This is a genomic window from Salipiger aestuarii (assembly GCF_003259905.1).
Lineage (GTDB): Bacteria > Pseudomonadota > Alphaproteobacteria > Rhodobacterales > Rhodobacteraceae > Salipiger > Salipiger aestuarii.
This window is the reverse complement of record NZ_QLMG01000028.1, coordinates 1-56201: the sequence shown is the minus strand read 5'-3', so window position 1 is coordinate 56201 and position 56201 is coordinate 1. Positions and strand designations below refer to the sequence as shown.

Below are 56201 nucleotides of genomic sequence, written 5' to 3'. Positions count from 1 at the left end.
ACCCGGTCAGCCCCGCCTCTTGCGGCAGCCGGTCGATCCGGACGATCTGCACCGTCAGGTTGTCGGTGCTGCCCCGCCCCAGCGCGATATCGACAAGGCTGCGGCAGGCGTCATTCAGCGACGGGCGCACAAGCGCTGCGGCGACATCTTCGCCCGTGACATGATCGTGCAGCCCGTCGGTGCTCAGCACGAACACATCGCCCGTGGTCAGCGGCACGCGCCGGTAATCCAGATCGACTGTGTCGGACAGCCCCAGCGCGCGGGCCAGCATCGGCGCCCCGTCGTCCGCGGTGGCATGATGATCGCGGGTCAGCGGCGTCAGCGCGCCACCGGTGTAGCGCGCGACACGCGCGTCGCCCGCATGCAGCACATGCCCCGAGCGCCCCTTGAGGATCAGCGTCGCAAAGGTGCAGACCATCCCCGCATCCAGGTCGGCCAGCGTCCGGTTCTGTCCGTAAAGCCAGGCATTGGCGGATTGGATCACGCGGCCGGCGGCGGTGCGTGCCGTCCAGGTGTCGGGGGTGTCGAAATAGTCCGACAGCACCATCCTGACCGCCGCTTCGGCAGCCGCCCCGCTGGTATCGCTGCTGGAAATCCCGTCCGCGACGGCAAGCACCACCCCCTTGAGCGTCAGCGCCGCGCCCGAGGGGACATGCGCCCCGTGGAAATCCTGATTGTGCGGCTTGCGGCCGGCCGAAGAATGCTGGCCGATGGCCACCTGCATCGGCCCCGCCCCGGTCTGAGCTGTCATCACGTCCCTTGGCATCACGAACTCCGAACGCACAGAAAACGGGGACCCCGAAAGGCCCCCGGTCGGGCGATGGGATTATTCCGCCGGAACGCTGACAACGTCATCGTTGCGGGCGGCGTTGCGCTTGGGGCTTTCGCGGAAATGGGTGGCGTAGATCATCCCGCCCACAAAGGTCAGCCCGCCCACGAGGTTGCCCAGCACCACGGGGATCTCGTTGTAGATGAAATAATCCGTCCAGGTGAACTCACCGCCCAGCATGATGCCGCTCGGAAACAGGAACATGTTGACGATGGAATGTTCGAAACCAAGGTAAAAGAACACGATGATCGGCATCCACATGGCCATGATCTTGCCGCTGGTCGAGGTCGACATCATCGCCGCGACCACGCCCGTGGACACCATCCAGTTGCACAGAACCGCACGGACGAAAACGGTCAGCAGACCTGCGCCCCCGGCGGCGGCATAGCCCAGCGTCCGCGCTTCGCCGATGCTGCCGATCTTCTGTCCCACTGCGTTGGGTTCGGCCGAAAAGCCGGTGGTGAACACCACCGCCATCAGCACGGCGGTGGTCATGGCGCCGGCGAAGTTGCCGCAGAACACCAGCCCCCAGTTGCGCAACACGCCCTTCCAGGTGCAGCCCGGACGCTTGGCGATGACCGCCAGCGGCGCCAGGGTGAACACCCCGGTCAGCAGGTCGAACCCCATGAGGTACAACAGGCAGAACCCCACCGGAAACAGTAGCGAGGCGACAAGGAAATCGCCCGTTTGAACCGCGATGGTGACGGCAAAGGCCGCCGCCAGCGCAAGGATCGCGCCGGCCATGTAGGAACGGATCAGCGTGTCCTTGGTGGCCATGAAGATTTTCGATTCGCCGGCGTCGACCATCTTGGAGGCGAATTCCTTGGGCATGACATATGACATGTCGGTCGGTCCTTTCGGGATTGGGTCTGGGCCTGAGGGGTCAGGCGTCGGTGGTGGGTGTCAATTTTGGCGCGATCCGGTCAGCCGGGAACTGCGCCGCAGCCGCACCGCCCGTCGCGGAAAGTGGCCATCGCGGGCGGCGTTGCGGGCCGGAGGAGCGACGACCGGGTCACGGGGGTTGGGCATTGTCTGGTTCTCCGGGTCGTGGCGAAACCGGAGATATCCGGGCCGCGGCGGTTTCGGTCAGGGGGGTGCGGATGCGGCAACGCGCCTGTGGCCTGGGCGTGCCAGAACGCAAAGCAGCATCGTTGCCGCAGACCCGCAGAGGGTATTTGACGGAAATCGCCGCGCCGTTGCGGCCAGTCGGAAAGGCGGCTGCGCCTTTCGTTACGCATTCAGTACAAAGGAACGCTTTCGCCGCGCAACTAGGAATGCGCGCGTCGCGCGTTTCCGGCGCCGTGCGCGCGGCCCCATTGCGGCGACGCTCAATCCCAAGGCGGAAATTCGGCGGAATCGCTGCTTTTCGGGCGGTTTGCGCAGCCGATGCGCGATCCACGGCGCACGAATCGCGATTCGAACCGGCTACCGGAAGCTGTGGCCCCGGCCTGCCCTGCAAGGGTCGGATTTGCGCCCGGTGCGGCGCGGGTCAGCCAGCCTCGGGCGGGGGGCGCAACTCGTACCGCAGCAACAGCCCGTAGCCCGCGACCACGACCAGCGCCAGCGCGAACCAAGTCAGCGCATAGCCAAGATGCGCGTTGCGAAACCGCACCACGGTCATGCCGCCACGGGGCCAGGCGCCGGGCAGCGTCAGCTCCTGGTCGATGAAATAGGGCGCGGCGACGTCGAACCCCATCGCGCGCGTGATGGACCCGATGTCGCGGCGATACCAAAGCCGCTCTTGGGGGTTGTTGTCGCGCGAAAACAACCAGCCCTCGTCTTCCGACATGCGCAACAGGCCGGTCACGGTGGTTTCGCCGTCGATGCGGACGAACCCGGAGGCCTCGCCGTCCTGTTGCGGGACGACGCCGCGATTTATCATCACGACGCTGCCGTCATCGCGTTGCAGCGGCGTCAGCACCCAATAGGCCGGGCCGAAATCCGAAGGCGTGTAGATCAGCACCTCGTCATCGTTCAGATAGGTGCCGGTCAGGGTGACGCGGGTGTATTCATCGCCCTCGCGGCTGACTTCGGCGTCTGCCGCCGGGGCGGGCACCGGGCTTGCATGGATGCGCGCATCGACGCGCTCGATCAGGTCCAGCTTCCAGTGCAGCCGCTGCACCTGCCAGACACCAAGGCGCAGAAATCCCGTCAACAGCACGGCGGCAAACAGCGAAACAAGGATCAGGCGCGGCCAGCGCAGGCGACGTGTCATGGAAACGGTCCCGAATGAAAACCGGCGCCGCGAACGGCCCCGGCATGTGGTTTTGCCAGCCTGGGTTAGCCCTGCTGGGACCGAAGGCTTTTCATCTGTTCGATGTGGCGGTCCATTTCGTGCATCGGCATCATGTTCTCGTTCATGTTGTGCATGACCCAGAGCGAGCCTGCGAGAACGATCCCAAGAATGATGACCGAAAAGACCGAGGCCGACAGGGTCCAGCCTTCTTCGGCGCCGCGATTGACGTGCAGGAAGAACACCAGATGCACGATGATCTGCACCGCGCCCAGCCCCATGATGATGCCGATCAGCGTGGTCCGGCCCATGTCGACCTCGGCCATCACCAGATAGAACGGGATGATGGTCAGGATCGCGGCCAGGCCAAAGCCGATCATCAGCTGCCCCATGGTGCCGTGCGAATGCCCCCCGACGGGGGAATGATCAGCCGCCGGGGCCTGCGCTGTTCGAGAGGTATGTTCGGACATCAGACGAGCCTCACGAGATAGACAAAGGAAAACACCCCGATCCATACCAGATCCAGGAAGTGCCAGAACATCGACAACGTGCCGAGGCGCTGCATGTTGGCCGGAATCAGCCCGTGCATCCCGATCTGCACCATCAGCGTGATCAGCCAGATCAAGCCGCCGGTGACGTGCAGCCCGTGGGTGCCAACCAGCGCAAAGAACGCCGACAGGAAGGCCGAGCGGTCCGGCCCCGCCCCGATGTGGATCAGGTGGTTGAATTCGTACAGCTCCATCCCGATGAAGCCCGCGCCAAAGACCGCGGTGACGGCCAGCCAGACCAGCGCGCCGCAGGTATCGCGCTTGTCGGCGCGCAGCATGGCCAGCCCGAAGGTGATGGACGAGAACAGCAGCAACGCCGTTTCGACCGCCACGAACCCCGGTTCGAACAGGTCCGCCGGGGCCGGCCCGCCAGCATAGCCGTAGCCCAGCACCGCGTAGGTGGCAAAGAGCGATCCGAAGATGATGCAGTCGCTCATCAGGTAGATCCAGAACCCGATGGCGGTCGGGCTGCGGTGCTGATGGTCGGTCTCGTGAGGCGTGGCCTCGCGAATGTGGTGCATCGGGGCGTCGGCCATCGGCTCGACGATCCGCTTGTCCGCGGATGCGGTGACCGTGCTCATGCCAGGGCTCCTTTCGCCTCGGTCCGGCGCACTTCATCCACGGGGATGTCGTAGTCGCGGTTATAGTTGAAGGTGTGCCCGATCCCGATCGCGATCATGGCGACAAAGGTCAGCGCCGCGAGCCACCAGACGTACCACACCATCGCGAAACCGAACACAAAGGCCACGGCGGACAGGATCACGCCCGTCGCGGTGCCCTTGGGCATGTGGATCGGCGCATAGTCGGTGGACCAGGCGAACCCGTGCCTTTTCATGCGCCAGAACGCTTCGCGGCCGACAACCTCGATGTCGTGCGGAAAGTTGTAGGGCGCAGGCGGCGATTGCGTGGCCCATTCCAGCGTGCGCGCATCCCACGGGTCATTGCCCACCGCCAGCGCCTTGCGGTCGCGGATCGAGACGTAAAAGCACACGAAGGTCGACAGGATGCCAAGCAGGATGATGACCGCGCCAATGGCGGCGACGATGAAATAGGGCTGCCAGCCCGCATCCGGGTAGCTGTTCATCCGCCGGGTGACGCCCATCAGGCCCAGCGCATAAAGCGGCATGAAGGCGACGTAAAAGCCGATGAACCAGCCCCAGAAGGCACGCCGCCCCCAGGTTTCGTTCAGCTTGAACCCGAACGCCTTGGGCCACCAGTAGACCACGCCCGCATAGATCGCGAAGACCACGCCGCCGATGATGACGTTATGGAAGTGCGCGATCAGGAACAGCGTGTTGTGCAACTGGAAATCCACCGGCGGGATCGCCAGCATCACGCCCGTCATGCCGCCAATGGTAAAGGTCACAAGGAACCCGACCGCCCAGAGCATCGGCAGTTCGAACCGCACGCGGCCCTTGTACATGGTGAACAGCCAGTTGAATATCTTGACCCCCGTGGGCACCGCGATGATCATCGTGGTGATCCCGAAGAACGTGTTGACGCTGGCCCCCGATCCCATGGTGAAGAAATGGTGCAGCCACACGACAAAGGACAGCACCATGATGCACGCCGTTGCCCAGACCATCGTGCGATAGCCAAAGATCGGCTTGCCCGAGAACGTCGACACGATTTCGGAAATGATACCGAAACACGGGATGATCAGGATATAGACCTCGGGGTGGCCCCAGATCCAGATGAGGTTGATGTACATCATGGCGTTGCCACCGAAGTCATTGGTAAAAAAGTGAAATCCAAGATATCGGTCCAGCGTCAGCAGCGCCAGCGTGGCCGTCAGAACCGGAAAGGCCGCGACGATCAGCACGTTGGTGACAAGCGCCGTCCAGGTAAAGATCGGCATGTCGAACAGCTTCATCCCCGGCGCGCGCATCTTGAGAATCGTGGCGATCAGGTTGATGCCCGACAGCGTGGTGCCCACCCCGGCGATCTGTAGCGCCCACAGGTAGTAATCCATGCCCGGCCCCGTGCTGTAGCTGGCGCCCGACAGCGGCGGAAACGCCAGCCAGCCCACGCGCGCGAATTCGCCCACGAACAGCGACACGTTCACCAGCAGCGCGCCGGCGACCGTCATCCAGAACGAAAAGTTGTTCAGGAACGGGAACGCCACGTCGCGCGCGCCGATCTGCAGCGGCATGACATAGTTCATCACCCCGGTGACGAACGGCATCGCCACGAAGAAGATCATGATGACCCCGTGCGCGGTGAACACCTGGTCGTAATGGTGCGGCGGCAGGTAGCCTTCGGCACCGCCCGCGGCCATCGCCTGTTGGGCGCGCATCATCAGCGCATCGGCAAATCCGCGCACCATCATCACAAACCCCAGCACCATGTACATGATGCCGATCTTCTTGTGATCGACCGACGTGACCCAATTCGACCACAACGGCCCCCAGAGCCGGAAATAGGTCATCAGCGTCATCAGGATCAGCCCGCCAAGCGCGATGCCCGCGAAGGTGCCGATCAGGATCGGTTCGTGATAGGGGATCCAGTCAAGCGTCAGACGTCCGAAGATCGGCGAGAAAGTCTCGGCAGGGGAGTTGGCTTCAGATGCCATTGGTCTGTGCCTCCGTCTTGGCCCCGGCGGGGCTGCAAAGTGCGTCGGGATCAAGGCCCAGCAGGTTTGTCAGCTGGGTGGCGCCCGCGGATGTGGTGTCGGTCGCTTCGTGGTCGGCGCCATGCGCGTCGGTGCCGTGGCCGTCCACGGGCGGCAGGTCGATCAGATTGCCGAAACCGTCGATGGCGCGGTCGCGGTCATAGCTGTAGGCACCGGCATCGCCGATGCCGTCCAGCCCGCCACCCCCCATGCGGTCCTGCATCATCATGTGGCCCATGCAGACCTTGCCGTCTTCGACGCACATCTCGACGATGCGGTCGAACAGGTCGTCCTCGACCGTGGCGTAATACTGCACCGGGGCGTTCATCGACGGCTTTTCCAGATCCAGATAGCTGGCGCGGGTCAGCGCCTCGCCCTCCTCGCGGCGCGCGGCCACCCAGGCATCGAATTCGGCGTTGCCCATGGCCAGCGTGTCAAAGGTCATGCCGGCAAAGCCCGGCCCGCTGTAATGCGCCGAGCGGCCCGGATAGGTGCCCTGCCGATCGGCGATCAGGTGCAGCCTGGTTTCCATGCCGGCCATGGAATAGACCATGCCGCCCAGTTTCGGAATCGACAGCGTATTCATCACCGTCGACGAGGTCAGGCTGAATTCGACCGGACGGCCCACCGGGATCGCCAGTTCGTTGACCGCGGCAACGCCGTAATCGGGGTAGATGAACAGCCATTTCCAATCCAGCGACACGGCTTCGATGCGCAGCGGCTGTTCGGTCGATACCCCGGCGGGCAGCGCGGCATATGGGTCCAGCCGGTGGGTATAGACCCATGTGTACCCGCCCAGCGCGATGACGATCAGGATCGGAACGCCCCAGACCGCCGCTTCCAGCTTGTTGGAATGTTCGAAGTCGGGATCGTAATCCGTCATGTCGTCGCGGTTGGCGCTGTATTTCAACGGAAACCAGACCGCCATCACAAGCACGGGCAGGATGACGATCAGCATCAGAAGGACAGAGATGACAAGCAGGTCGCGCTGCTGCGCGCCCACCCATCCGTGCGGAAAGAGCACGTCGTACTGGCATCCGGACAGGGCAAAGGCACCCAATGCCGCCAGGAGCGGTTTTTTGATAGCAAGCAAAATTTCGGCCTCTTGTTCGTCCGACAGGCTGCCAGCCATAGGGAGGAGGCGCTGGCAGTCCGGATCAAGGGTTGCGGGCATCGACGTAGTCCCGTCGCGCGGCGTGATCGCTGTGACGCATCGCCACATCGAGGGGCGCAGGGGGCAAACCTCACGGTTCTATGAGAAATGATGCCCCAAAAGTGTATCTTCTGCGACAATTTGGAACATTTCCCCGCCGTTCAGGCGGGATACCGGGTCGCGGCGCGGCGGCGCGTTGTGCTACGTTGGCGTTGTGGGACGGGCCGCCGGGCGACTCGGCCAAGCGGCGGATCGGCGCGACGGACGCGGCGCTTGATCGCGATCAACGACGAAATCCGCCACAACTGTCTGCGCCGGAGCGCATGGTCGTCATCGGGCACTTGATTTGTGCGCCCGTCGCGCGCAGCTTCTGGGGATGAACAGCCTGACCCCCTTTCCGGGCCGCGGGCCGGCCTCGCCCGAGGTCGTCGCCTTCCAGCGGCCCGAACTGAACATCATCCTGTCGCTGTACGGTCGCATGGTCGCCGCCGGAGAATGGCGCGACTACGGCATATCCTCGCTGAAGGATCGCGCGGTGTTTTCGGTGTTTCGCCGCACCGCCGAGAACCCGTTGTACCGCATCGAAAAGACCCCGAAGCTGCGGGGCAGACAGGGCATGTATGCGGTGTTTGGCCCCGAAGGGCAGGTTCTCAAGCGCGGGCAGGATCTGAAAACCGTTCTGCGCGTGCTGGAACGCAAGCTGATCCGGGCGGTCGATACCGACTGACCGCCCGCGCCGACGTTACGGCTGGCCGATCATCGCGCACAACAGTTCGAACATGATGGTCACGCCCAGAAACGCGGTGCCGCCGGTCTGATCGAACGGCGGCGACACCTCGACCAGATCGGCACCGACGATGTCGACGCCCTGAAGCGCGCGCACCACCTGCAAGGCCTGATAGCTGTTCGGGCCGCCTGCCTCGGGCGTGCCGGTACCGGGGGCAAAGGTCGGGTCGACGAAGTCGATGTCGTAGCTGACATAGGTCGGCGCCGTGCCGACGATCTCGCGCGCCTCAACCATGACGTCTTCGACACCGCGGGCGTGCAGTTCTTCGACCGGGATGATGCGGATGCCGTTGGCGGCGGCGAAATCGCGATCCTCGGTGTCATACATGCTGCCGCGAATGCCGATCTGCACCACGCGCTTGGGATCCAGAAGGCCTTCTTCGACGGCGCGGCGGAACGGGGTGCCATGGGTGTAGAGCTGGCCACCGAAATAGCTGTCCCACAGATCGGTGTGGCTGTCGAAATGCACCATGCCCAGCGCCTCGTCACGCGCGACCGACCGCAGCACCGGCAGCGATGTCAGGTGATCGCCCCCCGCTGTCAGCGGTCGAATGCCGTTGAGCCTGAGCTTGTTATAAAAGGCGGTGATGCGTTCCATGCTGTCCAGAATATCGACCGGGTTCGGCCCGACATCGCCCATATCGGCGCAGGCCAGCGTTTCGAACGGGCGCAGCCCGGTCACCCCGTGCTGGGCGCGGATCATCGTCGAGGCATCGCGCAGCTGGCGCGGCCCGTGGCGCGGGCCGGGGCGGTTGGTGGTGCCGCTGTCCCAGGGCACGCCGATGATGCCGATATCGACCTCGGAAAAACGGTCGTGGTCGGGCTGCACCAGCGGCAGGCGCATGAATGTGGGAATGCCGGCAAAGCGCGGCAGGTCCATGCCCGAAACGGGGTGAAAGAAAGGGTCGGTGGTCATGTGATCCTCATGTGTGATGGCGACGAGGCAAACGTCTGGCGGCGGGATTTGCAAGCGGTTCGGGCAGGGTCAGGCGGACGGTTCGTCCTGCATCAGGATCTCGCGCGATTGCGACGCGAACTCACGCCGCAGGATGACCACAAGGGTAATCGCGGTTGCCCCCACCAGCGCCTCGCCCCCCAACAGCCAGGCGGCAGAGGCAATGCCGAAATAGACCGACCGAAGCCCCCGGTTGTAGCTGCGCGCGGCAAAGATGTTGATCTCGGCCGCCTTGGCTGCCCGATGATAGGCCAGTTGAGATTCGTCGTTGGGCACCGATCCCATCATCACCGAACAATAGCCGAACAGCCGGTTCGACCAGACGAATTTCAGGAATGCGTTGGCCGCGAACAGCAGGATCAGCAACAGCTTGACCTCCCACACGATCACCGGGGCATCGGCATCGGCGAATTCGCCCGCCACGCCGCGCAGCCGGTCGGCATCACCCAGCAGCGCAAAGATGCCGGATATGGCGATCATCGAGGCCGAGGCGAAAAACGCGGTGCTTTGGCGCAGCGATCCGACGATATGCCCGTCAAAGATGCGCGGTTGGCGGGTGACGAAATGTTCCATCCAGACGCGGCGGTACTGGGCCATCAGCTTGGTGACCGACAGGCGGAATTTCGGCGGATGCTCGATCGCCCAGGACGACGCCAGCCATGCCAGCGTCAGCAACGCCACCGCCACCCCGTCCATCACCGAGAAATAGCCAAGGCGGACGGCCCAGTCCATGGTCAGAACGGCTTGGTCACGACGACCCACAGGATCGCGATGACGCCGATGACGCTGACCTCGTTGAAGATGCGCAGGAACATGTCGGATTCGGTGAAAATGCCTTTGCGCGCGCGCATCACCAACCGCCCGGTCCAGCCGTAATGCAGCGCCAGCAGCGCCACCAGGCCGATTTTCAGATGCACCCAGGGCACGAAATCCCACTGCCAGCCCAGCCACAGCCCGGTGCCAGCCGCGATCACCGCCAACCCCGCCGAAAAGCGGTATAGCCGCACGGTCAGATCGCCCAATGGGCCAAATGCCCCCAGCCGGCTCCATTCGCGTTTCCAGTAGATCATCGCGCGCGGCACGGCGAAGATCGACGTCATCCAGCCCATCACGCACAGCAGATGTATGATCTTGACCCAGTCCATGCGCCCTTGATGTCTGCCTTGCGCCCCCTGCGCAAGGGCACTTGCGCGCCACGCGGCGGAAAGACCCTTTCCGCGGACGGCTAAATTGGTTATATGTCCTTACCAATCCACGCGCAGGAGAGCCGATCATGCAGATGCCCGAGCCAAACCTTGGGGTGATTTCACGCAAGGCGGACATCGTCGCGGCGCTGCGTCGCGTCCTGCCCGATGGGGCGGTGATCGACGATGTGGCCGAAACCCGCGCCTATGAATGCGACGCGCTGGTGGCCTATCGCTGCCCGCCGCTGTGCGCGGTGTTGCCCACATCCACACAAGATGTCGCGGCGGTGCTGACGATCTGCCACAAGATGGGCGTGCCGGTGGTGCCGCGCGGGTCCGGAACCTCGCTTGCGGGGGGCGCGCTGCCCACGGCGGATTGCGTGATCCTTGGGGTGGCGCGGATGAACGCGGTGCTGGAAACCGACTACGACAACCGCTTTATCCGGGTGCAGACCGGGCGCACCAACCTGTCGGTGACGGGCGCCGTGCAAGAGCATGATTTCTTTTACGCGCCGGATCCGTCGTCGCAGCTGGCCTGCGCCATCGCCGGCAATATCGCGATGAATTCGGGCGGGGCGCATTGCCTGAAATACGGCGTAACGACGAACAACCTGCTGGGCGTCACCATGGTGCTGATGGACGGCACGGTGGTGGAACTGGGCGGCGCGCATCTGGATGCGGGCGGGCTCGACCTGCTGGGCGTGGTCTGCGGGTCCGAAGGACAGCTTGGCGTGGTGACCGAGGCGACACTGCGCATTCTGCGCAAGCCCGAAGGCGCGCGCCCCGTGCTGATGGCGTTCGAGTCCAATGAGATCGCCGGGGAATGCGTGTCCGACATCATCAAGGCCGGCGTGCTGCCCGTCGCGATCGAATTCATGGACCGCCCCTGCATCGTCGCCTGCGAGGCTTTCGCCAAGGCGGGCTATCCCGATTGCGAGGCGCTGCTGATCGTCGAGGTCGAAGGCTCGGACGCGGAAATCGACGAGCAGCTGGCCCTGATCCTGGACATCGCGCGCCGCCACAACCCGGTCGAGCTGCGCGAGGCCAAGGACGCCGACGAAGCGGGCCGCATCTGGCTGGGTCGCAAATCCGCCTTTGGCGCGATGGGCCAGATCAACGACTACATGTGTCTGGACGGGACGATCCCGGTGTCCGAACTGCCCCGCGTGCTGCGCCGCATCGGTGAGCTTTCCAGGGAATTCGGACTGGACGTGGCAAATGTGTTTCACGCCGGGGACGGCAACATGCACCCGCTGATCCTGTTCAACGCCAATCAGGAAGGCCAGCTGGAACTGTGCGAACGGCTGGGCGCCGAGATCCTCAAGCTGTGCGTCGAAGTCGGCGGCTGCCTGACGGGCGAACATGGCGTGGGCATCGAAAAGCGCGACCTGATGTCGGTGCAATACCGCCCCGAGGATCTAGAGAGTCAGATGGCGGTCAAGGATGTGTTCGACCCCGAATGGCTGCTGAACCCGGCCAAGGTGTTCCCGCTGGATGCCTCGCAAGCGCGCAGGATCGCGGCGGAATAGGGAACGGCGGGACAAGGGGCGGCGCCTCGCCCCACGCCCCCTTCGCGATATTTGGAGCCAGAACAAACCATGAGACCGCAGACCGAAGACGAACTCGCCGGGATGATTGCACAGGCCCGCGCGCCCCTGCGGGTGCAGGGCGGGGGCACACGCTCGCCCGCATTGGCTGGCGAACCGCTGGAAACCAGCGGCCTGACGGGGATCGTGCTGTACGAACCGGGCGCGCTGACGCTGGTGGCCAAGGCCGGTACGCCGCTGCACGAGGTCGAGGCGGCACTGGAAACCGGCGGCCAGCGATTGCCGTTCGAACCGATGGACGCGCGCGGCCTGCTTGGCACGCAAGGTACGCCCACGGTGGGGGGCATGGCGGCGGCGAACGTGTCGGGGCCCCGGCGCATTCAGGCGGGCGCATGCCGGGATTACATGCTGGGCGTGCGGTTCGTCGATGGCGCCGGGCGCGTGATCCGCAATGGCGGGCGGGTGATGAAGAACGTCACCGGCTATGATCTGGTCAAGCTGATGGCGGGCAGTTTCGGCACCCTCGGCGTGCTGACCGAGATCGCCTTCAAGGTGCTGCCAAAGCCGGCGGCGCAGATGACGGTCGTGATCGAAGGGCTGGACGTCGCGGCCGCGGTGGCAGCCATGTCGCAGGCATTGGGATCGCCTTTTGACGTGAGCGGTGCCGCGCATCTGCCCGCCGTCGGGCAGACGCTGGTGCGGGTCGAAGGATTCGCGGATTCCGTTGCCTATCGCGCGCACCAACTTCGCGCGATGTTTGCCGCCCACGCGCCGCACATCGAAGACGATGATCTCGCGGTAGAGACGATGTGGCGGGGCATCCGCGACGTGGCGCCCTTTCACGGACGCGATGGCGATGTGTGGCGGATTTCGTGCAAACCATCGGATGCGCCCGACGTCGCGGCGCGGCTGGACGGCGCGCTGATGTTCGACTGGGGCGGCGGCTTGGTGTGGGCCTGCCTGCCGACGGGCTTTGATGCCCGCGCGGCGCTGTCGGGCATCGGCGGCCACGCGACACTGGTACGCGGCACCGCGCGCCCGGTGTTTCACCCCCAACCGGCCCCTGTTGCGGCGCTAAGCGCCGGGCTGCGCGCGCGGTTCGACCCCAAGGGCATCCTGAACCCCGGTCTGATGTCATGACCGCGCCGACGCTTGCAGTCTTCATCACCTGTTTCGTTGCGGCGCCGCTGCTGTTTGCGCTGCTGTTGCAGTTCGGTCAGTCGCTGCGGGTGCTGCTGTCGCTGGCCCTGTCCGTCGTGGTCTGTGTCGTCGCTGCCCTGCTGATGCAGGCGCAGGACCGGATGCTGAGCGCGCTGGCGCTGCTGGGGCTGTCCTGGGTGCTTGCCATCGCGATGGTGGCCGTGACCCTGCTGCGGCGCCTTTCCGGCGCGCGGCCCCGACGCTGGATCGTTCTGATCGGCATCCTTGCGACCACCCTTCCATGGTTCGGGCTGGCCACCGCCCGCAGCCTCATTCCCTGATCCGGAAAGCTCGCCCCATGCAGACCAATTTCACCGACCAGCAACTGGCAGATCCCGGCACCGCGCGCGCCAACGACATTCTGCGGGCCTGCGTGCATTGCGGGTTTTGCACCGCCACCTGCCCCACCTATCAGGTCCTTGGGGACGAGCTGGATTCTCCGCGCGGGCGGATCTACCTTATCAAGGACATGCTTGAGAACGAGCGCGAGCCGGACGCGCGCACGGTAACGCATATCGATCGCTGCCTCAGTTGCCTGGCCTGCATGACCACCTGCCCGTCCGGGGTGCATTACATGCATCTTGTCGACCACGCCCGCGCCTATATCGAAAAACGCTACAAGCGTCCGCTGTCCGACCGCGCGCTGCGCTGGCTTCTGGCGCGGATCATTCCGTATCCGGGGCGGTTTCGTCTGGCGCTGCTCGGCGCCAGGATCGGGCGCCCGTTCGCGCGATTCCTTCCCGATCCGCGCCTGCGCGCGATGCTGGAAATGGCGCCGCGCCAGATCCCCCCGGTCAGCCGCAACGACGACCCGCAAAGCTTTGCCCCGACCGGCGCGCCGAAGCTGCGTGTGGCGCTGATGACCGGCTGCGCGCAAAAGGCGCTGAACACCGACATCAACGACGCCACCATCCGCCTGCTGCGCCGGCTGGGCTGCGAGGTGGTGGTGGCCAGGGGCGCGGGCTGCTGCGGCGCGCTGACCCATCACATGGGGCGCGAGGATGACAGCCATGCCTCTGCCGCCGCCAACATCGGCGCCTGGATGACGGAAAAGCGCGACACGGGCCTGGACGCCATCGTCATCAACACCTCGGGCTGCGGCACCACCATCAAGGATTACGGCCACATGTTCCGCAACGATCCGCTGGCGCAGGACGCGGCGGAGGTGTCGGGCCTTGCCTGCGACATTTCGGAACTGCTCGCCCGGCTGATGCCCGAGGCCCCGGTTCAGGCGCGCAACCTTGCCCGCGCCGAAATCGCCGGGACCGATATGGCCCCCGCGCGCGACCCCGCCACAGGCGCCATCCGTGTCGCCTATCACGCGGCCTGCTCGCTTCAGCACGGGCAAAAGATCAAGGACCACCCCAAGGCGCTGCTGCGCGCCGCCGGGTTCGAGGTGGTCGAACCCGCCGACAGCCATCTGTGCTGCGGCAGCGCGGGCACCTACAACCTGCTGCAACCCGAGATTTCCGGCCAACTGAAGGACCGCAAGATCCGCACGCTGGAAGCCGGATCGCCCGACATCATCGCCGCCGGCAACATCGGCTGCATGATGCAGATCGGGTCGGGCACCGGGGTTCCCGTGGTCCACACCGTCGAACTTCTGGATTGGGCGACCGGCGGGCCAAAGCCGCCCGCGCTGCGGAAAACGTGACCCGGCCCTGAGCGCCCCATTTTTGACACATGCCGCCGCTACCTGCTGACGCAAGTAAAGGAAAGACATGCGGCGCCTGTGGATATCTTTGATGGCGATGTGGCTGCCGATGGCCGCCCTTGCCGATGGCGGCCTGTTCTCGATGAGCAGCCGCGAGTACGGACGTGCCTGGGAGGCGGTCGGGCGGCTTGAATTGGCCGGAAAGGCGTTCTGCACCGGCGCGCTGATCGCCCCCGATCTGGTGCTGACCGCCGCGCATTGCCTCTATGACACGACGACCGGAGCGCAGGTTCCGGTGGACCAGATCCAGTTTCTGGCGGGCTGGCGCAGCGGGCGGGCCGCCGCCTATCGGCGCGTGCGCCGCGCTGTCGCGCATCCCGACTACGTCTTTGATGCCAGTGAAAAAACCGAACGGGTGCGTCGGGATATTGCCCTGATCGAGCTTCAGCTGCCGATCCGAAACACCACGATTCAGCCGTTCCGGCTTGCGCCCGCGCCGACCAAGGGGGCCGAGCTTAGCGTCGTGTCCTACGCGCATGACCGCTCCGAAGCACCGTCGCTTCAGGGGCTGTGTGAGGTGCTGGCCAGGGAATCGCGGATGCTCGTGTTGTCCTGCCGTGTGGATTTCGGCAGCTCGGGATCGCCGGTATTCAACTTTGTCGATGGCGAACCGCGCATCGTTTCGGTGATCTCGGCCAAGGCGCAGGCGATGGGGCGCGAGGTGTCGCTGGGCACCGAACTGGACGATTCGCTCGACATTCTGCGTCAGGAGCTCGCGCAGGATTCGGTGCGCCTGTCGCTGGATGCCGGCGCGCGCCGGGAAACGGGGGCAAAATTCATCAGGCCCTGACATATCTGGCCCGCATCGGCGTTGCCTGTGCCGTGCTTGCGGCCCCCCCGGACCCTGTCCGCGCCCAACAGCGGGACACGGTGTTCGACGTGCTTGACAGCCGCGGCGCGCTTTTGGGCTGGGAAGGTGTCGGGCGGCTGGATTTTGACGACAGCTATTGCAGCGGCGCGCTGATCAGACGCGACGTCGTGCTGACCGCGGCGCATTGCCTCTATGATCGCGCCAGCGGGGCGCCGAAAGACACGGCCCGGATGACCTTTCGCGCAGGCTATCACCGAGGCGGCGCGATTGCCGTGCGCAAGGTTGTCGCCTGGGTGGTGCCCGACAGCTACGCCGCGCTGAAGGCGGCGGGCCAGTCAGCCATCAGCACCGAAGGGGTGGCTGGCGATGTCGCACTGCTGAAACTCGACCGGCCCCTGTCAAGCGCCGAGGCCGACCCCTTCCGCGTGCACACCGCCGCAGGCGCGGGCACGCGGCTATCGGTGGCCTCCTACGGTCGCGGACGTGACGAGGTGCTGTCGCGCGAACGCGACTGCTCGCTGACGCAGGTTTACCGGGGCGATATTCTGGGGTTCGACTGCGACGTGACCTTCGGGTCGTCGGGCGCGCCTGTCTTCGTGCGTGAAAACGGGCGGTTGCGCATCCTGTCGGTGGTGTCGTCGATCAACGGCAAGGGCGAAGCCTACGGCCCGACCTTGCCCGCCCAGGTCACGGCCCTGTCCGCACGGCTGAACCGCGCGGATGCGCGCCCCAAGGTCACCGCCGGGGCGCGCCGCATCACCGTCGGCGGCGGTGATCGGTCGGGGCTGACGGCGCGCTTCGTCAGGCCGTGATCCGGCGGCATGCGCGGGGTCTTGAAACCCGCCCCGGACACTCCCACATTCCGTTCACCTAGGGTGCCGAAAGGTCGGGCCCGCGGGTGTTTCAGCCGCCTGTCCCGTGCTGGGAAGGCGCATCACACATGGTATCGCTCAACGGAGGATTCCCCCCATGCGTCACTTTGATCTTGCCCCGCTTTACCGCGCCACCGTCGGTTTCGACCAGATCGCCGACCTGATGGACCGCGCCCTTGCCAGCGACGTGTCGCAGGCAACCTATCCGCCCTACAACATCGAAAAGACCGCCGATGATGCCTATCGAATTTCCATCGCGGTCGCCGGTTTTGCGGATGCGGACCTGTCGGTTGAACTGCGAGACCACCAGCTGGTGGTGTCTGCCCGCAAATCCGACGAGGACGACGGCAAGACGTTTCTGCATCGCGGCATCGCGACGCGCGCGTTCGAACGCCGCTTCACCCTTGCCGATCATGTCCGGGTCACCGGCGCCGTACACGAACACGGCATGCTGCACATCGACCTTCAGCGCGAGATCCCCGAGGCGCTGAAACCGCGCCGGATCGAAATCGCCCGGTCTTCGGATCGCCCGGCGATCGAAAAGGATGTGGTGGACGCGCAATCGGTCAACTGATCGGTCCCGAACGCCCCCACGAAAGCCCCGGCGGTTCGTCGGGGCTTTTGCGTGCCGCCGGAACGCGGGGGCGCCGCGCTTGTCGGCGCCCCGTTGCGCTGGTCACCCGGTATAGTCGGCCCAGGCCATATCGGTGCCGCCAAGCCCGCCCTTGAGCACGCGGGTCGGCAGGCCGATCCGGTCGAGCAGGGCAAGGAACGGTTTGGGGTCCAGCTCTTCGACGTTCTTCATGGACTTCGAATCCCATTCGCCCGTCGCGACCAGCATCGCGGCAGCAACCGGAGGCACGCCGGCGGTATAGGAAATCCCCTGGCTGCCGACCTCTTCGTAGGCATCCTTGTGGTCGGCGACGTTATAGACGAACAGCGCGATGTCCTCGCCGTTCTTCGTGCCTTTGACCAGATCCCCGATGCAGGTCTTGCCGGTGTAATCGGGCGCAAGGCTGGCCGGATCGGGCAGGCAGGCCTTGACCAGCTTGAGCGGGACCACCTGTTGGCCTTCGGCCAGCGTCACGGGCTGTTCCGACAGCAGGCCGATGTTTTTCAGCACCGTGAAGACGTTGATGTAGTGATCGCCAAAGCCCATCCAAAACCGCACATCGGCCTGCGGATAGTTGATGGCAAGGCTGTGCACCTCGTCATGGCCCGACTGGTAGGCCTGGCTGGGACCGACAACGGGCAGATCCCAGTTGTGGCCGCTGGCGAACATCTCGGTTTCCTTCCACTGCTGGTCCTCCCAGTAGTAGACGGTGCCGGTGAACTCGCGAAAGTTGATCTCGGGGTCGAAATTGGTGGCGAAATATTTGCCGTGGCTGCCGGCGTTGATATCGACGATGTCGATGGATTTCACCTCGTCCATCTGGTCGATGGCATAGCGCGCATAGGCATTCACTACGCCCGGATCGAAACCCGCCCCAAGGATCGCGGTCACACCCTTTTTCGCGCAGGTGTCGCGGCGTTTCCATTCGTAATTGGCGTACCAGGGCGGGGTTTCGCAGATCTTGTCGGGCTCTTCGTGGATCGCGGTGTCAATATAGGCGGTGCCGGTTTCGATGCAGGCATCCAGAACGTGCATGTTCACAAAGGCGGTGCCGACGTTGATGACGATCTCGACCCCCGTCTCGCGGATCAGGTCGGCCACCTGTGCGGATTGCATGGCATCGACGGCGTGGGCGGAAAAGGCGCAATCATGGCCCTTGGCCCGCACGCTGGCGATGATCGCGTCGCATTTCGCCACCGTGCGGCTGGCGATGTGCAGATCGCCCAGCACGTCCGCGTGCTGCGCGCATTTATGCGCGACAACCTGTGCGACGCCGCCGGCGCCGATGATGAGAACGTTCTTTTTCAACACAGAACTCCCTTTGATGATGAGGCGCCCGTGTCGGGGCGCAGGCGGATCACGACAGGGCCGCCGCGAAATCGTCGTAGGTGAAGGATTTCACCAGCCGTTCCGAGCCATCAAGCTCGCGGATGGCGATGGATGGCATCTGCACCCCGTTGAACCAGTTCTTCTTGACCATGGTGTAGCCGGCCGCATCCTGAATGCTGAGCCGGTCGCCCGGTTTCAGCGCCTTGGGAAAACGGAATTCGCCGAAGATGTCGCCCGCAAGGCAGGATTTGCCGCAGATCATCCACGCCTGATCACCCGCTTCCTGCATTTTTGCGCTCTCGCGATAGATCAGCAGATCCAGCATATGCGCCTCGATCGAACTGTCGACGATGGCAAGGTTCTTACCGTTGTAAAGCGTGTCGAGAACGCTGACCTCAAGCGTGGTGGACTTGGTGATCGCAGCCTCGCCGGGTTCAAGATAAACCTGCACTTCGTTCTCGCCCGCAAAGCGTTTCAGCCGCTCGGCAAGCCGGTCCAACGGGTAATCTTCGCCGGTGAAATGAATGCCCCCGCCAAGGCTGATCCAGTCCATGCGGCGGATGAGATGTCCGAAACGCTGTTCGATCATGCCCAGCATGGCGTCGAAACGGCCGAAATCGGCATTCTCGCAGTTGTTGTGAAACATGAAACCGTTGATGAGCTCGGCGACGGGCTCGATATCCTCGGGCGCGTGTTCGCCAAGGCGCGAGAACGGCCGCGCCGGGTCGGCGAGATCGAAGTCCGAGGTCGACACCCCCGGATTCACCCGCAGGCCGCGGGTGTGGCCGCGGCTGACCTTTTCGAAGCGCCGCAACTGCTGGGCGGTGTTGAAGATGACCTTGTCCGAACTTGCCAGCACCTCGTCGATTTCGCCGGGCGCCCAGGCCACCGAATAGGCATGGGTTTCCCCGGGAAACTTCTCGCGCCCGAGCTTGACTTCGAACAGCGAGGAAGAGGTGGTGCCGTCCATGTAGTCCGACATCATGTCGAAGACCGACCATGTGGCAAAGCACTTGAGCGCCAGCAGCGCCTTGGCGCCGGAACGCTCGCGCAGAAAGGCGATCTTTTCCATGTTCGGCAAAAGGCGGGATTTGTCGATCAGGTAGTAGGGCGTCTGCATGCGCGTCGGGCCTCGCTTGGGGTCGGGACGGGGATGCATCGTCCGGGCCGATGCTGGGCCGCCATTTAGCGCGCCTTGCCCTGCCCCGCAATGATCGACCGGAAAAAACGGGTGCGAGGGCAGAGGGGGGGCGCTGCCCCCCGCCTTCGGCTCCCCCCGGAGTTTACCCGGCAAGATGAAGGAGGGGCGCGGCGCCTTGTCTTCATCTTGCCAGAAAAACTCCCGCCGGAGGCTGTCGGACCATCGCGGCCAGGCGGGATTTCCGACATCGGGGCGGGCAGTTTTCGGCGCCCGCCCCGCGTTTTTCCGGATCAGTTGTCCAGCTTGAACGACCAGAAGAAGGTTTCGCCCGAGCTGTCATCGACGCCGTCGTTGTCGGTGGAAACGTAGACGGTGCCGTCTTCGGTGATGGCGAGCCCTTCGACCTTGTCGACGACGTAGCCGCCCCACGCCTTGAGGTCGGGGATCAGGTCGCGGACCTCTTCCTTGGACACCACGGGTAGAATGCCGCCGAGCGCCGCCGGGGTCATTTCGGCCAACGGGATGCGGAAGATCTTTTTGGTGACGGACTCTGCCCCGATCTGGTTGTCACGCTCGACGACATAGACGTAATCGCCATGGGCGGTGATTTCCGACAGGCCGGTCCAGCCTTTTTCCGGCGCGGCCTTGGCGTACAACACGGCGCCCCATTCGCCGGTTTCGGGGGTGTAGGAGACCAGCTTGACGTGGTCTCTGGGATCGTCGCCCCATTCGCGCTGGATCGCCATCCAGAGCGTGCCGTTCACCATGGTGACGCCTTCGAAACCAAAGCGCTTTTCGACGGCGCGCAGTTCGGCGGGCAGCGCGATTTCGTCTTCGATCTCGCCATTGCTGCCGACGTGATAGAGCGCGTGCGGGACGAGCCGGTCGGTGCGGCCTTCGGAAGCGATCCAGAAGCCACCCTGCCCGTCTGTGGTAATGCCTTCCATGTCGAGCTTTTGCGCCGGGGCACCGGCGCGGGTGACGCGCAGCGCCCTGGTGATCCGCGCCGGCGTGTGCGACGGGTCGATGGTAAAGATCGTCGGCTGGAAGCCGTAGAAGCTGTCGTTGACGGCGTAGATCATGCCGTCATCGCCTGCCACCATGCCCGAGATCGCGCCCCAGCCGATCGGTCCATCCGCGCCTTTCGACGTCAGCGTCGGGTATCTGGCCGCGCCTTCGGCGTAGTCGTAAACCATGACATGGGCACGCACGCCGCCGTCCTCGACGAGGTCTTCTTCGTTGGCGGTGGCCAGCAGGCCGCGCGACGGGATCGCCACGATGCCTTCGGGCGCGATGCCCGAGGGCAGCATCTGCTTCAGCACGGGTGCGCTGGGGTCGGTGACGTCGTAGACGCCCACGACCGAGCCGCGTTCGGACATCACGAACAGGTAGGGCGTGCCGTCGAAACTGGCGAATTCAAGCCCTTCGGGTTCGGCGCCTTTGGCGTCGGATCGTTTGTCGGGGTAATGGCCGACCTGAATCACCGCCGTTTCGAAATCGGTGCCGGATTCGTAGACCAGCGTGCCGTCCTTGGCGAAGATGGTGAACCCGCGCGAACCGCCGTCCATGTCGCCTTCGTTGGCGATGGCGAAATGGTCGTCGTCGATCCACTGAACCGAATCCGGCTCGCGCAGGCGGCCCGGCTGGCGTTCGTCAAAGACCAGCGCGGCGCGCTCGTCGGTGGCGTCGATGCCCTCAAGGTCGACCGACCCGGCGGAAAAATGCGACAACACCTCGCCGGACTTCGACAACACCGCGATGTGGTTGTTTTCCTGCATGGTCAGGACGATTTCGCCCAGCCCGTTGACGTCGACGAATTCGGGTTCGGGATCTTCGGGCGCAATCTCTGCAAGGCCCGTCACGTCGGCGGTCACCATGCTGTCGCATTGCGCCATGCCATCGGCCACGTCGAGGATGGTGACATAGCCCGCCGGCATCTGGCCCACGCGGCCGTCGCCCGCATCTTCGTCACGCTCGTTTTCGATGGCGATCACCACGAAACTGCCGTCCCTGGCAAGCGCCACCGAATCGGGCTGCCCGCCCAGATCGCATTCGCCCGTCACGTCGCCCGAGAGCGCATCGAGCACCACCAGCTTGCCCGACGGATCGGTGTAGCTTTCCGAGGTGTTCACGCCGACGAACGCCGTGGTGCCGGCAATGGCAACCGAGGTCGGCTCGCCGCCCATGTCGATGTTGCCCAGCGGCTTGGGCGACGTCGCATCGGTGATGTCGATGCGCCCGATCACGCCCAGCGGGCTGTCGGTGTAAACCAGCGTGTTGCCGTCTTCGGTGGCGTAGATGATCTCGGCCGAGGTGACGCGGGCGCGGTCCTCGCCATCCGCCATGTTGTGCGGCGTCGCGAACGACGCGATGCGGTTGAAGGTCATGTCGGCGCTGGCGGCGGAGGCCGTCAGCGCAAGCGCCGAGGTAAGGCAGATCGTGCGGAAGTACATGGATGTCCCCTGTCATGATGTCCGCAGCAGCGCATGATCCCGGCGTGTAACATCCCCACGACGATTGGGTGACGGTCCGGCGACAGCGCCGGTTTCGCATAAATTCGGGCGGTCGTTAACGCCCTGTCACAAACTTGCCTTAGTTTGGGGTGAACCCCGAAAACCGGAGACTGCCATGATGTCCCGCGCCCTGCTTTGCGGAGCCGCACTTGCCACGCTGTCCTTTGCCCCGGCGGCGATGGCCTGCACCGAATCGCCCACGGGCACCTATACCTGCAGCACCGACCCTTCGGACCCCGTTGCACGCGCAGGCGACGATGACATCATTGTAAACGTCGACACGGGCGCACGGGTCGACGGCGGCAGCGACGTCGCAATCGCGACCGACGACCGGATGGCGCTGACCAATGCCGGCACCATCGAAAGCGCCGGTAACCGCGCCATCGAATCCGACAATGACGCGACGATCACCAACACCGGCACCATCTCGGCGCTGACGGCGGATGCGATCAATGTCGGAAACCGGTTGGAGCTGGACAACTTCGGCACCATCGAAACCGGCGACGACGCAGTGCAGATGGGTGACCATGCCGTCATCGTCAACCACGCGGGCGCGGCCATCCGTTCCGACGACAAGGGCATCACCGGCGGCGACAACGGCACGGTCACCAACCAGGGCGGCATCACTGTGCTGAACGAAGGGATCGAGTTGGGCGACGACGCCATGGTGTACAATTCCGGCACGATCAGCGCGGTCGAAGACGGTGTGCAGATCGGGCGCAACGGCCACGTCATCAACAGTGGCGTGATCGAAAGCACCGGGCCGGATGGCGACGGGCTGGATATCGACGACGGCGCGGTGATCAACTCGGGCAGCATCACCGCCGCCGCGACATCCGGCGCGGGAATCGACATCGACGGTCCGTTTTCGGACGCGGGCGATGGCTTTCCCGGCGCCTATGACGCGCTGACGATCAACAACTCGGGTCTGATCCAGGGCGGCACCGGTATCCTTGTCGAAACCGAAACCTACACCGAACACGGTGAAGATTTTTATCCCAACCTGCAAAGTCAGATCATCACCAACACCGGCGCGATCCGCGGCACCGAGGGCACTGCCATCAACGTCGGCATGGGCGCAGATACCCTGCGCCTTGGCGCGGGGTCGGTGATCGGCGGCACCGTGCTGCTGGGCGGCGGCGACGACCTGCTGTCGTTCTTTGAAACCGGCTACAGCGACGGCTACGACAGCCTGTTCGATGCTGGCGATGGCACCGACGAAGCGTATTTCGCCTTTTCCGACGATCTGTTCGAAAGCCTGTCCTGGCTTGGCGGGGTGCTGACTTTGGAATTCGGTGGCGATGCCGGTGTGTTTGACCTCGCGCTGGCCGGTTTTGAAACCTACACGTTCGAGAATGCAGGCGGCGCAATCAGCTATTCGACCGCCGAGCTGGCGGGGCTGACATCGCAAGTGCCTCTGCCCGCGGCGATCTGGCTGATGGGCCTTGGCCTTGGCGGACTGGGCCTGACGCGGCGCCGCCAGGTCTGATCCTTGCGCTGGTGCGCCCTAGTCCAGCAGGCGGGCGGTGATGGGGCTTGCGGCATCGGCCAAGCCGTCGATGACGTCGAAATGGTGCCGGCCCTCGTCGATCACCAGCGGGCAACGCCATGCCTGCGACAGCCACCGCGCCTGATCGACAAAGGCAGGGCGTTCGTCCCCGCCGACCCAGACGGTGACCGGCACCTGCGGCGGCGCCATGGCCACCGGGCTTTCCGCCCATGCCTCGTCCGGATCAAGCCGCAGCGTCTGGTTCATCTGCGTCTGCAACAGCGGCCGCAGGTCGGCCAGCGGCGAGATCGGCATGACGTGATCGACACGCCCGGCAACCGCCTCGGGCAACATCCCCGGCGCGAGCATTCGCGCCACCAGATGCCCCCCCGCGCTGTGCCCCGCCAGCCGGATCGGGCCGGACACCTCGACCGCCGCCGCCATCACAGCCATCGCGATCTGCAACGTGATGTCGGCGATCCGCACATCGGGGCAGTGATCGTAGGACGGTAGCGCCACCGCCCAGCCCCGCGCCGTCGCGCCGCCCGCAAGATGCGTCCAGTCGGCGCGCCCGAATGTCATCCAGTACCCGCCATGCACAAACACAAGCAGCCCCCGCGGCGTGTCGATCGGCAATACCAGATCGAACCGGTTGCGCCCGCCCGGCCCGTAGGACAGCCCCTCGCGCAGGCGCCCGTCCGCGGCCATGTCCGCGCGCAACCGCGCTGCGGCGTCCGCCCAGCGGGGCGGATAGCTGTCCGCGTGCGCGATGAATGGCCCGTTGGCGTAGGCGTCGCTGAGATCCATGGAAATTCTCCGAGTTGGCGCTAGACTTCGTGCGAGACAGGTGCTCTGCCCTGCCCATAAATCAATTCCCGAGGAGAACGCCATGCTGGATCAGACTGCAACCAATCTTCCGTCTCTGCTGGACGATCCCAGCCTGCTGCAAACCAAGGCTTATGTAAACGGGGAATGGATCACCGGCGCGGACGGCGAATTCGACGTGACCAACCCGGCACGCGGCGACGTGATCGCGCGGGTCGCCAACCTGTCGCGCGCGCAGATCGCAGGCGCCATCGACGGCGCCTATATCGCGCAAAAGAAATGGGCGGCACTGACCGCCAAGGAGCGCAGCACGATCCTGCGCAGGTGGTTCGACCTGATCATGGCCAACCAGAAGGATCTTGCGACCATTCTTACCGCCGAAATGGGCAAGCCGCTGGCCGAGGCCGTAGGCGAAATCGCCTATGGCGCGTCCTTCGTCGAATTTTTCGCCGAAGAGGCCAAGCGCATCTACGGCGAAACCATCCCCGGCCACCAAGCCGACAAGCGCATCATGGTGATGAAACAACCCATCGGCGTGGCAGCATCCATCACGCCCTGGAACTTTCCCAATGCCATGATCACCCGCAAATGCGCCCCCGCGCTCGCCGCGGGATGCAGCTTTGTCGGGCGTCCCGCATCCGAAACACCGCTGTCGGCGCTGGCGATCTGCGTTCTGGCCGAACGCGCGGGCATCCCGGCGGGCGTGTTGAACATGCTGCCCTCTGACAGCGCATCCGAGGTCGGCAAGGAATTCTGCGAAAACCCCAAGGTGCGCAAACTGACCTTTACCGGCTCGACCGGCGTGGGCCGTATCCTGCTGGCCCAGGCCGCCGATCAGGTAAAGAAATGCTCGATGGAGCTGGGCGGCAACGCGCCCTTCATCGTGTTCGACGATGCCGATCTGGACGCCGCCGTGCAGGGTGCCATCATGTGCAAGTTCCGCAACAACGGCCAGACCTGCGTCTGCGCCAACCGGATCTATGTGCAGGCAGGCGTCTATGACGACTTCGCCGCCAGGCTGAAGGACGCGGTTGCCGCGATGAAGGTCGGCGACGGGTTCGAAGACGGCACAGACCTTGGCCCGCTGATCACCCCCAAGGCCATCGACAAGGTCCAGCAGCACATCGCCGATGCGAAATCCAAGGGCGCCGAGGTGATCCTTGGCGGCGGCGACACGCCGCAGGGGCCAGGCAACTTCATGGAACCCACCATCGTCACCGGCGCCACCCGCGAGATGCTGTTTTCGACAGATGAAACCTTCGGCCCCCTCGCGCCGCTGTTCAAGTTCGAAACCGAAGACGACGTGATCGAACTGGCCAACGATACCATCTTCGGCCTCGCATCGTATTTCTACGCCAAGGATCTCAGCCGGGTCTACAAGGTGGCCGAGGCGCTGGAATACGGTATCGTGGGGGTCAACACCGGCATCATCTCGACCGAAGTGGCGCCGTTCGGCGGCGTCAAGCAGTCCGGCCTTGGCCGCGAAGGCTCGCATCACGGAATCGAGGATTACCTCGAAATGAAATACGTCTGCCTCAGCGTCTGATGTCCCTGCTCGCGCCCGGCGACGATCCGGCCCCGGCCTTCCCCACGCTTTGCGCGTGGACACGGGCCGCCCGGACGGGCGCGGGATCGCCGTGGCTTTCGCCCGGCGATGCCGAAACCCTCGCGCGCCACGCGCTTGCGCGCGGCCTTGGGGTCAGACTTCTGGAAGCCGCCGCCCTGACACTGCACGAACCGCCCCGCGATACCGACTGGGAAATCCTTGGCGCCGATGCGCCAGGAGCCAACTGGGATGACCACCGCGACCCATCCCGCGCGCTCCACCTGCTTTTGACAAAGCTGCGCCAAGCCCGCACCGCTGGCGCGCGGCTGCAATACAAGCTTTGGTTGGGCGAACCCTGATCTGGCACCGGTTCCGGAAAACGGCTTTTGCCTGAAACGACCGGCCTGCCTCCGGCGGGAGTTTATTTGGCAAGATGAAGGTCAAGCGCCGCGCCCCGGCTTCATCTTGCCCGATAAACTCCGGGGGGCCCGCCAGGGCGGGGGCAGCGCCCCCTCCGCGGCGGCAATCAGCGCCGGACGCATCTGTGGCGTGCAAAGAGTCAGAAAAAGCTCTGCGGGTCGATGTCGATCGCCATGCGCAATTCGCCGCGCAGGCGGAACTGGGCAGCCCAGGCGGACAAGGCCGGTTGCAGGGCGACGCCCTTGGCGGCTTTCACCAGCAACCGTACACGATGTCGGCCCCGGACGCGCGCGATTGGCGCCGGCGCGGGTCCGTAGATCTGGGCGCCGATCTTGCGCAGCGGGGCGTCCTGCCGCGCCATGGCGTTGCCCAGATCGAAGGCCTCCTGGGCCTCGGTCGAGGACAGAATCACCGCCGCGAGCCGTCCATAGGGGGGCATTCCGGCGGCACGGCGCTCCTCTGCCTCGGCCTTCCAGAAGTTTTCCTCGTCCCCGGACAGAATCGCCCGGATCACCGGATGCTCGGGTTGATAGGTCTGCATCAAGGCGGTGCCCGGCTTTTCCGCACGCCCGGCGCGCCCTGCGACCTGACGCATCAGTTGAAACGTCCGTTCGGCGGCGCGCAGGTCCGAACCTTGCAGACCGAGGTCGGAATCGATCACCCCCACCAGCGTGAGCAGTGGAAAGTTGTGTCCCTTGGCCACAAGCTGGGTGCCGATGATGATGTCGGCGCCGCCGCGCGCGATCTTTTCGATTTCGTCTTTCAGCGCGCGGGCTGAACCGAACAGATCCGATGACAGCACCGCCAGCCGGGCCTCGGGGAACAGCTCGGCGGCCTCTTCGGCCAGGCGTTCGACGCCGGGGCCGACGGCGGCGAGCTTGTCTTCGGCGTGGCATTCGGGACAGGCGGCGGGTTTGGGTGTCGTCTCGCCGCACTGGTGGCAGACCAGGCGCTGCAGGAAGCGGTGTTCGACCATGCGCGCGTCGCAATGAGGGCAGCCGACCTGGTGGCCGCAGGCCCGACAGATCGTCACCGGCGCATAGCCGCGCCGGTTGATGAACAGCATCGCCTGTTCGCCCTGTTCAAGGCGCGCCCGTACCTGCGCCGCCAGTGCGGGCGACACCCAGCGGTTGGACGGCAGATCCTGCCCGCGCATGTCGATGGCACGCATTTCGGGCATTACCGACGCCCCGAACCGCGATGTCAGGTTCAGCCGCCGGTATTTGCCCGCATCCGCATTTGCCCAGCTTTCCAGCGACGGCGTGGCCGAGGCCAGCACCACCTGACCCGCCCCGATCGACGCACGCAGCACCGCCATGTCGCGGGCGTTGTACAGCACGCCTTCTTCCTGCTTGTACGAGGTGTCGTGTTCCTCATCCACAATTGTCAGTCCCAGATCCCGGAACGGCAGGAACAGCGCCGAGCGCGCGCCGACCACCAGCTGCGCGCCCCCTTGGGACACCTGTTTCCAGACCCGGCGCCGTTCGGTCATGGTCACGCCGGAATGCCATTCGGCGGGGCGTGCGCCGAACCGTGCCTCGACCCGCGTCAGGAATTCCGCCGTCAGCGCAATTTCGGGCAGCAGCACCAGCGCCTGGCGCCCCTTGCGCAGCGTGGCCGCGACCGCTTCGAGATAGACTTCGGTCTTGCCCGATCCCGTGACCCCCTTGAGCAGCGTCGTGCCGTAGCGTCCGCTCGCGATGGCGGCGCGCAGCACCTGCGCTGCGGTTTCCTGATCGTCGGTCAGCGCCTTGCCGCCGTAATCGGGGTCAAGCCGGGCAAAGGCGGTGTCGCGGGGCGCTTCTTCTTCGGACACGGCCCCTTGTTTGACCAGCCCCTTGATGACCGACGATGTGACCCCGGCGGCCTCGGCCAGTTCGCCCAAGGTCAGCGACAGCCCGCCCATGTCGCGCAGCACCTCCAGCACGCGGCGGCGCGGGTCGGTCATGCGGTCGGGTTCCCCGATGCCCAGCCGGTAGATCTTGCGCAGCGACGGGGCCTCGGACAGGCCCGGCGCGCGCGTGGCCAGACGCAGCATTGCCGACATCGGCGTCAGCGTGTAATCGCCCGCGCGGCACAGAAAGTCGCGCAGTTCACCCTGCATCGGCGTTACGTCGAGCACCCGGTTCACCGAACGCACCCTGGAGATGTCGAAATCCCCTTTCCCCGGCCCCCAGACCACGCCCATGATCTTGCGCGGTCCCAGCGGCACCTCGACATAAGCCCCCTGAAAACAGCCACCCGCCGGGGCCTTGTAATCCAGCGTCCGGTCCAGCGGCTGGGTCGTCAGAATGGCAACAAGGCTGCCTTCTTCAAAGAACGCGTCCATGGCAGGGGTTTCCGTTTGCGCAACACCGGGGGGCCTTTCGACCCGGCCCCGCATGGGGTAAGACACGACGAGGAAAATGCCAAGCATGGCCGGGGGGCCCAGAACAGATGAAATTCTTCGTAGACACCGCCGACGTGGACGCGATCCACGAACTGAACGCGCTGGGCCTGGTCGATGGCGTCACCACGAATCCGTCGCTTGTCGCCAAATCCGGGCGCGATATCTTCGAGGTCACGAAAGAGATCTGCGACCTGATCGAAGGTCCGGTTTCGGCCGAGGTCGTCGCGACCGATTACGACACGATGCTGACCGAGGGCCGCAGGCTCGCGGAAATCGCCCCCAACATCGCCATCAAGGTCCCGCTGACCCTGGACGGGCTGCGCGCCTGCAGGACGCTCACCTCCGAGGGGTACATGGTCAACGTGACACTGTGCTTTTCCGCCAATCAGGCGCTGCTGGCGGCCAAGGCGGGGGCGACATTCATCTCGCCTTTCGTGGGGCGGCTGGACGATCTGAACATCGACGGGATGGAGCTGATCGAAGACATCCGCACGATTTACGACAATTACGGGTTCGAAACCCAGATCCTTGCGGCGTCGATCCGGTCGGCCAACCACATGTCCGAATGCGCCAAGATCGGTGCCGATGTCGCCACCGCCCCGCCCGCCGTCATCAAGGCGATGGCCAGCCATGTGCTGACCGACAAGGGGCTTGCCGCCTTTCTGACCGACGCCCAAAGCGCCGGCATCAAGATCGTCTGATCGCGATATGGGCAAGGGGTTTCCACGGTCCACACGTCACGCCGAAGCAGCGCTGAGCCTGATCGACAAGCGGGCGCTGATCCTTGCCTATCAGACCTGTCAGCAGGAACTTTACCGCGCTTCCGCGGAGGATTTCGGAGAGGCGTTCGACGAAATGCTCGACGAGGCGCTGAGCACCGGCGACGCAGACGGGCTGCTGTCGCGCGGCGCGCGGGGCGTGCTGCTGGATCTGCGCGAAACCCTGCGCGAGCTGCCCGAGGAATGGCCGCTGCTGCGATCTTGCCTTGACGCCGCCCTGCCCCACACGGTGACCGGGCCGGTCTTTGCCTGGCTTGAAGACGATCTCTGACGGATCGCGCGCGACCCCGCCGGCCCGTGTTGCAGGGTGGCGGCCCGGCGTCAGGGCTCCGGGCCGAAGCTTTCAGGCGTTGGCGCGCGCGCGCTCCTTGCCTTCCTCGATCGCGTCCCGCAGACGGTGTTCCAGCGTCTTTTGCTTGGACGGGGTAAAGAACTTCAGCCCGAACATATCCTTGACGTAGAAGGTATCGACCACCTGTTCGCCATAGGTCGCGATAACCGCCGAGGCGATGTAGACGTTGCTTTCGGACAATGTGCGTGTCAGGTCGTACAACAGGCCCGGACGGTCGCGGGTGTCGACCTCGATGATCGTATAGATTTCCGACCCCTCGTTGTCGAAGGTGATCGAGGTGGGCACGCTGAACGCGCGCTCGCGCTTCTTGAACCTCAGCCGGGAATGGATCGCCTCGCGCGGCTTGACCTCGCCCCACAACGTCTTGCGGATCATGTCGCGCAGCCGTGGCAGGCGGCTTTCTTCGAAAGGCGTGCCGTCCATGTCCTGAATCCAGAACACCGCCGTGGCGAAACCGTCCTTTGACGTAAAGGTGCGCGCGTCCACGACATTCGCCCCGACAAGCGACAGCGCGCCCGCCAGTCGGGCAAAGATGCCGGGATGGTCCGACAGGGCAAAGCACACGCGCGTGGCGTCGCGGTCTTCGTCGGGATGAATGTCGATGCGGATCTCGTCGTTTCCGATGTCCTTGAGAAGATGCGCAAAAGTGACATGCGCGGTGACGTGCAGCCCCTGCCAATAAGGGTCGTAATGGCGCGCGGTTTCGGTGCGCAGGTCTTTCTGATCCCAGCTTGCCAACGCCTCGCGCAGGGTCTTTTTGGCCGCGGCCCCGCGATTTTCGCGGTTGAGCGCCTCCATCCCGTCCTCAAGCGCGCGCCGGGTCTGGCGATAAAGCGCCCTGAGCAAAGTGGCCTTCCAGTTGTTCCAGGTGTTCGGCCCGACGCCCCGGATGTCGCAAACCGTCAGAACGGTCAGCAGGTCGAGCCGTTCGCGCGTCTGCACCGCCTTGGCGAAATCGCGCACGGTGCGCGGGTCGGCGATGTCGCGTTTCTGCGCCATGTCCGACATCAGCAAGTGATAGCGGACCAGCCATTCGACCGTGGCGCATTCGGGTCTGGTCAGACCCAGACGCGGAGCCACCTTGCGCGAGATCTGCGCGCCCAGCACCGAATGATCCTCGTCCCGGCCCTTGCCGATGTCGTGCAGCAGCACCGCGATATACAGGACCTTGCGGTTGACCCCCTCGCGCAGGATCGTCGAGGCGACGGGCAGTTCCTCGATCAGGTCGCCATGTTCGATTTCAGACAGGGTGGCGATGCACTGGATGGTGTGTTCGTCCACGGTGTAGGCGTGGTACATGTTGAACTGCATCATCGCCACGATGGGTTCGAATTCGGGGATGAAGGAGCCGAGCATGTTCAGCTCGTTCATCCGCCGCAGCGACCGTTCCGGGTTCCCGTGCTTGAGCAGCAGGTCAAGGAAGATGCGCCGCGCTTCCTTGTTGTTGCGCATGTCGTCGTCGACAAGATGCAGGTTGGCCTTGACCAGCCGCATCGCATCGGGGTGCAGCAAAAGCCCGGTGCGCAGACCTTCTTCGAAGATCCGCAGCATGTTCAGCTTGTCCGTCAGAAAGGCGGCGCTGTCGATGATGGCCAGCCGGTTGTGCACGATCTCGTAGCCGTCGCGCACCTTGGGCGGGCGCTTGAACATGCGTTGCAGCAGGGGCGCGTCTTTCTGATGCTCGGCTTCCAGCGCCGTCAGGAAGATGCGTGTCAGATCGCCCACGGCGGTGGCGTGGCGGAAATAATCCTGCATGAACCATTCCACCGCACGCCGCCCGCCGCGGTCGGCATAGCCCATGGCGTCGGCCACCTCGACCTGCATGTCAAAGGTCAGCTGTTCGACCGCGCGCCTGGAACACAGGTGCAGGTGGCAGCGGGTCGCCCAGAGAAATTCCTCCGCCCGCATGAAGGTGGTGTATTCCTCGCGCCGGAACACGCCCAGCGACACCAGTTGCTGCACGTCGTCGGTGTGATGGATGTATTTGGTGATCCAGTACAGCGATTGCAGGTCGCGCAGCCCGCCCTTGCCTTCCTTGACGTTGGGTTCGACCACATAGCGCAGACCCTGCTTTTTCAGCCGCTGCGCGCGTTCTTCCAGCTTGGCGGCCACGAACGCGCGTTCCGTGCCCTTGAACAGATCCCTTTCAAGCCGCTTTTCCAGCTCGCGGGCCAGCGGTTCGTGTCCGGTCAGGTAGCGGGTTTCCAGCAGCGACGTGCGGATGGTGTAGTCATCGCCGCCCAGCCGGATGCAGTCCTTTACCGTGCGCGAGGCGTGGCCGACCTTCAGCTTGAGATCCCAGAAGATGTAGAGCATCGATTCGATGACGCTCTCGGCCCAGGGCGTGATCTTGTAAGGTGTCAGGAACAGCAGATCGACATCGGAAAACGGCGCCATTTCACCGCGCCCGTATCCCCCCACGGCCATAAGGGTCAGCCGCTCGCCCTCGGTGGTTTTGCGCTGCGGGTGCAGGCGCGTGGTGACCAGTTCGTAGACCAGCCGCACCACGCAATCGGTCAGCCAGGCATAGGCTTCGGTGGTGGGAAAGGCGGCGTGGGGGCGCCCGGCAAAGGCGGTCGCGATGATCTCGCGCCCGTCCTTGCTGGCTTGCGACAGCAGGCGAACGGCGATGGCACGCACGTCGGATTCTGTTTCGGCATCGGCGGCCTGCGACAACAGCGCGGCGCGGATGCCGGGCACGTCGAAGATGTCCGATGCCGGCGCGACAAGATCGTCCGGCATCGGGTAAAGCATCGGGCCGTCAGAAACCTGCGCCGGAGAAGCTTGCGGGGGCAGGGTCAAGGATCACCATCTGGTTGTTGCGCACGGTGGCGACGGCAAGGCCACGCTGGTTCGTGCCGTCGGGTCTCAGGCGGAATACACCGCCCGTGCCCTGGAAACCAGAGCTTTGCGTAAGCGCGCCCCGCGTCAGGGCGTCCTTGCGGCCCTGTTCCACCAGGGCGCCGATGGCGGCAATGCCATCAAAGGCAAGCCCCGCCAGCGGGTGCGGCGCGGCGCCGTAGCGCGCGCTGTAACGCTGGGCAAAGCTCGCCTGCATCGACTGGTTCGGCAGGGTAAACCAGGCGCCCTCGGCACCCGGCAGGCTGAAGAGTTCCGGCTTCACGTCCCAGCGGGTCAGGCCGATATACTGAACCTCGGCCGGGTTCAGGCCGTTTTCGGGCATGGTCCGCAACAGCACGGGCATCGCGGCGTTGGTGGCATCGGTGGTGATGAACACCGAATCCGCGCCGGCATCGCTGACGACACGGCCCATGGATTGCGCGGCCCCGGTCACGCCGTCCAGCGTCAGCGGATAGGATTGAACGGCGGCGACGGTGACACCGGTGCGCGCGGCGGCCCGCTGGATCGCGTTCCTGCCAAACTGTCCGGGCACATCGTCGGAATGCAGGATCGCGACGGTGTTGCGGCCCTGACGACGGGCATAGGCCATCAGGCGGTCGGCGGTATTGTTGAACGTCGGGCCAAGCACGAACAGGTTGCCCCCGGCGATCGCGGCGTTGTTGGAAAACGACAGCATGTTGACGCCTTCGTCCGCGACGACCTTGCTTGCCTCGACGGCGACCTCGCCGCGCAGCGGGCCCAGGATGATCCCGGCCCCCTCGTCAACGGCGCGCTGCGCCTGCGCGGCGGCGGTGGCGGGCGACCCGGCGGTATCATAGACCGCAAGCTCGATATTGGCATCGCCCAGGTCGGCAATGGCCAGCCGGGCGGCGTTTTCCAGATCGCGCGCGATGCTGGAGGCACCGGGATCGCTTTGCGGCACCAGCAGCGCCACGCGCACCGGCGCGCCGGGCGTGATGCTGGGACCGGCGGACCGGCTGCCGTTGTCCATGGCAATCGGCATGTCGCAAGCGGCGAGCAAGGTCGCGCCGCCCGCGAGCGCAGCGATTCGGAGCGCCTTGCGGGCGCGGGTCAAAACGGCGAACATGGCGAAAACTCCCTCGATGGTTTGCACGGTTTCGATTGCGTGCGTATTTGCGCCCGATGATAGCCCGAGGAGCGGAAGGGTCCAGAGATGATTGCTGACAAAGGCGAATTGGCGCCGGGGCTGTACCTCGTGGCGGTCCCGATCGGGAATGCGCGCGACATCACGCTGCGTGCACTGGATGTGCTGCGCGGTGCCGATGTGCTGGCGGCCGAGGACACACGCAGCCTGCGCCGGCTGATGGAGATCCACGGCATCGCGCTGGGCGACCGCCCCTGCCTGCCGTATCACGACCATAACGGCGACCGAATGCGCCCGAAACTGCTAGAGGCGCTGGCGGCCGGCCGGTCCGTCGCCTATGCATCCGAAGCGGGCACCCCGATGATCTCGGATCCGGGTTTCGATCTGGCGCGCTCCGCGCGCGACGAAGGCCACATTGTAACCACGGCGCCGGGCGTATCGGCGGCGGTGACCGCACTGACGCTTGGCGGGCTGCCGACGGATCGCTTCTTTTTTGCCGGGTTTCTGCCCAACAGCGGCGGCCCCCGCCGCCGCGCGCTGGAAGATCTGCGCGATATGCCGGCGACGTTGGTGTTTTACGAATCGCCGAAACGGCTGGGCGCAATGCTTGCGGATGCAGCCGACAGACTGGGCCACGATCGCCCGGCAACCGTCTGCCGCGAGTTGACCAAACGCTTCGAGGAGGCCCGCAACGGCAGCCTTGCAGAGCTGGCCGCCCATTATGACGCCCATCCACCCAAGGGCGAGATCGTGGTGCTGGTGGGCAAGGGGAATTTAGAGAAAATTAGTGAAAGTGACGTAGACAGATCCCTGACCGAGGCGCTCGAAACGATGTCGGTGCGCGACGCCGCCGACGCTGTCTCCGGGATGCTTGGGGTGAAACGGCGCCCGGTGTACCAACGCGCGATGGCGCTGGCGAAGGCGCGCGATTCAGACGGCTGACGGCCGCATCGAAGAGGATCAGCTATGACCATGCAGCTTGCATTCGATTTTGCGGCCCCGCCATCTGCGGTGCGCCCGATCACCGCCCGACCTCATGAGGCCGGGCGCACAACCCGCGGCCACCGCGGCAAGATCGGCCATCTTGCAGGTCTCTCGGCGGAAATGCGGGTCTCGCAAGATTACGAACGGCGCGGCTATCCCCTGCTGCGCAGCCGTTGGCGCGGGCAGGGTGGCGAAATCGACCTGATCTTCGCCGATGGTGACGGGCTGGTCTTTGTCGAGGTCAAGAAAAGCCGAACCTTTGATCGCGCGCTTGAGCGGCTGTCGCGGCGTCAGATCCTGCGCTTGTTCTCGGCTGCCGAAGAGTATGCGGGAACCCGTCCGCTGGGTTCGCTTACCGGCATGCGATTCGACGTCGCTCTTATGGACCAGCGCGGGATGGTGCGTATCATGGAGAACGCGCTGTCGCTGTGATACGCGCGGGCATTGCCTCCGGCACAGCTCTGGGCCATGTATGGCCGGAGCCAGCGCGGGAGTCCCCATGAAGATCGCATTCCAGATGGACCCGATCGGTCCCATCGATATCGACGCCGACAGCACGTTCCGCCTTGCAGAAGAAGCACAGGCGCGCGGGCACGAACTTTTCTACTACCTGCCCGACCAGCTTTCGTTTCAGGAAGGGCGGGTGATGGCGCGCGGGCAGTCGCTGACCGTCCAGCGGGTTAAGGGCGCCCACGCAACGCTGGGTGACATGCAGGACCTCGATCTGGCGGACGTCGATGTGGTGTGGCTGCGCCAGGATCCGCCTTTCGACATGCACTACATCACCACCACCCATTTGCTTGAACGGCTGGTCCCCGGTACGCTTGTGGTGAATGATCCGTTCTGGGTACGCAATTCGCCTGAAAAGCTGCTGGTGCTGAATTTCCCCGACCTTACGCCACCGACGGCGATCGCGCGCGATCTTTCCACCATTCGCGCGTTCAAGGCAAAGCACGGCGACATCATTCTCAAACCGCTTTACGGCAACGGCGGTGCCGGTGTGTTCCGGCTTGACGAAAACGACCGTAACCTGAGTTCTCTGCACGAACTTTTCACCGGTTTTTCGCGCGAGCCATTGATCGTGCAGAAATATCTTCCGGCGGTGACGCGGGGCGACAAGCGCGTGATTCTTGTCGATGGCGCACCTGTGGGGGCGATCAACCGCGTTCCGGCGGCGGGCGAGGTGCGGTCCAACATGCATGTGGGCGGACGTCCCGAAAAGGTCGAACTGACGGCGCGCGATCACGAGATCTGCGCCGCCATCGGGCCGGTTCTGCGCGAAAAGGGTCAGGTCTTTGTCGGGATCGACGTGATCGGCGACTGGCTGACCGAAATCAACGTCACCTCGCCCACCGGCATACAGGAGCTTGAACGCTTCGACGGGATCAATGTGGCCGAAAAGATCTGGCAGGCGGTCGAAGCCCGCTGCGGATGAGCTTTCGGCTCGCCGCGCTGAATCTCGGGCTGCGGCTGCTGGCAAAGCCAAGCCTGCGGCGCACCTTCAGTGCGGCTCAGGCAGCGCGGGATCTTGACAGGGCGGCGGTGCTGTTGCGCCAGCCGCCCTTTTTGCGACGGATCGAACGCCCCGGCGGGCTGCACTGGATTTCGGCCGGACGATGCGCCCCGCGCCGGGTGATCCTGCATTTCCATGGCGGAGGCTACATCACCGGCAGCCCGGCAACGCATCAGGGCGTTATGGGCCGCCTGTCGAAATTATCCGCAATCGAGGTTTGCGCCCCGAAGTATCCGCTTGCGCCGGAGGCGCCATTTCCGGCGGCATTCGACGCGGCGGTTGCGGCCTGGGGGCGCCTGAAAGGTCTGGGCTATGCGCCGACACAGATCGTTTTGTCAGGCGATTCGGCAGGCGGCGGTCTGGCGCTGGCGCTTCTGGCGCGGTGTTGCGCCCATGATGAACCACCCGCCGCCGCAGTGGTGTTTTCGCCGTGGACCGACCTTTCGATGTCGGGGAAAAGCCTTGCCGCGAATGCGCGCCGCGACCCGTTTCTGCCCGCGTCGCGCATGCCCGAACTTGTCGCGCTGATCTTGCACGGCGCCGACCCGGCGGACCCGCGGATTTCGCCGCTGTTCGCGCGTTTTCCCAACTGTCCGCCAGTGATGATTCACCATTCCGAAACCGAAATCCTTGCCGATGATTCCCGTCGTATGGCGGCGCATCTGCGGGCACAAGGCGCGCGTGTCGACCTTGTCACGCTGGCTGACGCGCCCCATGTCTGGCCCGTTTTCGACGGCTGGATCCCGGAGGCCCGCGAGACCCTGCGCCAGGCGGCCCGCTTTGTTCAGGCGTCCTTTGCCGAGATCAGCCGGTAGCCAAGCGCCTCTGCGAGATGCGCGCGCCGAATTGGACCTGCGCCTTCCAGATCGGCGATGGTGCGCGCCACGCGCAGAATGCGGTGATACCCGCGCGCCGTCAGCCCGAACCGATCCGCCGCCCGGAGCAGCAAATCCCGGCTTTCCTGATCCAGCCGGGTGATTTCGTCCAGCAGGCGGCCTTCGGCGTCGGCATTGGTACGCACCGACGGATGATCGGCAAAGCGCATCGACTGGATGTCCCGGGCGGCGGCGACGCGGGTGGCAACTTCGGCAGAGCTGTCGCCCGAGGGCGGCAGGTCAAGGTCCATGAACGCGACGGGGGGCACTTCGATCCGCAGGTCGAAGCGATCCATCAGCGGGCCGGAAATGCGCCCCATGTAGTCGTCACCGCAGCCGGGCGCGCGCGAACACGCCCGCCCCGGATCGCTGAGATAGCCGCATTTGCAAGGGTTTGCCGCGGCGACCAGCATGAACCGGCAGGGATAGGCCAGATGTGCGTTGGCGCGGGACACCATGACCTGCCCGGTCTCGACGGGCTGGCGCAGGGTTTCCAGCACCGTGCGGGGAAATTCGGGCAACTCGTCCAGAAACAGCACGCCGTTGTGGGCAAGGCTGGCCTCGCCGGGTTTGGCGCTGCGCCCGCCGCCGATGATCGCCGCCATGGAGGCGGTGTGATGGGGGTCGCGAAACGGGCGGTTTCGGGAAATCCCGCCTTCGTTCAGCAGCCCCGCGACCGAATGGATCATCGAGGTTTCCAGCGCCTCCTGCGGGCTAAGCGGCGGCAGGATTCCCGGCAGACGCGCGGCCAACATCGACTTGCCCGACCCCGGCGTTCCCACGAACAGCAGGTGATGCCGCCCCGCCGCCGCGATTTCCAGCGCGCGCTTGGCACGCTCCTGCCCCTTGACGTCGCGCAGGTCGCGGGGCTGGGCGTCGCGGGTCAGTTCGCCCGGTGTTGCGGGGCGGATGGGCGACTGACCGGTGAAATGCCGGACAAGATCGACCAGCGTGCGTGCGGCGATGACGGTGCAGGTGCCGACCCATGCGGCCTCGGGGCCGGATCCGTGCGGGCAGATCAGGGTGCGGTCGGTTTCCGCCGCGGTCATTGCGGCGGGCAGCGCCCCCGGCACCGGCACCAGGGTGCCGTCCAGCGACAACTCGCCCAGCGCCATGCAGCCCGCGACCACGTCGCGCGGCAGAATATCGAGCGCGGCCAGCAGCCCCAGCGCGATGGGCAGATCGAAATGCGAGCCTTCCTTGGGCATATCCGCTGGCGACAGGTTGACGGTGATGCGCTTGGACGGCAGCGCGATGCCCATCCCCGTCAGCGCCGAACGGACGCGTTCGCGCGCCTCTGACACCGCCTTGTCGGGCAGGCCGACGATGGCAAAGGCGGGCACACCGACGGTTACGGCGCACTGCACCTCGACCGGAGACGCTTCGACGCCCTGAAACGCCACCGTATAGGATTGTGCGACCATGGCCCTTGTTCCCTGCTCTTCTGGGCAGACTGGTCAGATCGTGGTTAGGGAAAGGTTAACGTATGCCGGAAAAGTTAAACATTCGTGCCGCGACAGGCGTTTCCCGTGCTAGAGCAATGCCTTGAAAGCAGGCCATGCCTCGGGATCGGCAACCGTCTTGTCCCGGCAAAAGGCGTTGCAGAAACCAAAGACCCGTCCGCCGGTTTCCAGCAGATGGGTGACGGGCGCGCCCGAATAGGGGCATGCCGCGTTTTCGGGCCTGCCGCTGTCGATTGCTTGCTCCGCCAGCCGCGCAGGCCCCGGCCAGGCGCGTTGCGACCAGGGGCCATCATATCGCGCCAGGTGATCCCGTCGCGCGACACCCATCGCCCGCCAGCGCCGAAAGCCGAAATCGTTCAGATGGGCGTCGACGTAGGCGCGTGCGTCCGCGCTGACCGGCAGGTCATAACCCGCAATACGCGCCGCCACCGGCGCAAAGAACGCATCGACCGCGCCATAGGCGCCGAATAGCCAGGGCCCGTCCGCCCCGAACCGATCCCGTGCAAGCGTCCAGAGCCGGTCGATGCGGGCGACATCCGCCAGCGTCGCGTCCGAGGCGGGAAAGTCCGTATAGGCGGTTTGCAGGTTCATCGGGCATTGGTCGCGCAGCCCGCCAAAGCTGGAATGCATTTCGGCCGCCATGGATCGGGCCATGGCGCGCGCGACCGGGTCGGCCGGCCAATGCCCCGCGTCGGGGTGACGGCTGGCCAGTTCCTCGGCGATGGCAAGGCTGTCCCAGATCACCGCGCCATCATCGGTCACAAGGCAGGGAACCGTCCGCCCCGGCGCGATGTCCGGAAGCTGGTCGGACACCGCACCGTCGTCAAAGCTGATACGGGTCACGGCGAACGGCAGATCGAACCGTGCCAGCAGCAACCATCCGCGCATCGACCAGCTGGAATAGGTGTAATCGCCAAGATAAAGACGATCGGCCATGGAAATCTCCTGATGTCGGATTAGTTCTGACCATGCTGGCACGCTTCCCGGACCGGGGAAAGCGCGCAACCCGTGCGGTGTGTCATCACGGGCGGTGATGGCACTCGGGCCGCCGAAGAGCCGGTCGGCGCCCCGGCGAAGAAAAAATCTTCGTCGGAGGAAACCCGTGGCCAGTTTCACGCGTTCATGGTCGTATCACTACGCACAAGAGGCGGGGAACCCCGTCCGCAATCCGACGGGGGAATGCGCATGAGACCTGTGATGTTCAACGACCAGACGCTGTCCAGACGCGCGATGAAAGCCGAGCTTCTCGACGCCGAAACCGAACTGAAACTGGCCTACGCCTGGCGCGATGAACGCGACGAGGCCGCCCTGCACCGCCTGATTACCGCCTATATGCGGCTGGCGATCTCGATGGCGTCCAAGTTTCGCCGGTACGGTGCCCCGATGGGCGACCTCATTCAGGAAGCGGGCCTTGGCCTGATGAAAGCGGCCGACAAGTTCGACCCCGATCGCGGCGTGCGGTTTTCGACCTATGCGGTTTGGTGGATCAAGGCGAGCATCCAGGACTATGTGATGCGCAACTGGTCGATGGTGCGCACCGGGTCGACGTCTTCGCAAAAATCCCTGTTTTTCAACATGCGCCGGGTTCAGGCGCGTCTGGAACGCGAGGCCGCGGCCGAGGGCAAGACTCTGGAACGCCATGTATTGCACGCGGCGATCTCGAAAGAGATCGGCGTGCCGTTGCACGACGTCGAAATGATGGACGGACGGCTGTCGGGGTCGGATTTCTCGCTGAACGCGACGCAGTCCAGCGACGAAGACGGTCGCGAATGGATCGACACGCTGGAGGACGATGGCGAACATGGCGCCGAGCAGGTCGAGCTTGATCTGGACAATGCGCAGCTTCGCGAATGGCTGGTGACCGCGCTGACCTCGTTGAACGAACGCGAGCGGTTCATCGTGCGCGAGCGCAAGTTGCGCGAAGAGACGCGCACACTGGAAAGCCTGGGACAGGAACTGGGGCTGTCAAAGGAACGTGTGCGCCAGCTTGAATCGGCGGCGTTCGGCAAGATGCGGAAGTCGCTTGAAGCGCAGAGCCGCGAGGTGCAACACTTCTTCGCATGATGCGGGTCTGCCTTTTCGCCCTGACACTGGGCCTTTACGCTCCCTCCGCCTGGGCGGACGAGGGCGCTTTCGATGGTGCCGAGGTGATTTTCCTGGGCGAAATCCATGACAATCCGGCGCATCACGCCCGCCAGGCGGCGCTTGTGGCCGAGCTGAAGCCGGTGGCGCTGGTGTTCGAAATGTTGAGCAACGCGCAAGCGGCGGCGATCCAGCCCGAAGATCTTGCCGATCAGGCCCGGCTTGCGGAAACGCTGGAATGGGCCGACAGCGGCTGGCCGGATTTCGCCATGTACTACCCGATTTTCCAGGCCGCATCCGACGCCGCCGTCTTTGGCGCCGCGCTGCCTCGGGAAGAGGCGCGCGAGGTGGGAGATGCCCCGCTGGCCAAGGTGTTCGGCGCCTCCGCCGGATTTTACGGCCTGGACGAGAATCTGCCGCCCCAGATACAGGCGGCGCGCGAACAGCTTCAGATGGCCGCCCATTGCGACAGCCTGCCCGCGGATATGCTGCCGAAGATGGTCGACATCCAGCGGCTGCGCGATGCCCGGCTGGCGGAAACCGCGCTTGAGGCGTTTTCCATCCACGGCGGTCCGGTGGTGGTCATCACCGGAAATGGCCACGCCCGCACCGACTGGGGCGCGCCAGCGCTTGTTGCCATGGCCGCCCCAGAGGTCCGCGTTGCCGCGCTGGGTCAGGGCGAAGCGGACAGCGCGCCCGAGGGGACCTTCGATCTTGTCGAAACCACCGACGCAGTCGAGCGCGACGACCCTTGCACGGCATTCGCCGCACCCGATCCAGACGCCGATTGAGTTTTCCCGCCGCGCGTCCTAACTCTTGGCAGGACCAGGGAGAGAGCACGCCATGCTGACCGGAAAACGCATCCTGCTGATCGTCGGCGGCGGCATCGCGGCGTATAAATCGCTGGAGCTGATCCGCCGCCTGCGCGAACGCGGCGCCGCCATCACCCCCGTCATGACAGCGGCGGCGGCACAGTTCGTCACGCCGCTGTCCGTCAGTGCGCTGGCCGGTGAAACGGTTCACGGCGACCTGTTCGACCTGACCGCCGAGGCGGAAATGGGCCATATCCAGCTTAGCCGCGTGGCGGATCTGGTGGTGGTGTGCCCGGCAACGGCGGATCTGATGGCGAAGATGGCGCAGGGGCTGGCCGGAGACCTTGCCTCGACCCTGCTGCTGGCGACGGACACCCCGGTGATGATCGTGCCTGCGATGAACGTGCGGATGTGGGATCACCCCGCGACCCAACGCAACCTTGCCACCCTGCGCGGTGATGGCGTGACCGTGGTCGGGCCGGACAACGGCGACATGGCCTGCGGCGAATACGGCCCCGGTCGGCTGGCCGAGGTGCCGCAGATCATTGACGCGGTTCAGCGGGCGCTGTCGGACGGCCCGCTGACCGGCAAGCGCGTTGTTGTGACCTCGGGGCCGACCCATGAACCCATCGACCCGGTGCGTTACATCGCCAACAGGTCCTCGGGCGCGCAGGGCACGGCGATTGCGCAGGCGCTGCGCGATCTCGGCGCCGAGGTGGTGTTTGTTACCGGCCCGGCGGATGTTACCCGCCCCACAGGTGTCGAGGTGATCGAGGTCCAAAGCGCCGTGCAGATGCGCGCGGCGGTGATGGCGGCCCTGCCGGCCGACGCAGGGGTCTTTGCCGCCGCCGTGGCTGACTGGCGGGTCGAAAACGCGGGCGGCTCAAAGATCAAAAAGGTGGCAGGGCAGATGCCGACGTTTCGCTTCGCCGAAAACCCGGACATTCTCGCCGAGGTTTCAAAACTGCCCGAGGGCCGCCCGCGGCTGGTGGTGGGCTTTGCCGCGGAAACCGATGATGTCGTGGCCCACGCCACCGCCAAGCGGCTGCGCAAGGGCTGCGACTGGATCGTCGCCAACGATGTCAGCCCCGCGACCGGCATCATGGGCGGCACCGAAAACGCGGTGGTGCTGATTTCGGACTCGGGCGCCGAGGCCTGGCCGCGGATGGGCAAGCGCGAGGTCGCCGGCCAACTGGCGCGCCGGATCGCGGCGGCGCTGGACGAGAGTGCCGGTTGACGGACCTGCCCTTGGCTGTCGCGGATCGGCGGCAGATTTCGCCCACCTGAAATCGGGCTGTGGAACGACGCGGCCTTTTGCGGGTTGGTCCCTCACTCAGCACTCCGACAAGCACACAAGGAAGAGGAGCTTCCGATGTCGATTCAGAAAGTCGCAAGACAGGCCCTTTCAGCCTATGCCCGCAGCAAGACGCGCGGTCGCGTCGGGCATCCCGGCGCCCCGCTGCGCAACCGCCCGCTCCGCAAGACGCGCGTCAAGCGTGGCCGAAACCCTCAGACTCAGCTGGCGTCGAAGGCCATGCGCGGCCTGCGCCGGTTGTTCTGAACACCGTCGCAAAGCCCCGGTCGAGGCGCGTTTCCGTTAACGCTTACTGAGTATTTCACGCTCAAGATGCATATTGTTCTCAGTTTGGCTGCGAAATGCTGCGCAACGCAGGTTTTGCGTGACGGCTGCGGGCGTTTTTGCTACGCAGTCGCATATTGCCAGGTCCGGTGGCGGGTCCCGGCGCGTATCCAGTCACCCTTTACGCCCCTACCGGAGGTCCGATGGAAGGTTACGTTTCCCAGATATTCGAAAACGACGCGGCGCTTTTCGTGTGGTCCCAGGACCGCAGTGCCAAGTATCTTGCCTTCGTTCAGGACGAGAGAGAGCTTTCCAGCTTTGTCGTGAACGACCGTGTGCGGTTCGACATCGAAGCCGGGCGCGCGGTGAACCTTCATCGCGTTGGTGCGGACGAGACGCGTCATTGTGATCGCAGAACCGCAGCCTATTGACCTGCGAATGCCAGGCCTGCCAATTCGGCCGCGACTGTTTCGCCCCCGACATGAAAGTCAAATTTTTCGACAAGTTGATTTAATGCTCAGTGAATTTTAGATGTGCAGTGACATCGTGCGGCCGATACGTCCGGTTGAAACCCACAGTCTTGATCGTTTCCGGGCGGCGATGCGGCCCGGCGACATCATCCTGAAATTCGGAACCGACAAGGTCGCCGCCGTGATCGGATATGTGCAGGGGCGTTACGGCTATTGCCCCGACGCACGCAAGACGAGTCATGTCGCGATGTACTGCGGTGGCGGGCAGGTGTTTCACGCCACCTATTCACCGCTCAAGCCCGAAAACTCCCGTGCCCGTTTCGATGATTTCGAAACCGCGTTTCTGGGCCATCGCATCACCGTCATCCGTTCGGATATCGCGGGCGACCCGGACCGCTGCAATGAACTGATCGAAGCGGCCCGGACGCTGGGCGGCCCGTATGGCGTTACCGCCGCGGTCGATCTGCTGATCGACGCATCGTTTGGCAAGGTGATCGCAGACACCCTTGGAGCCGATTATTCCGAACGCTATCGGCTCAAGATTCTGCGCGACACCCGCACAGCCCCGATTTGCAGCTCTTTGGTGTTTCAGGTTTACCTTCGGGCGTGGCGGCAGGACACCCCGCTGGACGCGCCCGAGACGGGGGGCAGCGCCCCCGTCTCGATGCCTGCGGATTTTTATATCAATCCGCGTCTGACGAACGTCAAAATCTGATCGTTCAGCGTGTGAATTTCTTGAACTTCACGCGCTTGGGCTCCACCGCATCGGGACCCAGGCGGCGCTTCTTGTCTTCTTCGTAATCCTCGAAGTTGCCCTCGAACCATTCCACATGCGCATCGCCCTCGAACGCCAGGATATGCGTGCAGATCCGGTCAAGGAAGAAACGGTCGTGCGAAATCACCACCGCACAGCCGGCGAAATCAACAAGCGCGTCTTCGAGCGCACGCAGCGTTTCCACGTCAAGGTCGTTGGTCGGTTCGTCAAGCAGCAGCACGTTGCCGCCTTCCTTGAGAAGCCGCGCCATGTGCACCCGGTTGCGTTCCCCGCCCGACAGCAGGCCGACCTTTTTCTGCTGATCGCTGCCCTTGAAGTTGAAGGCGCCGCAATAGGCCCGGCTGTTGATCTCGGCATCGCCAAGCTTGATCACCTCGGCGCCGCCGGAAATCGCTTCCCAGACGTTGGCATCCGGTTCCAGATCGTCGCGCGACTGGTCGACATAGCTTAGCTGTACCGTGTCACCGATGGCAATGTCGCCCTCGTCGGGTTTTTCATGGCCGGTAATCATCTTGAACAGCGTCGATTTGCCGGCGCCGTTCGGGCCGATCACGCCGACGATACCGCCGGGCGGCAGGCTGAAGGACAGGTTTTCGATCAGCAACTTGTCGCCCATCGCCTTCTTGACGTTTTCAAGTTCCAGCACCTTGGACCCAAGGCGTTCGCCGTTCGGGATGACGATCTGCGCCTTGCCGACGCGCTCGCGCACGGACTGGTCCGCCAGTTTTTCATAGGACTGGATCCGCGCCTTGGATTTGGCCTGCCGTGCCTTGGCCCCCTGCCGCATCCATTCCAGTTCGCGTTCCAGCGTCTTTTGCTTGGCCTTGTCTTCGCGCGCTTCTTGCAGCAGGCGCTTGGCCTTCTGTTCGACCCAGCTGGAATAATTGCCCTCGTAGGGGATGCCCCGGCCACGGTCGAGTTCAAGGATCCAGCCGGTGATCGCGTCAAGGAAGTAACGGTCGTGGGTGACGATCAGGATCGTGCCCTTGTATTCGATCAGGTGGTTTTGCAGCCAGGCGATGGTTTCGGCGTCAAGGTGGTTTGTCGGTTCGTCCAGCAGCAGCATGTCGGGCGCTTCCAGCAGCAACTGGCACAGCGCAAGACGGCGGCGTTCACCGCCCGAAAGGGTGGTCACGTCGGCGTCGTCGGGCGGGCAGCGCAGGGCCTCCATCGCCACGTCGATCCGGCTGTCCAGATCCCACAGGTTTTCGGCGTCGATCTCATCCTGCAGCGCGGCCATCTCGTCGGCCGTCTCGTCGCTGTAGTTCATTGCCAGTTCGTTATACTTGTCGAGCTTGGCCTGTTTGGCGGCGACCCCCAGCATCACGTTTTCACGCGCGGTCAGCGTGGGTTCCAGATGCGGCTCCTGCGGAAGGTAGCCGACCTTGGCGCCCTCGGCGGCCCATGCCTCGCCCGAAAAATCCTTGTCCATTCCGGCCATGATTCGCATCAGCGTCGACTTACCCGAGCCATTGACGCCGACAACCCCGATCTTGACGCCGGGCAGAAAGCTGAGCTTGATGTTTTCAAAGCACTTCTTGCCGCCGGGATAGGTCTTGGACACCCCGTCCATGTGGTAGACGTACTGATAGCTGGCCATGCGGTCCTCCGGTGACTGGTCGGGGGTGTGTATCGCATCGCTGCCGCCGATTGCAAAGGCCCAGCCGATGCACCCCCGGTTTGTTTACGCGCGCCGATGGGCCGGGTTTGAACGTCCCGAGCCGCGCCGCCACGCGGTCGGTCGATGCGCCCGCGACACGGCCGCGCGCCTTGTGGGCGATTCAAGTTGAAACCCGCCCGCGATCCAGTGTCTGCTTGCGCGGTTCTGCCATAACAAGATGCAACATGATCTTTGATGCTTACCGGACCGGAGTCTCGCTGGTTCCAGGACAGAAAGTCGGAGTGCTTGGCGGGTCGTTCGATCCGCCCCATGCCGGCCATGTCCATATCACGCTGGAAGCGCTGCGCCGGTTCCGGCTGGACCGGATCGTGTGGCTGGTCAGTCCGGGCAATCCGCTCAAGCCTCGCGGCCCGGCGCCGCTGGCCGACCGCATGGCGGCGGCGCGCGCGATCATGCGGCACCCTCGGGTGATGGTCAGCGATTTCGAATCGCTCGCGGGCACGCGCTATACCGCCAGCACGTTGCGGGCCCTGCACGCCGCCTATCGCGGCACCCGCTTTGTCTGGCTGATGGGCGCCGACAATCTCGCGCAGTTCCACCGCTGGGACGACTGGCACGGCATCATGCAAAGCACCCCCGTGGGCGTGCTTGCCCGTCCGGGCAGCCGCCTTGCCGCGCGCGGTTCGGTCGCGGCCGCCGTCTATGCGGGCGCAAGACTGCCCGCGCAGGCCGCGCCGTTGCTGGCCATGCGCCCCGCACCCGCCTGGTGCTTTGTCAATGTGCCGATGGTCGATCTCAGTTCGACCGAATTGCGCCGGATTCGCGCGAAGGACGCTGAAACGTGATGAAACGGTTCCTTGCCCCAGCTTGCCCGCAGTCCTTGGTCAGGTTTAGATCGACACCATGACGACAGTGATTTCTCGGCGACATTTTCTGGCCGCGTTCGGGGCCTCGGGCCTTGCGGCGGCAACACCGGCCTGGGCCGAGGCGCCCGATGCGTCCCTGCGCCCGGTGGCGCGGGGCGAGGATCTGCGACTGCGCAGCCTTGCCACCTCGCAGGATCTGATCGCGGCGGCAAAGCTGAACGGCGCGGTCAGCTTTGCGGTGCTCGACATGGCCACGGGCGCGATGCTGGACAGCCACGCCCCCACGCTGGGCCTGCCGCCCGCCAGCGTGGCCAAGGCCCTGACCGCATCCTATGCGCTGACGGCACTTGGCCCGAACCACCGCTTCGCCACCGATCTGCTCGCCACCGGCGAGGTCAGGGATGGCGTGCTCCGGGGCGACCTCGTGCTGCTGGGCGGCGGCGATCCGACGCTGGATACCGACGGGCTGGCCGAGCTTGCTGCCGCTCTCAAGGCGCAGGGCGTGGCGCGCATCGAGGGACGGTTTCTGGTCTGTGGCAGCGCGCTGCCCTATGCGCGCACCATCGACGCGGGCCAGCCGGACCATGTCGGCTACAATCCCGCCGTGTCGGGGCTGAACCTGAACTACAACCGCGTGCATTTCGAATGGCGCAGGGGCGGGAACGGCTATCGGATCAGCATGGATGCCCGGTCCGAAGCGCACCGCCCCGCCGTGCGCATGGCCAGCATGGGGGTCATCGCGCGCGCCGCCCCGCTTTATACCTACCATGACGGCGAGGCGCGCGACGAATGGACCGTGGCGCGGGGCGCGCTTGGCAACAGCGGGGCGCGCTGGCTGCCGGTGCGCAAACCCGAAAGCTATGCGGGCGAGGTGTTTCAGGTGCTCGCGGGCGGCATGGGGGTGTCGCTGCCCGCCCCGGAAACCGTCGTCACCTGCCCGTCCGGCACGCGACTGGCCCGCAAACAAAGCGCCCCGCTGCGCATCGTGCTGCGCGACATGCTGAAATGGTCCACCAACCTGACCGCCGAGATCGTCGGGCAGGCCGCGACCAAGGCCCGCCTGGGCGAAGTTGTCTCCATGCGTCAATCCGCCGACGCGATGAGCGCGTGGGCCCGCGCCGAATTCGGCCTGTCGCATGTGGCGCTGGTGGATCATTCCGGGCTGGGCGAGGCCAGTCGCATCGCCTCGCAAGACATGGCGCGCGCGCTGTATCACATCCGCAGTCGCCTGGACCTGAAGGCCCTTCTGAAGCCGATCCCGATGCGCGACGGGGCGCGCAAGGTGGTACAGGACGCGCCGGTGTCGGTGCATGCCAAGACCGGAACGCTGAATTTCGTCAGCGGGCTGGCGGGTTACGCCGATCTGGACGGCGGTCGGGAACTGGTCTTTGCGATCTTTTGCGGCGATCTGGACCGCCGCGCCAAGCTGACCAAGGCACAGCGCGAACGCCCGGAAGGCGGCAAGGCCTGGAACACCCGCGCCAAGATACTGCAACAGGCGCTGATCGACCGCTGGGCGGTGATCGCCAACACCTGACACCGTTGTCTGCGGTCTTGCCCGCCGTCCGCGTGCGGTTCAGGCAGGCAGATGGCGCGCCCGTGCGCCACGCTCGATCGCGGCGGCGTGCAGACGGTCGATGTCCAGCTCGTAGCGGATTTCCTCCAGCAGGCGCAGCTCTTCTTCGCCGAGCGTACCGTCGGCGGCCGCCACGTCGCAGGCCAGCGCATAGGCCGTTTCGAACAGACGCTCGGGCAGGTTGTCGCGGATCAGCCCGAACAGGGCATCAAGCCCCTCTTCCTGTTCAAACAGCGAAAACACCAGTTCGGTCATCCCGCGGATGCGGTCCGTATCGTAATCTGCAAAGATCGGCAGCATGTTCACCGAGGTCTCGATCTTGACCAGTTCGGCGGTCCGCACATTCTGATCCGATGCGGAAATCGCGATCATCAGCGCGACGAGGCAATCCTGCGGTGTCAGCGGATGGGTTTGTGCGTCCTGCATGGCTGCTCTTTCCTGTTGGCGTGCGTTATGCGCATCGGTATCGGGCAATTTATTGACCCGACCCCGCGTCTGCAATAGGACGCGGGCGCATGTGTCCCCCAGCCACGGGGGCGTGATCCCCACCCGATAGATGGAGTGTTTCGGATGTCCGATCTGCGCGAAGCCGCGATGAGCTCGAAGGCCTGGCCGTTTGAAGAGGCGCGCCGCATCCTGAAACGCTATGAAACCAAGCCCCCCGAAAAAGGCTATGTGCTGTTCGAAACCGGCTACGGCCCGTCGGGCCTGCCCCATATCGGCACGTTCGGCGAGGTCGCGCGCACCACGATGATCCGCCGCGCGTTCGAGCTGATCTCGGACATTCCAACCAGGCTGATCTGTTTTTCCGACGACATGGACGGCATGCGCAAGGTGCCGGAGAACGTGCCGAACCAGAACCTGCTGCAGGCGAACCTTCAGCGCCCGCTGACCACGGTACCCGACCCGTTCGAGCAATACGAAAGCTTTGGTCATCACAATAACGCCATGTTGCGGCGGTTTCTGGACACCTTCGGGTTCCAGTACGATTTCATTTCGGCGACCGATTTCTACAAGTCCGGGCAGTTCGACGAAATCTTGCTGCGCTGCGTCGAAAAATACGATGACTTGATGGCCATCATGCTGAAATCGCTACGCGATGAGCGGGCGCAGACCTATTCGATCTTTCTGCCGATCCACCCGGAAACCGGCCGGGTTCTGTATGTGCCGATCAAGCATGTGGACGCGGCGAACGGCACCATCACATTCGATGACGACGACGGCGAGGAACACACGCTGCCGGTGACGGGCGGAAACGTGAAATTGCAGTGGAAGCCCGATTTCGGCGCCCGCTGGGCCGCCCTGGGCGTCGATTTCGAAATGTATGGCAAGGACCATTCCACCAACACACCCATTTATGACGGCATCTGCCGGGCGCTGGGTGCGCGTGCGCCAGAACATTTCACCTATGAGCTGTTCCTGGACGACACCGGCCAGAAGATCAGCAAATCCAGGGGCAACGGGCTGTCGATCGACGAATGGCTGACCTATGCCGCATCCGAATCGCTGTCGTATTTCATGTATCAAAAGCCCAAGACGGCCAAGCGGCTGTGGTGGGACGTGATCCCCAAGGCGGTGGATGAATACCACCAGCAGCTGCGCGCCTATGTCGACCAGGACGCAAAGGCCAGGCTGGCCAACCCGGTCTGGCACATTCACGGCGGCGATGTGCCCGAGTCACGGATGCTGGTGCCGTTTTCCATGCTGCTCAACCTCGCCAGCGCCGCCGGGGCCGAGAACAAGGACAGCATGTGGGGTTTTATCAAGCGATATGCGCCCGATGCGTCCCCCGCGACGAACCCGGACATGGATGCCGCCGCCGGCTATGCGGTACGGTATTACAACGACTTCGTGAAACCCACGAAATCGTTCCGCGCGCCGACGGATCAGGAACGCGCGGCGATGCAGGACCTGGCGCAGCGCCTGCGCGATTATGACGGCGCCGTCGCGGACGAGGCGCTTCAGACGCTGGTCTTCGCGGTCGGCAAGGAGCACGGGTTCGAGAACCTGCGCGACTGGTTCAGGGCGCTGTACGAGGTGCTGCTGGGCCAAAGCCAGGGACCGCGCTTTGGCGGGTTCATCGCGCTTTACGGCGTGACCGAGACCGCCGCCCTGATCGACCGGGGACTTGCGGGCGCGCTCTAACCCTCGTGTCCGCGCGCGCCAGGTTTTCGCATCGAAAAGAGCGCGCGATGACAGGTTGGATGCTTGGCGCCCTGGCTGCCATGGCCTGCGCCGGGGCGCCGGGGCGCCATTCCCGGGCCGATCCGCCAGCAGATCGAAGCCTTTGGCGCGGGCGACATTGCCACCGCCCGGGGGGTTGCCAGCCCGGCGATTCAGGGCCTTTTCGGAAATCGGGAGACCTTTGCCCGTATTGTGCATGAGAACGATCCGTTTCGGCGGGCTGACCAGGGCTGACGGGCTGCCCACGCAGCGGGTCTTTGTCAGTGACGCAAACGGCGCGGTGCATGTTCTGGACGACCTGATGGAACAGATCGACGGCGCCTGGCGCATCGCCGGGGTGCGATACGCCGAACGCCTCTGCCTGACGGTATGATGTCAGAACTGCGCCCACAGCCCGAACGTCATCCCCATCGTTTCATCGCCCGCCAGCCCCCAGCTTCCTCCCACCTGGGCCGAGATATTGTAGAAGGCCGGTGTCACGATCGTGGTCTCGATCTTGGCATAAGGCGCGTTGGCATAGGGGCGCCCGGTCTGCATCTGCGCGACAAGTTTGAAATCCAGCGGCAGGTTCAGCCCGGCGGTCAGGTCAAGTTTCAGCTCGGCGGCGCGGGTGCGCACCGGAATCTCCGCCAGCGCGTCGGCGGCAAGCCAGCCGTGTTTCCAGCCCATCCCCAGCATCAGGCCGGGACGTATGACCGCCTGCCCCGCAACCTGGCCCAACCCCAGTTCGGCGGCGATCTTCAGCGTGCGGTCACTGCGGTTCAGCGGGTAGCGCAAAAAGCCGATGGTCTTTCCCTCGCCGTTCGCGGGGCGCCCGATGTCCAGTCCTGCGGTGATCTTTTCGGTCAGGCCGTATTCGACGAACACCGAACTGTACCGGCTGGTCGGCGCGAAGGATGTCCATGTCGTCCGGTCCTGGGGCCACGACAGGCGTACCAACCCGCTGGCGAACCAGGTGCCCTTCTCGCGCGGCCACGCCCCGGCCTGCGCCATCGAGCCCGCGCAGCACAGGCAGTATAGCCACAGCACCGTTTTGGCGCGGGCCGGCATCGTCATCCAGGACAGGCGTCGGATTGGCATCGCTCGGATTTCCTCGCACCGCACAAGTCTTCGTTCATCTTGGTTAACGTGCGGTTAAATGCGCCCGCGTGCCCGCTGGACGGGGCGGGGCCACTGGACGGGGCGGGCGGAACGCCTATGCTGCAACCGCACAGGTGTTTTGCGTCAGGCAGAAAAGGGGGCGGCATGGCCGGTTCGGTGATCACGGTGGCGCAGCAAAAGGGCGGATCGGGCAAGACAACCCTGACCGCGAACCTTGCGATCGGCCTGCGCCGGATGGGCCGGACGGTGGCGTTGATCGACACCGATCCGCAGGGTAGCCTTGGGCGCTGGTTCATGACCCGGCTCGAACATCACCCCGCCGAAGTCGAGGGCATGGATTTCGCAACCTCCTCGGCCTGGGGGATCACCTATGAATGTCGCAAGCTGACGGATCGTTTCGATGTGGTCATCATCGACACCCCGCCCAAGGCCGACAGCGACCTGCGCCCGGCGCTGCGCACCGCCGATCTGGTGATCGTGCCCGTCTCGATGAGCCACCTGGACCTGTGGGCGACGGAAAGCGTGCTGGATCTGGCCCGCCGCGAGGACCGCGAGGCGCTGATGGTGATGAACCGCACCCGCCCAGGCACCCGGCTGTCGGGCGAAGTCACCGAGGCAGCGCAAAAGCTGCACGCCCGCATCGCCACGGCGCAGCTTGCCAACCGGGTCGGATATGCCGAGGCTTTCGGCCACGGGCTGAGCGCCGCCGAAGGCCGCAAGACCCCTGCCCGCGACGAGGTCGAGGCGCTGTCGGCAGAGGTGGCGGACATCCTGTCGAACGGGTAAACCGGAGGCCAGGCACCCGATTGTGCCCTCAAGGAGTGCCCCGATGACCATCGACCCGACGCAGCTTGCAGACACCATCCGCGCGCATGAGGCCGCGCAGGGCCAGCCGGTTTCGCGGCTCGGGTATTTCTGCGCGCCGTTTCGGCCCACGTCCGGCCCGCTGTCGGACAAGGTGATCAAGGTCTATCGCGGCCTGCCCGACGCGGCGGCGCTGGATCGGCTGGCGGCGGCGCATGACGACTATGTCGCGGCGTTGCGTCAGACCGGCGTTCCCCTGCCCGAAACGGATTTCCGGCTTTTGCCGCTGGACGGGCGCCCCATCCCTGTCATCGTCCAGGCCGCCTTGCCCGAAAGCGCGCTGATGCGCCCCCGGATGCAGGCCGAAGACCGCGAGTCCACCTTGGCGATGATGCAGGCGGCCGGTCAGGTGATCGCCCGCTTCTGGAACGCGGCGGACCAGATCCCGGCCAGAATCGGCTTTCACCCGTCGATCCGCAATTTCGCGGTGCTGGATGGCGAAGCGATCTTTTACGACACGTTCCCCCCCCTGATCCACTATTCGCGCCAGGAAATGGGCCGGATGCTGCTGCTGTTTTCCGACAAGCGGCTGATGCGGCTGATCGGCCCGCTGATGCGGCGACGCGTGACCGGCATTCAGGACGAATGGTATTCGGCGCCCGAAACGCTGGTCGGGCTTGTCGGATCCGCATGCCGTCTGCGCCCGGAATACGAACAGGATTATCTGAATTGGGGACGCGACTTCGCGACGCGCGAAATGCCCCGTTGGGCGGATGAGGCGATTGCCGGAATGCAGCAGGCGCCAAGGCTGCCGGGCTACTGGACCAGCTTTCGCAAGCTTCTTGGATTGCAGGGTGAACCGAACCTCTGAGGCGCGCCAGACGTTTCAAGACCGCCCCATCCGCGGAAGGGCGAGCTAGGCGATCCTCTCTAGCCGCCACGCCGCGTGTCGCTGTGGCGCCATTCAGTTGCGTGGCAGGACAAGGCCAGCCGGGGCGTCAGACCTGGTTCCGCCAGGGGTCCGGCACGGTACGGACGCGGCGCGTCGAATAGCCGGTCGCAATCGGCGCGCGGCCCCCAAAGGGGCGACCTGACGGCACGACGGGCCAGCGGACAGGGCGTCCATTTGGCTGGCGGGATGCGCTGCGGCGATCACGCCGGGCGCCGCCCCGAAACGGACGCACGGGCCGGGCCGCCGCTGACCTGTGCCGCGATGCCGAAAGACACGGATCTCCATCGCCATGATCCTCCGGTCTGGTCCGACAGGGGGGCGCGGGGGTCACCGGGTTCCGTGTGCCCCGAAATAGGCATGACACAGGCGTCCTGTCTGTTTGGAAAGTTCGACCAGGTCGCTCCGTCGCGCGCCCTCTTCCATCAAGTCCCTTTGTTTGCCTGCAACGATGCGATTGCCCATCTCGAAGGTATCGCGATCACACTTTCGTGAGCTTCCGGCCACTGGAACCGTGTTTCCCGCTAGACGAATTATCGCGCACCGGTGCTTATCAACCCTGGGCGAAAGGAAACTCTGTGATCGGTCGTCTCTTCATCATTCTTGTTGCGTTGCAGTTCGTTGTCACGAGTGCATTCGCCCATGTGATGCCGATGTCCGGGCCTTGTGCGGAGCCGGTGGCCCAGCACATGCACGGCGAGGCGTTTTCCGAACTTCAGGAACGGGCCGATGACGGTGCCTTCGGCGCCGATCGGCAACCCGAACCGATGGGGTTGCTGCATTGCGCCGGCATCGCCTGCACGGATCAGTTCGGAGGCGCCTCTATCTCCGACCTCCCCAAGAACTTTCGGCGCGCTGATCTGACCCCGGCCGAGCCGTGCATGGCCCTGCAAACTGTCCTTCTTTCCTACCTTCGGCCCCCTCTGGCCTGACAACGCCTGTCCGGCGTCGATTGCCGCGAAGCCAGATCGGGCGCGCCCGGCAATCCGATCACATGCCGCCAGTTCGGGCACCGGCCCGAGCCGCATCTGATCCTTTCTCACCTCGTACCGTTACTGCTTTTGCAGTGCACCCCTCCCCGCGTGGCCAATCCTTGGTCAACGCCCATGGACAACACATGAAACGCACGGATTTCCTGCGGCCCCTGGCCGTAGCACTGGGGCTTGCCCTCGGCCTGCCGGCGCAGGCGGGCACCTATGACATCACCGTCGACAAGGTCAGGTTCGACACCGGCACCTTCAAGAAGAACGGAATTGGCTACAACGGCAGCCAAACCCCGACCATCCTGCATCACCAGCAAGGCGAAGACGTGGTCATCCGTGTAAAAAACAATTTGCGCGAAAGCACCTCGATCCATTGGCACGGCCTGGTCCTGCCGTTCCGGGTTTCAGGAACCCGACGGCGCCTATGGCGCCATCGTGATTTCACCGAAGAGCGGTGCCAGCGGACCGCGATTACGTCGTACAGTTGACCGACAAACACCCGCACAGCGGGGCGCGGATTTTTCGCAACCTCAAGTCTTCGGCGGATTACTACAACCGCGCGCGGCGCACCGCGCGGGACCTGGTCGAGGACGCTGGTGCTGAAGGAGTGAAAGCGGCGCTTGAGGATCGCAAGATGTGGGGCGCGATGCGCATGATGCCCACCGATATCGAGGACGTTCAGGGCTACACGCCCCTGATCAACGGCGCGAGCACGCAGCAGAACTGGACCGGCATTTTCAAGCCCGGCGAAAAGGTGCGTCTGCGTCTGATCAATGCCTCGGCCACGACCCATTTCGGCATGCGCGTCCCTGGCCTGAAGATGACCGTGGTGCAGGCGGACGGCAATGATGTGAAACCGGTGACCGTGGATGAATTGCGCATCGTCGTCGCCGAGACCTATGACGTGATCGTTCAGCCGCGCGACGCCAGGGCCTATTCGATCATCGCGGAAAGCGCGGGGCGGACCGCGATGGTGCGTGGCACGCTGGCCCCGGCCGAGGGCATGGTCGGCCCCTACGACAAGATGCGGCCTCTTCTGACCATGGCCGACATGGGTGGCATGCTGTCCGGCACCGATCATTCCGGCATGGGCACCAGCGGCTTTGACATGTCCAGCATGGATCATTCTGGCCACGATATGAGCGGCATGGAGACCACCGGTGTCATGCTGTCGTGCCGACCGACGGTGCAGCTGGCCCGTCCTTCTATGCGCCGGGCAGCGGTCTGATCCGGATGGCGGCGAACGGCGGCAAGTTCCTTGGCTACGAAGATCTGGCCGCGCGAAAGCCGCTCTATCGTGACCGCCCCGCCACGCGCGAGATCGAGATCCGCCTGACCGGCAACATGCAGCGCTACATCTGGTCGCTCGACGGGGTCAAATATGAGGATGCCGACCGGCGTTGTTGCAGACCTCCCGCCTGAGGCGTGATTTCCCGTTACCCCGCTGACGTTATGCCACGCGGACGATCGCGGCGGTGCCGAGGGCCGAGCAGCGGTTCATGAGGGCGATGCGGATGTGGATTTCGGCGGTCTGGCGGTCGGGGTCTCTTGCGGCGATGCGTTCGCCGAATGCCTTAATGCCTCGCATCTTGGCCTCGGCGCGGCTTCGGGCGTGGTATCCGGTCCAATGCTTCCAGAATGCACGACCGTAGCGTTTCGCAGCGCGCAGCGTCTCGTTCCGAGCTTTCGCCGCCGGGCAGTCTTCCTTCCAGGCGCGCCCGTTCTTCCGGATCGGGATAATCGGGATGGTCTGCCGTT

The 56201-nt window shown here is 64.8% G+C and carries 53 protein-coding genes and 2 pseudogenes (1 of these 55 running past the window's edge); 31 read left to right on the top strand and 24 right to left on the bottom strand.

Annotated elements, in window-relative coordinates:
• The 7 genes from ATI53_RS14690 to cyoA all read right to left on the bottom strand — a co-directional run.
• Positions 1–751 carry the start of a bifunctional protein-serine/threonine kinase/phosphatase gene (locus ATI53_RS14690; RefSeq protein ID WP_211315398.1) on the bottom strand. The gene continues 965 nt to the left of window position 1, outside the view, so 751 of the gene's 1716 nt are visible here — the first part of the coding sequence; the start codon lies at positions 749–751; the stop codon falls past the left edge of the window.
• A gap of 75 nt (positions 752–826) precedes the next feature.
• Complete coding sequence (locus tag ATI53_RS14685) at positions 827–1672, bottom strand: formate/nitrite transporter family protein (RefSeq protein WP_111550714.1); 846 nt, start codon at positions 1670–1672, stop codon at positions 827–829.
• A gap of 646 nt (positions 1673–2318) precedes the next feature.
• Positions 2319–3044 (bottom strand): SURF1 family protein, encoded by a 726-nt coding sequence (locus ATI53_RS14680; protein WP_009505454.1) that lies wholly within the window; start codon positions 3042–3044, stop codon positions 2319–2321.
• 65 nt (positions 3045–3109) lie between these two features.
• A complete protein-coding gene (gene cyoD, locus ATI53_RS14675) occupies positions 3110–3532 on the bottom strand; it encodes a cytochrome o ubiquinol oxidase subunit IV (protein ID WP_009505455.1) in 423 nt (140 codons plus the stop codon).
• The gene (cyoC, locus tag ATI53_RS14670) at positions 3532–4191 is read right to left on the bottom strand and encodes a cytochrome o ubiquinol oxidase subunit III (RefSeq protein WP_111550713.1); all 660 of its coding nucleotides are present in this window, start codon (positions 4189–4191) and stop codon (positions 3532–3534) included. Before cyoC ends, cyoD begins: the two co-directional genes overlap by 1 nt.
• Positions 4188–6182 carry a cytochrome o ubiquinol oxidase subunit I gene (cyoB, locus tag ATI53_RS14665; protein ID WP_009505457.1) on the bottom strand — a complete coding sequence of 665 codons (1995 nt, stop codon included), beginning with the start codon at positions 6180–6182 and terminating at the stop codon, positions 4188–4190. The genes cyoC and cyoB overlap by 4 nt, the downstream gene beginning before the upstream one ends.
• The gene (cyoA, locus tag ATI53_RS14660; RefSeq protein ID WP_223870747.1) at positions 6172–7314 is read right to left on the bottom strand and encodes a ubiquinol oxidase subunit II; all 1143 of its coding nucleotides are present in this window, start codon (positions 7312–7314) and stop codon (positions 6172–6174) included. The genes cyoB and cyoA overlap by 11 nt, the downstream gene beginning before the upstream one ends.
• Positions 7315–7750: 436 nt before the next feature.
• On the opposite strand from cyoA, the gene ATI53_RS14655 reads away from it, so the two are divergent.
• Positions 7751–8101, top strand: a complete 351-nt coding sequence (locus ATI53_RS14655) for a DUF2794 domain-containing protein (protein ID WP_009505459.1) — start codon at positions 7751–7753, stop codon at positions 8099–8101.
• A 15-nt stretch (positions 8102–8116) separates the two neighbouring features.
• Here ATI53_RS14655 and speB read toward each other — a convergent pair whose 3' ends face one another.
• The 3 genes from speB to ATI53_RS14640 all read right to left on the bottom strand — a co-directional run bounded on the left by speB (position 8117) and on the right by ATI53_RS14640 (position 10260).
• Entirely contained in the window at positions 8117–9076 is a 960-nt protein-coding gene (speB, locus tag ATI53_RS14650; protein WP_111550712.1) for an agmatinase, read from the bottom strand.
• Positions 9077–9145: 69 nt separating this feature from the next.
• Positions 9146–9847, bottom strand: a complete 702-nt coding sequence (locus tag ATI53_RS14645; protein WP_009505461.1) for a DUF599 domain-containing protein — start codon at positions 9845–9847, stop codon at positions 9146–9148.
• A 2-nt stretch (positions 9848–9849) separates the two neighbouring features.
• Complete coding sequence (locus tag ATI53_RS14640; protein WP_009505462.1) at positions 9850–10260, bottom strand: CopD family protein; 411 nt, start codon at positions 10258–10260, stop codon at positions 9850–9852.
• Between the two features lie 128 nt (positions 10261–10388).
• Between ATI53_RS14640 and ATI53_RS14635 the strand changes: the two genes are divergently transcribed.
• The 7 genes from ATI53_RS14635 to ATI53_RS14605 all read left to right on the top strand — a co-directional run bounded on the left by ATI53_RS14635 (position 10389) and on the right by ATI53_RS14605 (position 17017).
• Positions 10389–11828, top strand: coding sequence for an FAD-linked oxidase C-terminal domain-containing protein (locus tag ATI53_RS14635; protein WP_009505463.1), 1440 nt, complete (start codon positions 10389–10391; stop codon positions 11826–11828).
• Between the two features lie 69 nt (positions 11829–11897).
• Complete coding sequence (locus ATI53_RS14630) at positions 11898–12986, top strand: FAD-binding protein (RefSeq protein ID WP_111550711.1); 1089 nt, start codon at positions 11898–11900, stop codon at positions 12984–12986.
• Positions 12983–13327 carry a hypothetical protein gene (locus ATI53_RS14625; RefSeq protein WP_009505465.1) on the top strand — a complete coding sequence of 115 codons (345 nt, stop codon included), beginning with the start codon at positions 12983–12985 and terminating at the stop codon, positions 13325–13327. Before ATI53_RS14630 ends, ATI53_RS14625 begins: the two co-directional genes overlap by 4 nt.
• Before the next feature lie 17 nt (positions 13328–13344).
• Positions 13345–14700: a glycolate oxidase subunit GlcF gene (gene glcF / locus ATI53_RS14620; protein WP_111550710.1), complete on the top strand. Its 1356-nt coding sequence runs from the start codon at positions 13345–13347 to the stop codon at positions 14698–14700.
• A gap of 91 nt (positions 14701–14791) precedes the next feature.
• Positions 14792–15550 carry a trypsin-like serine peptidase gene (locus ATI53_RS14615; protein WP_223865974.1) on the top strand — a complete coding sequence of 253 codons (759 nt, stop codon included), beginning with the start codon at positions 14792–14794 and terminating at the stop codon, positions 15548–15550.
• 89 nt (positions 15551–15639) lie between these two features.
• Positions 15640–16383, top strand: coding sequence for a trypsin-like serine peptidase (locus ATI53_RS14610; RefSeq protein ID WP_240778585.1), 744 nt, complete (start codon positions 15640–15642; stop codon positions 16381–16383).
• A 157-nt stretch (positions 16384–16540) separates the two neighbouring features.
• On the top strand, positions 16541–17017 hold the full coding sequence (locus tag ATI53_RS14605) for an Hsp20 family protein (RefSeq protein ID WP_009505469.1): 477 nt from the start codon (positions 16541–16543) through the stop codon (positions 17015–17017).
• A gap of 102 nt (positions 17018–17119) precedes the next feature.
• Here the strand turns inward: ATI53_RS14605 and ATI53_RS14600 are convergent, their stop codons facing one another.
• The 3 genes from ATI53_RS14600 to ATI53_RS14590 form a co-directional block, all read right to left on the bottom strand.
• Positions 17120–18364 carry a saccharopine dehydrogenase family protein gene (locus ATI53_RS14600; RefSeq protein ID WP_111550708.1) on the bottom strand — a complete coding sequence of 415 codons (1245 nt, stop codon included), beginning with the start codon at positions 18362–18364 and terminating at the stop codon, positions 17120–17122.
• A gap of 49 nt (positions 18365–18413) precedes the next feature.
• Positions 18414–19505 (bottom strand): carboxynorspermidine decarboxylase, encoded by a 1092-nt coding sequence (locus ATI53_RS14595; protein ID WP_111550707.1) that lies wholly within the window; start codon positions 19503–19505, stop codon positions 18414–18416.
• A gap of 311 nt (positions 19506–19816) precedes the next feature.
• Entirely contained in the window at positions 19817–21979 is a 2163-nt protein-coding gene (locus ATI53_RS14590; RefSeq protein WP_111550706.1) for an esterase-like activity of phytase family protein, read from the bottom strand.
• Positions 21980–22154: 175 nt separating this feature from the next.
• On the opposite strand from ATI53_RS14590, the gene ATI53_RS14585 reads away from it, so the two are divergent.
• Positions 22155–23528 (top strand): VPLPA-CTERM sorting domain-containing protein, encoded by a 1374-nt coding sequence (locus tag ATI53_RS14585; protein WP_111550705.1) that lies wholly within the window; start codon positions 22155–22157, stop codon positions 23526–23528.
• An 18-nt stretch (positions 23529–23546) separates the two neighbouring features.
• On the opposite strand, the gene ATI53_RS14580 is transcribed toward ATI53_RS14585, so the two are convergent.
• Positions 23547–24335, bottom strand: coding sequence for a hormone-sensitive lipase (locus tag ATI53_RS14580; RefSeq protein WP_111550704.1), 789 nt, complete (start codon positions 24333–24335; stop codon positions 23547–23549).
• Between the two features lie 82 nt (positions 24336–24417).
• Between ATI53_RS14580 and ATI53_RS14575 the strand changes: the two genes are divergently transcribed.
• The gene (locus tag ATI53_RS14575; RefSeq protein ID WP_009505475.1) at positions 24418–25899 is read left to right on the top strand and encodes an NAD-dependent succinate-semialdehyde dehydrogenase; all 1482 of its coding nucleotides are present in this window, start codon (positions 24418–24420) and stop codon (positions 25897–25899) included.
• A complete protein-coding gene (locus ATI53_RS14570; RefSeq protein WP_009505476.1) occupies positions 25899–26258 on the top strand; it encodes a hypothetical protein in 360 nt (119 codons plus the stop codon). The genes ATI53_RS14575 and ATI53_RS14570 overlap by 1 nt, the downstream gene beginning before the upstream one ends.
• 200 nt (positions 26259–26458) lie before the next feature.
• Here ATI53_RS14570 and ATI53_RS14565 read toward each other — a convergent pair whose 3' ends face one another.
• Positions 26459–28648 carry a primosomal protein N' gene (locus ATI53_RS14565; protein WP_111550703.1) on the bottom strand — a complete coding sequence of 730 codons (2190 nt, stop codon included), beginning with the start codon at positions 28646–28648 and terminating at the stop codon, positions 26459–26461.
• A 107-nt stretch (positions 28649–28755) separates the two neighbouring features.
• Here ATI53_RS14565 and fsa point away from each other — a divergent pair, with 107 nt between their 5' ends.
• A complete protein-coding gene (gene fsa, locus ATI53_RS14560) occupies positions 28756–29409 on the top strand; it encodes a fructose-6-phosphate aldolase (protein ID WP_009505478.1) in 654 nt (217 codons plus the stop codon).
• 7 nt (positions 29410–29416) lie between these two features.
• Positions 29417–29758, top strand: coding sequence for a hypothetical protein (locus tag ATI53_RS14555; RefSeq protein WP_009505479.1), 342 nt, complete (start codon positions 29417–29419; stop codon positions 29756–29758).
• Positions 29759–29830: 72 nt separating this feature from the next.
• Here the strand turns inward: ATI53_RS14555 and ATI53_RS14550 are convergent, their stop codons facing one another.
• Together ATI53_RS14550 and ATI53_RS14545 are read right to left on the bottom strand one after the other, a co-directional pair.
• Entirely contained in the window at positions 29831–32593 is a 2763-nt protein-coding gene (locus ATI53_RS14550; RefSeq protein WP_009505480.1) for a [protein-PII] uridylyltransferase, read from the bottom strand.
• Positions 32594–32600: 7 nt separating this feature from the next.
• A complete protein-coding gene (locus ATI53_RS14545) occupies positions 32601–33788 on the bottom strand; it encodes a penicillin-binding protein activator (protein ID WP_009505481.1) in 1188 nt (395 codons plus the stop codon).
• 87 nt (positions 33789–33875) lie between these two features.
• Here ATI53_RS14545 and rsmI point away from each other — a divergent pair, with 87 nt between their 5' ends.
• From rsmI to ATI53_RS14525, 4 genes are all read left to right on the top strand, one after another.
• Positions 33876–34748, top strand: a complete 873-nt coding sequence (gene rsmI / locus ATI53_RS14540; protein ID WP_111550702.1) for a 16S rRNA (cytidine(1402)-2'-O)-methyltransferase — start codon at positions 33876–33878, stop codon at positions 34746–34748.
• A gap of 24 nt (positions 34749–34772) precedes the next feature.
• Complete coding sequence (locus tag ATI53_RS14535) at positions 34773–35222, top strand: YraN family protein (protein ID WP_009505483.1); 450 nt, start codon at positions 34773–34775, stop codon at positions 35220–35222.
• 67 nt (positions 35223–35289) lie between these two features.
• Positions 35290–36225, top strand: coding sequence for a glutathione synthase (gshB, locus tag ATI53_RS14530; RefSeq protein ID WP_009505484.1), 936 nt, complete (start codon positions 35290–35292; stop codon positions 36223–36225).
• Complete coding sequence (locus ATI53_RS14525) at positions 36222–37118, top strand: alpha/beta hydrolase (protein WP_111550701.1); 897 nt, start codon at positions 36222–36224, stop codon at positions 37116–37118. The genes gshB and ATI53_RS14525 overlap by 4 nt, the downstream gene beginning before the upstream one ends.
• Here the strand turns inward: ATI53_RS14525 and ATI53_RS14520 are convergent.
• Positions 37088–38602: a YifB family Mg chelatase-like AAA ATPase gene (locus tag ATI53_RS14520; protein ID WP_111550700.1), complete on the bottom strand. Its 1515-nt coding sequence runs from the start codon at positions 38600–38602 to the stop codon at positions 37088–37090. The two genes, ATI53_RS14525 and ATI53_RS14520, sit on opposite strands and share 31 nt — an antisense overlap.
• A gap of 108 nt (positions 38603–38710) precedes the next feature.
• On the bottom strand, positions 38711–39577 hold the full coding sequence (locus ATI53_RS14515) for a glutathione S-transferase (RefSeq protein WP_111550699.1): 867 nt from the start codon (positions 39575–39577) through the stop codon (positions 38711–38713).
• A 261-nt stretch (positions 39578–39838) separates the two neighbouring features.
• On the opposite strand from ATI53_RS14515, the gene ATI53_RS14510 reads away from it, so the two are divergent.
• The 5 genes from ATI53_RS14510 to ATI53_RS14485 all read left to right on the top strand — a co-directional run bounded on the left by ATI53_RS14510 (position 39839) and on the right by ATI53_RS14485 (position 44299).
• Entirely contained in the window at positions 39839–40705 is an 867-nt protein-coding gene (locus tag ATI53_RS14510; protein ID WP_009505488.1) for an RNA polymerase factor sigma-32, read from the top strand.
• A complete protein-coding gene (locus ATI53_RS14505) occupies positions 40702–41514 on the top strand; it encodes a ChaN family lipoprotein (RefSeq protein WP_009505489.1) in 813 nt (270 codons plus the stop codon). Before ATI53_RS14510 ends, ATI53_RS14505 begins: the two co-directional genes overlap by 4 nt.
• A gap of 52 nt (positions 41515–41566) precedes the next feature.
• A complete protein-coding gene (gene coaBC / locus ATI53_RS14500) occupies positions 41567–42772 on the top strand; it encodes a bifunctional phosphopantothenoylcysteine decarboxylase/phosphopantothenate--cysteine ligase CoaBC (protein ID WP_009505490.1) in 1206 nt (401 codons plus the stop codon).
• A gap of 545 nt (positions 42773–43317) precedes the next feature.
• Positions 43318–43545: a hypothetical protein gene (locus ATI53_RS14490; RefSeq protein WP_009505492.1), complete on the top strand. Its 228-nt coding sequence runs from the start codon at positions 43318–43320 to the stop codon at positions 43543–43545.
• A gap of 100 nt (positions 43546–43645) precedes the next feature.
• Positions 43646–44299: an NlpC/P60 family protein gene (locus tag ATI53_RS14485; protein WP_146609933.1), complete on the top strand. Its 654-nt coding sequence runs from the start codon at positions 43646–43648 to the stop codon at positions 44297–44299.
• A 4-nt stretch (positions 44300–44303) separates the two neighbouring features.
• On the opposite strand, the gene ettA is transcribed toward ATI53_RS14485, so the two are convergent.
• Positions 44304–45959 (bottom strand): energy-dependent translational throttle protein EttA, encoded by a 1656-nt coding sequence (gene ettA / locus ATI53_RS14480; protein ID WP_009505494.1) that lies wholly within the window; start codon positions 45957–45959, stop codon positions 44304–44306.
• Between the two features lie 245 nt (positions 45960–46204).
• Here ettA and ATI53_RS14475 point away from each other — a divergent pair, with 245 nt between their 5' ends.
• Positions 46205–46825 carry a nicotinate-nucleotide adenylyltransferase gene (locus tag ATI53_RS14475; protein WP_034452957.1) on the top strand — a complete coding sequence of 207 codons (621 nt, stop codon included), beginning with the start codon at positions 46205–46207 and terminating at the stop codon, positions 46823–46825.
• Between the two features lie 58 nt (positions 46826–46883).
• Positions 46884–48383, top strand: coding sequence for a D-alanyl-D-alanine carboxypeptidase/D-alanyl-D-alanine endopeptidase (dacB, locus tag ATI53_RS14470; protein WP_111550697.1), 1500 nt, complete (start codon positions 46884–46886; stop codon positions 48381–48383).
• A 39-nt stretch (positions 48384–48422) separates the two neighbouring features.
• On the opposite strand, the gene ATI53_RS14465 is transcribed toward dacB, so the two are convergent.
• Entirely contained in the window at positions 48423–48848 is a 426-nt protein-coding gene (locus ATI53_RS14465) for a tellurite resistance TerB family protein (RefSeq protein ID WP_009505497.1), read from the bottom strand.
• 144 nt (positions 48849–48992) lie between these two features.
• Here ATI53_RS14465 and ATI53_RS14460 point away from each other — a divergent pair, with 144 nt between their 5' ends.
• Together ATI53_RS14460 and ATI53_RS24420 are read left to right on the top strand one after the other, a co-directional pair.
• Positions 48993–50567: a lysine--tRNA ligase gene (locus tag ATI53_RS14460; protein WP_009505498.1), complete on the top strand. Its 1575-nt coding sequence runs from the start codon at positions 48993–48995 to the stop codon at positions 50565–50567.
• 63 nt (positions 50568–50630) lie between these two features.
• Positions 50631–50979, top strand: a pseudogene (locus ATI53_RS24420) (DUF4864 domain-containing protein).
• Positions 50980–50981: 2 nt separating this feature from the next.
• Here the strand turns inward: ATI53_RS24420 and ATI53_RS14450 are convergent.
• Positions 50982–51686, bottom strand: coding sequence for an RNA-binding protein (locus ATI53_RS14450; protein WP_009505501.1), 705 nt, complete (start codon positions 51684–51686; stop codon positions 50982–50984).
• A 165-nt stretch (positions 51687–51851) separates the two neighbouring features.
• Between ATI53_RS14450 and parA the strand changes: the two genes are divergently transcribed.
• Positions 51852–52493, top strand: a complete 642-nt coding sequence (parA, locus tag ATI53_RS14445) for a ParA family partition ATPase (RefSeq protein WP_009505502.1) — start codon at positions 51852–51854, stop codon at positions 52491–52493.
• Between the two features lie 43 nt (positions 52494–52536).
• Positions 52537–53382, top strand: coding sequence for a DUF6206 family protein (locus ATI53_RS14440; RefSeq protein WP_009505503.1), 846 nt, complete (start codon positions 52537–52539; stop codon positions 53380–53382).
• 611 nt (positions 53383–53993) lie between these two features.
• Here the strand turns inward: ATI53_RS14440 and ATI53_RS23340 are convergent.
• On the bottom strand, positions 53994–54503 hold the full coding sequence (locus ATI53_RS23340; protein WP_170134586.1) for a hypothetical protein: 510 nt from the start codon (positions 54501–54503) through the stop codon (positions 53994–53996).
• A 74-nt stretch (positions 54504–54577) separates the two neighbouring features.
• Here ATI53_RS23340 and ATI53_RS23925 point away from each other — a divergent pair, with 74 nt between their 5' ends.
• From ATI53_RS23925 to ATI53_RS23915, 3 genes are read left to right on the top strand one after another with little or no spacing between them, the layout of a single operon-like run.
• Complete coding sequence (locus ATI53_RS23925; protein ID WP_223870749.1) at positions 54578–54931, top strand: multicopper oxidase domain-containing protein; 354 nt, start codon at positions 54578–54580, stop codon at positions 54929–54931.
• Entirely contained in the window at positions 54898–55671 is a 774-nt protein-coding gene (locus tag ATI53_RS23920; RefSeq protein WP_240778586.1) for a copper resistance system multicopper oxidase, read from the top strand. Before ATI53_RS23925 ends, ATI53_RS23920 begins: the two co-directional genes overlap by 34 nt.
• A 5-nt stretch (positions 55672–55676) precedes the next feature.
• Positions 55677–55865 carry a cupredoxin domain-containing protein gene (locus tag ATI53_RS23915; protein WP_249033402.1) on the top strand — a complete coding sequence of 63 codons (189 nt, stop codon included), beginning with the start codon at positions 55677–55679 and terminating at the stop codon, positions 55863–55865.
• Positions 55866–55893: 28 nt separating this feature from the next.
• Here the strand turns inward: ATI53_RS23915 and ATI53_RS14420 are convergent.
• Positions 55894–56201, bottom strand: a pseudogene (locus ATI53_RS14420) (IS5/IS1182 family transposase); the annotation flags it as partial.

Bases quoted from the DNA above. Each gene is read 5' to 3' on its own strand.
- ATI53_RS14685 (WP_111550714.1), bottom strand. From the start codon at position 1,672: ATGTCATATGTCATGCCCAAGGAATTCGCCTCCAAGATGGTCGACGCC.
- ATI53_RS14680 (WP_009505454.1), bottom strand. From the start codon at position 3,044: ATGACACGTCGCCTGCGCTGGCCGCGCCTGATCCTTGTTTCGCTGTTT.
- cyoD (WP_009505455.1), bottom strand. From the start codon at position 3,532: ATGTCCGAACATACCTCTCGAACAGCGCAGGCCCCGGCGGCTGATCAT.
- cyoC (WP_111550713.1), bottom strand. From the start codon at position 4,191: ATGAGCACGGTCACCGCATCCGCGGACAAGCGGATCGTCGAGCCGATG.
- cyoB (WP_009505457.1), bottom strand. From the start codon at position 6,182: ATGGCATCTGAAGCCAACTCCCCTGCCGAGACTTTCTCGCCGATCTTC.
- ATI53_RS14655 (WP_009505459.1), top strand. From the start codon at position 7,751: ATGAACAGCCTGACCCCCTTTCCGGGCCGCGGGCCGGCCTCGCCCGAG.
- speB (WP_111550712.1), bottom strand. From the start codon at position 9,076: ATGACCACCGACCCTTTCTTTCACCCCGTTTCGGGCATGGACCTGCCG.
- ATI53_RS14645 (WP_009505461.1), bottom strand. From the start codon at position 9,847: ATGGACTGGGCCGTCCGCCTTGGCTATTTCTCGGTGATGGACGGGGTG.
- ATI53_RS14640 (WP_009505462.1), bottom strand. From the start codon at position 10,260: ATGGACTGGGTCAAGATCATACATCTGCTGTGCGTGATGGGCTGGATG.
- ATI53_RS14635 (WP_009505463.1), top strand. From the start codon at position 10,389: ATGCAGATGCCCGAGCCAAACCTTGGGGTGATTTCACGCAAGGCGGAC.
- ATI53_RS14630 (WP_111550711.1), top strand. From the start codon at position 11,898: ATGAGACCGCAGACCGAAGACGAACTCGCCGGGATGATTGCACAGGCC.
- ATI53_RS14625 (WP_009505465.1), top strand. From the start codon at position 12,983: ATGACCGCGCCGACGCTTGCAGTCTTCATCACCTGTTTCGTTGCGGCG.
- glcF (WP_111550710.1), top strand. From the start codon at position 13,345: ATGCAGACCAATTTCACCGACCAGCAACTGGCAGATCCCGGCACCGCG.
- ATI53_RS14615 (WP_223865974.1), top strand. From the start codon at position 14,792: ATGGCGATGTGGCTGCCGATGGCCGCCCTTGCCGATGGCGGCCTGTTC.
- ATI53_RS14605 (WP_009505469.1), top strand. From the start codon at position 16,541: ATGCGTCACTTTGATCTTGCCCCGCTTTACCGCGCCACCGTCGGTTTC.
- ATI53_RS14595 (WP_111550707.1), bottom strand. From the start codon at position 19,505: ATGCAGACGCCCTACTACCTGATCGACAAATCCCGCCTTTTGCCGAAC.
- ATI53_RS14590 (WP_111550706.1), bottom strand. From the start codon at position 21,979: ATGTACTTCCGCACGATCTGCCTTACCTCGGCGCTTGCGCTGACGGCC.
- ATI53_RS14585 (WP_111550705.1), top strand. From the start codon at position 22,155: ATGATGTCCCGCGCCCTGCTTTGCGGAGCCGCACTTGCCACGCTGTCC.
- ATI53_RS14580 (WP_111550704.1), bottom strand. From the start codon at position 24,335: ATGGATCTCAGCGACGCCTACGCCAACGGGCCATTCATCGCGCACGCG.
- ATI53_RS14575 (WP_009505475.1), top strand. From the start codon at position 24,418: ATGCTGGATCAGACTGCAACCAATCTTCCGTCTCTGCTGGACGATCCC.
- ATI53_RS14570 (WP_009505476.1), top strand. From the start codon at position 25,899: ATGTCCCTGCTCGCGCCCGGCGACGATCCGGCCCCGGCCTTCCCCACG.
- ATI53_RS14565 (WP_111550703.1), bottom strand. From the start codon at position 28,648: ATGGACGCGTTCTTTGAAGAAGGCAGCCTTGTTGCCATTCTGACGACC.
- fsa (WP_009505478.1), top strand. From the start codon at position 28,756: ATGAAATTCTTCGTAGACACCGCCGACGTGGACGCGATCCACGAACTG.
- ATI53_RS14555 (WP_009505479.1), top strand. From the start codon at position 29,417: ATGGGCAAGGGGTTTCCACGGTCCACACGTCACGCCGAAGCAGCGCTG.
- ATI53_RS14550 (WP_009505480.1), bottom strand. From the start codon at position 32,593: ATGCTTTACCCGATGCCGGACGATCTTGTCGCGCCGGCATCGGACATC.
- ATI53_RS14545 (WP_009505481.1), bottom strand. From the start codon at position 33,788: ATGTTCGCCGTTTTGACCCGCGCCCGCAAGGCGCTCCGAATCGCTGCG.
- rsmI (WP_111550702.1), top strand. From the start codon at position 33,876: ATGATTGCTGACAAAGGCGAATTGGCGCCGGGGCTGTACCTCGTGGCG.
- ATI53_RS14535 (WP_009505483.1), top strand. From the start codon at position 34,773: ATGACCATGCAGCTTGCATTCGATTTTGCGGCCCCGCCATCTGCGGTG.
- gshB (WP_009505484.1), top strand. From the start codon at position 35,290: ATGAAGATCGCATTCCAGATGGACCCGATCGGTCCCATCGATATCGAC.
- ATI53_RS14525 (WP_111550701.1), top strand. From the start codon at position 36,222: ATGAGCTTTCGGCTCGCCGCGCTGAATCTCGGGCTGCGGCTGCTGGCA.
- ATI53_RS14520 (WP_111550700.1), bottom strand. From the start codon at position 38,602: ATGGTCGCACAATCCTATACGGTGGCGTTTCAGGGCGTCGAAGCGTCT.
- ATI53_RS14515 (WP_111550699.1), bottom strand. From the start codon at position 39,577: ATGGCCGATCGTCTTTATCTTGGCGATTACACCTATTCCAGCTGGTCG.
- ATI53_RS14510 (WP_009505488.1), top strand. From the start codon at position 39,839: ATGTTCAACGACCAGACGCTGTCCAGACGCGCGATGAAAGCCGAGCTT.
- ATI53_RS14505 (WP_009505489.1), top strand. From the start codon at position 40,702: ATGATGCGGGTCTGCCTTTTCGCCCTGACACTGGGCCTTTACGCTCCC.
- coaBC (WP_009505490.1), top strand. From the start codon at position 41,567: ATGCTGACCGGAAAACGCATCCTGCTGATCGTCGGCGGCGGCATCGCG.
- ATI53_RS14490 (WP_009505492.1), top strand. From the start codon at position 43,318: ATGGAAGGTTACGTTTCCCAGATATTCGAAAACGACGCGGCGCTTTTC.
- ATI53_RS14485 (WP_146609933.1), top strand. From the start codon at position 43,646: ATGTGCAGTGACATCGTGCGGCCGATACGTCCGGTTGAAACCCACAGT.
- ettA (WP_009505494.1), bottom strand. From the start codon at position 45,959: ATGGCCAGCTATCAGTACGTCTACCACATGGACGGGGTGTCCAAGACC.
- ATI53_RS14475 (WP_034452957.1), top strand. From the start codon at position 46,205: ATGATCTTTGATGCTTACCGGACCGGAGTCTCGCTGGTTCCAGGACAG.
- dacB (WP_111550697.1), top strand. From the start codon at position 46,884: ATGACGACAGTGATTTCTCGGCGACATTTTCTGGCCGCGTTCGGGGCC.
- ATI53_RS14465 (WP_009505497.1), bottom strand. From the start codon at position 48,848: ATGCAGGACGCACAAACCCATCCGCTGACACCGCAGGATTGCCTCGTC.
- ATI53_RS14460 (WP_009505498.1), top strand. From the start codon at position 48,993: ATGTCCGATCTGCGCGAAGCCGCGATGAGCTCGAAGGCCTGGCCGTTT.
- ATI53_RS14450 (WP_009505501.1), bottom strand. From the start codon at position 51,686: ATGCCAATCCGACGCCTGTCCTGGATGACGATGCCGGCCCGCGCCAAA.
- parA (WP_009505502.1), top strand. From the start codon at position 51,852: ATGGCCGGTTCGGTGATCACGGTGGCGCAGCAAAAGGGCGGATCGGGC.
- ATI53_RS14440 (WP_009505503.1), top strand. From the start codon at position 52,537: ATGACCATCGACCCGACGCAGCTTGCAGACACCATCCGCGCGCATGAG.
- ATI53_RS23925 (WP_223870749.1), top strand. From the start codon at position 54,578: ATGAAACGCACGGATTTCCTGCGGCCCCTGGCCGTAGCACTGGGGCTT.
- ATI53_RS23915 (WP_249033402.1), top strand. From the start codon at position 55,677: ATGGCGGCGAACGGCGGCAAGTTCCTTGGCTACGAAGATCTGGCCGCG.